Annotated in this window: 56 protein-coding genes (2 of these 56 cut by a window edge); 34 read left to right on the top strand and 22 right to left on the bottom strand. The window is 71.6% G+C overall.

Translation table 11 applies throughout. The annotated features are described in order from the left end of the window. The 5 genes from ACFYP0_RS26610 to ACFYP0_RS26590 form a co-directional block, all read left to right on the top strand. Nucleotides 1-279: the 3' portion of a rhodanese-like domain-containing protein gene (locus tag ACFYP0_RS26610; RefSeq protein ID WP_030487745.1), read on the top strand. Its footprint begins 57 nt before the window's first position; only the last 279 of its 336 coding nucleotides appear in the window; the start codon falls outside the window, past its left edge; its stop codon occupies nucleotides 277-279. Nucleotides 280-289: 10 nt separating this feature from the next. Then, on the top strand, nucleotides 290-1,078 hold the full coding sequence (locus tag ACFYP0_RS26605; protein ID WP_355495575.1) for a glycerophosphodiester phosphodiesterase: 789 nt from the start codon (nucleotides 290-292) through the stop codon (nucleotides 1,076-1,078). A 54-nt stretch (nucleotides 1,079-1,132) separates the two neighbouring features. After that, complete coding sequence (locus tag ACFYP0_RS26600; protein ID WP_355495572.1) at nucleotides 1,133-2,587, top strand: PAS domain-containing sensor histidine kinase; 1,455 nt, start codon at nucleotides 1,133-1,135, stop codon at nucleotides 2,585-2,587. 73 nt (nucleotides 2,588-2,660) lie between these two features. Further along, a complete protein-coding gene (locus ACFYP0_RS26595) occupies nucleotides 2,661-3,080 on the top strand; it encodes an ATP-binding protein (protein WP_355495570.1) in 420 nt (139 codons plus the stop codon). A gap of 59 nt (nucleotides 3,081-3,139) precedes the next feature. Continuing rightward, a complete protein-coding gene (locus tag ACFYP0_RS26590) occupies nucleotides 3,140-4,027 on the top strand; it encodes a DUF5926 family protein (protein ID WP_355495567.1) in 888 nt (295 codons plus the stop codon). A gap of 73 nt (nucleotides 4,028-4,100) precedes the next feature. On the opposite strand, the gene ACFYP0_RS26585 is transcribed toward ACFYP0_RS26590, so the two are convergent. Further along, on the bottom strand, nucleotides 4,101-5,318 hold the full coding sequence (locus tag ACFYP0_RS26585; RefSeq protein WP_356975475.1) for an arginine deiminase: 1,218 nt from the start codon (nucleotides 5,316-5,318) through the stop codon (nucleotides 4,101-4,103). Nucleotides 5,319-5,481: 163 nt separating this feature from the next. On the opposite strand from ACFYP0_RS26585, the gene ACFYP0_RS26580 reads away from it, so the two are divergent. The 5 genes from ACFYP0_RS26580 (at nucleotide 5,482) to pheA (ending at nucleotide 8,978) form a co-directional block, all read left to right on the top strand. Beyond that, nucleotides 5,482-6,219 carry a hypothetical protein gene (locus ACFYP0_RS26580; protein WP_124858486.1) on the top strand — a complete coding sequence of 246 codons (738 nt, stop codon included), beginning with the start codon at nucleotides 5,482-5,484 and terminating at the stop codon, nucleotides 6,217-6,219. A 169-nt stretch (nucleotides 6,220-6,388) separates the two neighbouring features. Continuing rightward, nucleotides 6,389-6,847, top strand: coding sequence for a hypothetical protein (locus ACFYP0_RS26575; protein WP_356975477.1), 459 nt, complete (start codon nucleotides 6,389-6,391; stop codon nucleotides 6,845-6,847). Nucleotides 6,848-6,922: 75 nt separating this feature from the next. Further along, entirely contained in the window at nucleotides 6,923-7,312 is a 390-nt protein-coding gene (locus tag ACFYP0_RS26570) for an ACT domain-containing protein (protein ID WP_124858482.1), read from the top strand. 207 nt (nucleotides 7,313-7,519) lie between these two features. Beyond that, nucleotides 7,520-8,014, top strand: coding sequence for a hypothetical protein (locus ACFYP0_RS26565; RefSeq protein ID WP_356975479.1), 495 nt, complete (start codon nucleotides 7,520-7,522; stop codon nucleotides 8,012-8,014). Nucleotides 8,015-8,024: 10 nt separating this feature from the next. Beyond that, nucleotides 8,025-8,978: a prephenate dehydratase gene (gene pheA / locus ACFYP0_RS26560; RefSeq protein WP_356975481.1), complete on the top strand. Its 954-nt coding sequence runs from the start codon at nucleotides 8,025-8,027 to the stop codon at nucleotides 8,976-8,978. Nucleotides 8,979-9,066: 88 nt separating this feature from the next. Here the strand turns inward: pheA and ACFYP0_RS26555 are convergent, their stop codons facing one another. The 3 genes from ACFYP0_RS26555 to ACFYP0_RS26545 form a co-directional block, all read right to left on the bottom strand. Beyond that, nucleotides 9,067-9,789, bottom strand: a complete 723-nt coding sequence (locus tag ACFYP0_RS26555) for an AIM24 family protein (protein ID WP_112583872.1) — start codon at nucleotides 9,787-9,789, stop codon at nucleotides 9,067-9,069. Nucleotides 9,790-9,897: 108 nt separating this feature from the next. Next, nucleotides 9,898-10,245, bottom strand: coding sequence for a metallopeptidase family protein (locus ACFYP0_RS26550; RefSeq protein ID WP_181518411.1), 348 nt, complete (start codon nucleotides 10,243-10,245; stop codon nucleotides 9,898-9,900). A 149-nt stretch (nucleotides 10,246-10,394) separates the two neighbouring features. Further along, entirely contained in the window at nucleotides 10,395-10,826 is a 432-nt protein-coding gene (locus ACFYP0_RS26545) for an OsmC family protein (protein WP_124853332.1), read from the bottom strand. 133 nt (nucleotides 10,827-10,959) lie between these two features. Here ACFYP0_RS26545 and ACFYP0_RS26540 point away from each other — a divergent pair, with 133 nt between their 5' ends. The 3 genes from ACFYP0_RS26540 to ACFYP0_RS26530 all read left to right on the top strand — a co-directional run bounded on the left by ACFYP0_RS26540 (nucleotide 10,960) and on the right by ACFYP0_RS26530 (nucleotide 13,628). Then, a complete protein-coding gene (locus ACFYP0_RS26540; protein ID WP_356975484.1) occupies nucleotides 10,960-11,694 on the top strand; it encodes a hypothetical protein in 735 nt (244 codons plus the stop codon). A gap of 300 nt (nucleotides 11,695-11,994) precedes the next feature. Continuing rightward, on the top strand, nucleotides 11,995-12,816 hold the full coding sequence (locus tag ACFYP0_RS26535; RefSeq protein ID WP_356975486.1) for an HAD family hydrolase: 822 nt from the start codon (nucleotides 11,995-11,997) through the stop codon (nucleotides 12,814-12,816). Next, entirely contained in the window at nucleotides 12,816-13,628 is an 813-nt protein-coding gene (locus ACFYP0_RS26530; protein ID WP_124859362.1) for an HAD family hydrolase, read from the top strand. The genes ACFYP0_RS26535 and ACFYP0_RS26530 overlap by 1 nt, the downstream gene beginning before the upstream one ends. A 2-nt stretch (nucleotides 13,629-13,630) precedes the next feature. On the opposite strand, the gene ACFYP0_RS26525 is transcribed toward ACFYP0_RS26530, so the two are convergent. Continuing rightward, nucleotides 13,631-14,233 (bottom strand): bacterial proteasome activator family protein, encoded by a 603-nt coding sequence (locus ACFYP0_RS26525; RefSeq protein ID WP_196920299.1) that lies wholly within the window; start codon nucleotides 14,231-14,233, stop codon nucleotides 13,631-13,633. An 84-nt stretch (nucleotides 14,234-14,317) separates the two neighbouring features. Between ACFYP0_RS26525 and ACFYP0_RS26520 the strand changes: the two genes are divergently transcribed. Together ACFYP0_RS26520 and ACFYP0_RS26515 are read left to right on the top strand one after the other, a co-directional pair. Beyond that, nucleotides 14,318-15,115: an alpha/beta hydrolase family protein gene (locus ACFYP0_RS26520; RefSeq protein WP_356975489.1), complete on the top strand. Its 798-nt coding sequence runs from the start codon at nucleotides 14,318-14,320 to the stop codon at nucleotides 15,113-15,115. Between the two features lie 81 nt (nucleotides 15,116-15,196). Further along, on the top strand, nucleotides 15,197-16,384 hold the full coding sequence (locus tag ACFYP0_RS26515; RefSeq protein WP_355583761.1) for an ABC transporter substrate-binding protein: 1,188 nt from the start codon (nucleotides 15,197-15,199) through the stop codon (nucleotides 16,382-16,384). 67 nt (nucleotides 16,385-16,451) lie between these two features. Here ACFYP0_RS26515 and ddaH read toward each other — a convergent pair whose 3' ends face one another. After that, complete coding sequence (gene ddaH / locus ACFYP0_RS26510; protein ID WP_341869923.1) at nucleotides 16,452-17,285, bottom strand: dimethylargininase; 834 nt, start codon at nucleotides 17,283-17,285, stop codon at nucleotides 16,452-16,454. Between the two features lie 59 nt (nucleotides 17,286-17,344). Between ddaH and ACFYP0_RS26505 the strand changes: the two genes are divergently transcribed. Both ACFYP0_RS26505 and ACFYP0_RS26500 read left to right on the top strand, forming a co-directional pair. Beyond that, nucleotides 17,345-17,809 (top strand): Lrp/AsnC family transcriptional regulator, encoded by a 465-nt coding sequence (locus ACFYP0_RS26505; protein WP_030331732.1) that lies wholly within the window; start codon nucleotides 17,345-17,347, stop codon nucleotides 17,807-17,809. A 72-nt stretch (nucleotides 17,810-17,881) separates the two neighbouring features. Further along, entirely contained in the window at nucleotides 17,882-18,838 is a 957-nt protein-coding gene (locus ACFYP0_RS26500) for a zinc-binding dehydrogenase (RefSeq protein ID WP_356975492.1), read from the top strand. A gap of 6 nt (nucleotides 18,839-18,844) precedes the next feature. Here the strand turns inward: ACFYP0_RS26500 and ACFYP0_RS26495 are convergent, their stop codons facing one another. The 3 genes from ACFYP0_RS26495 to mobA form a co-directional block, all read right to left on the bottom strand. Then, entirely contained in the window at nucleotides 18,845-19,951 is a 1,107-nt protein-coding gene (locus tag ACFYP0_RS26495; RefSeq protein ID WP_124859352.1) for a T3SS (YopN, CesT) and YbjN peptide-binding chaperone 1, read from the bottom strand. Nucleotides 19,952-20,032: 81 nt separating this feature from the next. Next, nucleotides 20,033-20,299 (bottom strand): DUF6457 domain-containing protein, encoded by a 267-nt coding sequence (locus ACFYP0_RS26490; RefSeq protein WP_124859350.1) that lies wholly within the window; start codon nucleotides 20,297-20,299, stop codon nucleotides 20,033-20,035. Further along, entirely contained in the window at nucleotides 20,296-21,063 is a 768-nt protein-coding gene (gene mobA / locus ACFYP0_RS26485) for a molybdenum cofactor guanylyltransferase (RefSeq protein ID WP_356975495.1), read from the bottom strand. The genes ACFYP0_RS26490 and mobA overlap by 4 nt, the downstream gene beginning before the upstream one ends. 212 nt (nucleotides 21,064-21,275) lie before the next feature. Here mobA and fdhD point away from each other — a divergent pair, with 212 nt between their 5' ends. Next, nucleotides 21,276-22,142, top strand: a complete 867-nt coding sequence (gene fdhD, locus ACFYP0_RS26480) for a formate dehydrogenase accessory sulfurtransferase FdhD (protein ID WP_112583884.1) — start codon at nucleotides 21,276-21,278, stop codon at nucleotides 22,140-22,142. A gap of 13 nt (nucleotides 22,143-22,155) precedes the next feature. Here the strand turns inward: fdhD and ACFYP0_RS26475 are convergent, their stop codons facing one another. The 4 genes from ACFYP0_RS26475 to ACFYP0_RS26460 all read right to left on the bottom strand — a co-directional run bounded on the left by ACFYP0_RS26475 (nucleotide 22,156) and on the right by ACFYP0_RS26460 (nucleotide 24,794). Further along, nucleotides 22,156-22,872 carry a GAP family protein gene (locus ACFYP0_RS26475; RefSeq protein WP_356975497.1) on the bottom strand — a complete coding sequence of 239 codons (717 nt, stop codon included), beginning with the start codon at nucleotides 22,870-22,872 and terminating at the stop codon, nucleotides 22,156-22,158. A gap of 170 nt (nucleotides 22,873-23,042) precedes the next feature. Then, nucleotides 23,043-23,441, bottom strand: coding sequence for a hypothetical protein (locus tag ACFYP0_RS26470; RefSeq protein ID WP_355583773.1), 399 nt, complete (start codon nucleotides 23,439-23,441; stop codon nucleotides 23,043-23,045). Next, on the bottom strand, nucleotides 23,438-23,689 hold the full coding sequence (locus ACFYP0_RS26465; RefSeq protein ID WP_356975499.1) for a hypothetical protein: 252 nt from the start codon (nucleotides 23,687-23,689) through the stop codon (nucleotides 23,438-23,440). The genes ACFYP0_RS26470 and ACFYP0_RS26465 overlap by 4 nt, the downstream gene beginning before the upstream one ends. A gap of 61 nt (nucleotides 23,690-23,750) precedes the next feature. Then, on the bottom strand, nucleotides 23,751-24,794 hold the full coding sequence (locus ACFYP0_RS26460; protein WP_356975501.1) for a DUF4192 domain-containing protein: 1,044 nt from the start codon (nucleotides 24,792-24,794) through the stop codon (nucleotides 23,751-23,753). Nucleotides 24,795-24,967: 173 nt separating this feature from the next. On the opposite strand from ACFYP0_RS26460, the gene ACFYP0_RS26455 reads away from it, so the two are divergent. The 5 genes from ACFYP0_RS26455 to ACFYP0_RS26435 all read left to right on the top strand — a co-directional run bounded on the left by ACFYP0_RS26455 (nucleotide 24,968) and on the right by ACFYP0_RS26435 (nucleotide 31,651). After that, nucleotides 24,968-25,882: a fructosamine kinase family protein gene (locus tag ACFYP0_RS26455; RefSeq protein ID WP_356975503.1), complete on the top strand. Its 915-nt coding sequence runs from the start codon at nucleotides 24,968-24,970 to the stop codon at nucleotides 25,880-25,882. Further along, nucleotides 25,879-26,892 (top strand): GTP 3',8-cyclase MoaA, encoded by a 1,014-nt coding sequence (gene moaA / locus ACFYP0_RS26450; RefSeq protein WP_356975505.1) that lies wholly within the window; start codon nucleotides 25,879-25,881, stop codon nucleotides 26,890-26,892. Before ACFYP0_RS26455 ends, moaA begins: the two co-directional genes overlap by 4 nt. A 2-nt stretch (nucleotides 26,893-26,894) precedes the next feature. Then, nucleotides 26,895-27,149 (top strand): MoaD/ThiS family protein, encoded by a 255-nt coding sequence (locus ACFYP0_RS26445; RefSeq protein WP_356975507.1) that lies wholly within the window; start codon nucleotides 26,895-26,897, stop codon nucleotides 27,147-27,149. A 13-nt stretch (nucleotides 27,150-27,162) separates the two neighbouring features. Continuing rightward, nucleotides 27,163-28,410, top strand: a complete 1,248-nt coding sequence (locus ACFYP0_RS26440; protein WP_355495512.1) for a metallophosphoesterase — start codon at nucleotides 27,163-27,165, stop codon at nucleotides 28,408-28,410. Nucleotides 28,411-28,471: 61 nt separating this feature from the next. Further along, complete coding sequence (locus ACFYP0_RS26435) at nucleotides 28,472-31,651, top strand: UvrD-helicase domain-containing protein (protein WP_386997949.1); 3,180 nt, start codon at nucleotides 28,472-28,474, stop codon at nucleotides 31,649-31,651. A gap of 38 nt (nucleotides 31,652-31,689) precedes the next feature. Here ACFYP0_RS26435 and ACFYP0_RS26430 read toward each other — a convergent pair whose 3' ends face one another. After that, nucleotides 31,690-32,343 (bottom strand): prepilin peptidase, encoded by a 654-nt coding sequence (locus ACFYP0_RS26430; protein WP_124859326.1) that lies wholly within the window; start codon nucleotides 32,341-32,343, stop codon nucleotides 31,690-31,692. A 10-nt stretch (nucleotides 32,344-32,353) separates the two neighbouring features. Beyond that, nucleotides 32,354-33,358: an EamA family transporter gene (locus ACFYP0_RS26425; RefSeq protein ID WP_208741288.1), complete on the bottom strand. Its 1,005-nt coding sequence runs from the start codon at nucleotides 33,356-33,358 to the stop codon at nucleotides 32,354-32,356. A 350-nt stretch (nucleotides 33,359-33,708) separates the two neighbouring features. Between ACFYP0_RS26425 and ACFYP0_RS26420 the strand changes: the two genes are divergently transcribed. The 3 genes from ACFYP0_RS26420 (at nucleotide 33,709) to ACFYP0_RS26410 (ending at nucleotide 36,523) form a co-directional block, all read left to right on the top strand. After that, nucleotides 33,709-34,218 carry an LppU/SCO3897 family protein gene (locus tag ACFYP0_RS26420; protein ID WP_124860782.1) on the top strand — a complete coding sequence of 170 codons (510 nt, stop codon included), beginning with the start codon at nucleotides 33,709-33,711 and terminating at the stop codon, nucleotides 34,216-34,218. A 467-nt stretch (nucleotides 34,219-34,685) separates the two neighbouring features. Further along, nucleotides 34,686-35,135, top strand: a complete 450-nt coding sequence (locus ACFYP0_RS26415; RefSeq protein ID WP_124860780.1) for an LppU/SCO3897 family protein — start codon at nucleotides 34,686-34,688, stop codon at nucleotides 35,133-35,135. A gap of 146 nt (nucleotides 35,136-35,281) precedes the next feature. Next, the gene (locus ACFYP0_RS26410) at nucleotides 35,282-36,523 is read left to right on the top strand and encodes an ATP-binding protein (protein WP_124860778.1); all 1,242 of its coding nucleotides are present in this window, start codon (nucleotides 35,282-35,284) and stop codon (nucleotides 36,521-36,523) included. A 24-nt stretch (nucleotides 36,524-36,547) separates the two neighbouring features. On the opposite strand, the gene ACFYP0_RS26405 is transcribed toward ACFYP0_RS26410, so the two are convergent. Next, nucleotides 36,548-37,096 (bottom strand): GNAT family N-acetyltransferase, encoded by a 549-nt coding sequence (locus ACFYP0_RS26405; RefSeq protein ID WP_124860776.1) that lies wholly within the window; start codon nucleotides 37,094-37,096, stop codon nucleotides 36,548-36,550. Between the two features lie 133 nt (nucleotides 37,097-37,229). On the opposite strand from ACFYP0_RS26405, the gene ACFYP0_RS26400 reads away from it, so the two are divergent. Then, a complete protein-coding gene (locus ACFYP0_RS26400; protein WP_112583895.1) occupies nucleotides 37,230-37,775 on the top strand; it encodes a DoxX family protein in 546 nt (181 codons plus the stop codon). Between the two features lie 215 nt (nucleotides 37,776-37,990). After that, nucleotides 37,991-39,457, top strand: coding sequence for a glycosyltransferase 87 family protein (locus ACFYP0_RS26395; protein ID WP_091396668.1), 1,467 nt, complete (start codon nucleotides 37,991-37,993; stop codon nucleotides 39,455-39,457). A 4-nt stretch (nucleotides 39,458-39,461) separates the two neighbouring features. Here the strand turns inward: ACFYP0_RS26395 and ACFYP0_RS26390 are convergent, their stop codons facing one another. The 5 genes from ACFYP0_RS26390 to ACFYP0_RS26370 all read right to left on the bottom strand — a co-directional run bounded on the left by ACFYP0_RS26390 (nucleotide 39,462) and on the right by ACFYP0_RS26370 (nucleotide 45,463). Beyond that, entirely contained in the window at nucleotides 39,462-39,890 is a 429-nt protein-coding gene (locus ACFYP0_RS26390) for a molybdenum cofactor biosynthesis protein MoaE (RefSeq protein WP_091396665.1), read from the bottom strand. Then, nucleotides 39,887-41,146 carry a molybdopterin molybdotransferase MoeA gene (locus ACFYP0_RS26385; protein WP_356975517.1) on the bottom strand — a complete coding sequence of 420 codons (1,260 nt, stop codon included), beginning with the start codon at nucleotides 41,144-41,146 and terminating at the stop codon, nucleotides 39,887-39,889. The genes ACFYP0_RS26390 and ACFYP0_RS26385 overlap by 4 nt, the downstream gene beginning before the upstream one ends. Nucleotides 41,147-41,247: 101 nt before the next feature. After that, nucleotides 41,248-41,718 carry a MogA/MoaB family molybdenum cofactor biosynthesis protein gene (locus ACFYP0_RS26380; RefSeq protein ID WP_091397543.1) on the bottom strand — a complete coding sequence of 157 codons (471 nt, stop codon included), beginning with the start codon at nucleotides 41,716-41,718 and terminating at the stop codon, nucleotides 41,248-41,250. Continuing rightward, the gene (moaC, locus tag ACFYP0_RS26375; RefSeq protein ID WP_355495499.1) at nucleotides 41,715-42,206 is read right to left on the bottom strand and encodes a cyclic pyranopterin monophosphate synthase MoaC; all 492 of its coding nucleotides are present in this window, start codon (nucleotides 42,204-42,206) and stop codon (nucleotides 41,715-41,717) included. Before moaC ends, ACFYP0_RS26380 begins: the two co-directional genes overlap by 4 nt. A 260-nt stretch (nucleotides 42,207-42,466) precedes the next feature. Beyond that, on the bottom strand, nucleotides 42,467-45,463 hold the full coding sequence (locus tag ACFYP0_RS26370; protein ID WP_356975519.1) for an AfsR/SARP family transcriptional regulator: 2,997 nt from the start codon (nucleotides 45,461-45,463) through the stop codon (nucleotides 42,467-42,469). Nucleotides 45,464-46,258: 795 nt separating this feature from the next. Between ACFYP0_RS26370 and ACFYP0_RS26365 the strand changes: the two genes are divergently transcribed. From ACFYP0_RS26365 to ACFYP0_RS26345, 5 genes are all read left to right on the top strand, one after another. Further along, nucleotides 46,259-48,790: a putative bifunctional diguanylate cyclase/phosphodiesterase gene (locus tag ACFYP0_RS26365; protein WP_356975521.1), complete on the top strand. Its 2,532-nt coding sequence runs from the start codon at nucleotides 46,259-46,261 to the stop codon at nucleotides 48,788-48,790. A 50-nt stretch (nucleotides 48,791-48,840) separates the two neighbouring features. Then, complete coding sequence (locus tag ACFYP0_RS26360) at nucleotides 48,841-50,220, top strand: glycosyltransferase family 87 protein (protein ID WP_356975523.1); 1,380 nt, start codon at nucleotides 48,841-48,843, stop codon at nucleotides 50,218-50,220. Nucleotides 50,221-50,261: 41 nt separating this feature from the next. Continuing rightward, entirely contained in the window at nucleotides 50,262-50,894 is a 633-nt protein-coding gene (locus ACFYP0_RS26355; RefSeq protein WP_356975525.1) for a phosphoribosyltransferase, read from the top strand. A 22-nt stretch (nucleotides 50,895-50,916) separates the two neighbouring features. Continuing rightward, nucleotides 50,917-51,300 (top strand): TFIIB-type zinc ribbon-containing protein, encoded by a 384-nt coding sequence (locus ACFYP0_RS26350; protein WP_091396643.1) that lies wholly within the window; start codon nucleotides 50,917-50,919, stop codon nucleotides 51,298-51,300. A 104-nt stretch (nucleotides 51,301-51,404) separates the two neighbouring features. Further along, the gene (locus tag ACFYP0_RS26345) at nucleotides 51,405-52,082 is read left to right on the top strand and encodes a maleylpyruvate isomerase N-terminal domain-containing protein (protein WP_355495489.1); all 678 of its coding nucleotides are present in this window, start codon (nucleotides 51,405-51,407) and stop codon (nucleotides 52,080-52,082) included. Nucleotides 52,083-52,105: 23 nt separating this feature from the next. On the opposite strand, the gene dnaB is transcribed toward ACFYP0_RS26345, so the two are convergent. After that, nucleotides 52,106-54,943, bottom strand: a complete 2,838-nt coding sequence (dnaB, locus tag ACFYP0_RS26340) for a replicative DNA helicase (RefSeq protein WP_356975528.1) — start codon at nucleotides 54,941-54,943, stop codon at nucleotides 52,106-52,108. A 381-nt stretch (nucleotides 54,944-55,324) separates the two neighbouring features. Between dnaB and ACFYP0_RS26335 the strand changes: the two genes are divergently transcribed. Continuing rightward, nucleotides 55,325-55,910, top strand: partial view of a hypothetical protein gene (locus ACFYP0_RS26335; protein WP_356975530.1) — the beginning only. It continues 968 nt past the right edge of the window; only the first 586 of its 1,554 coding nucleotides appear in the window; the start codon lies at nucleotides 55,325-55,327; its stop codon lies off the right edge, out of view.

The raw sequence follows: 55,910 nt of genomic DNA, 5'->3' as shown, positions 1-55,910 counted from the left end.
CTGCTGGATGTGCGGGAGGACGACGAGTGGGCGGCCGGCCACGCGCCCACCGCCCACCACCTGCCGATGATGGAGCTGCCGGCCCGGCTGGCCGAGGTGCCCACCGACCGGGAGGTGGCGGTCGTCTGCCGTTCCGGCGGGCGTTCCGCCCAGGTCGTCGCCTACCTGATCAACAACGGTTGGGAGCAGGTACGCAACGCCGACGGCGGGATGCGCCAGTGGGCTGCGGTCGGCCGACCGGTGGTCGACGCGAACGGGCAGCCCGGCCAGGTCATCTGAGGCCGGCGGAATGGGCGGGCCACTGGTCTTCGCGCACCGCGGCGCCTCGTTCGACCTACCCGAACACACCCTCGCCGCCTACCTGCGCGCCCTCGACGAGGGCGCCGACGGCCTGGAGTGCGACGTCCGGCTGACCCGGGACGGGCACCTGGTCTGCGTGCACGACCGACGACTCGACCGCACCAGCAACGGTCGCGGTCTGGTCAGCGCGCGTACGCTCGCCGAGCTCGACGCCCTGGACTTCGGCTCGTGGCACCCGGGCAGCGCGCCGGACGGCGACCTGCCACCGGACGAGTCGCACACCCGGCTGCTGACCCTGGCCCGGCTCCTGGACGCGGTGCTCGCCGCCGGGCGGCCGGTCCGACTGCTGGTGGAGACGAAGCACCCGTCCCGCTACGGCTCGAACGTGGAACGGCGACTGGTCAGCCTGTTGCGCCGGTACGGGCTCGCCGACCCCGCGCCGGACGACCCGGTGCAGGTCACCGTCATGTCGTTCTCCCCGCTGGCGGTCCGTCGGGTGCACGAGCTGGCCCCGACGCTGCCCACCGTGCTGTTGCTGGAGGTGCTGCCGCGCTGGCTGCGGTTGGGTCGGCTGCCGTTCGGCACCCGGATCGCCGGGCCGGGCATCGGCCTGGTCCGGGCCCGCCCGCAGTTGCTGCCCGCACTGCGCGCGGCCGGAAACCAGGTGTACGTCTGGACGGTCAACGAGCCGACCGACCTGGAGCTGGTGCTGGACGCCGGGGTGGACGGGATCATCACCGACCGGCCCGCGTACGCCCTCGCCCGGCTGGACCGCTGACCCATCGACCGGGCGGGGGTGCCCAAAACCGGGTCGGCGGGGCAGACTCGGCACATGCCGGAGCGTATCGACTTCCCCGCTCTCCTCGCCGGCCACACCGTCGTGATCGAAATGATCAACTCTGGGGACGCGGGCCTGCCGGTCCTCACCCAGCTGCTCCGGGTGGTCCAGCCGGCGCTCGGCGCGACCGGGATGGCGTTCGTGGAGTTCGGTCCGACCGGCGGTCGTGTGATCGCCGCGACCGGCGCGGCGGAGTGGGCCCTCGGCCGACCACTGGCCGTCGACGACCCGGACACCGTCTGCCTGCTCTCCGGGCCACGGGTGACCCAGGTTCGGGTGAGCGACCTCAACGGCAAGCTGGCCGGCGAACTGGCCGGCAGCGGCCTGCGCCGGATGGTCGTCTCCCGGGCCGAGATCGGCGGTCACACCGTCGGCAGCCTGCACGCGCTCTATCCGGGCGACGACGAGCCGGGCGCCGAGCAGCAGGGGGTCATCGCCTATCTCGCCTCCTGTGTCGGGCACATGTACGGCGACCAGAGTGGCCTGCCGGTGCACGGCGACGGCCCGGTGGTGGCGGCCCTCGCCGACGGGCTGGCCGTCGTCGACCGGGACGGGCACGTCCGGCTCTGGAACCCGGCCGCCGCCCAGGTCACCGGCCGGACGGTCGAGCAGGCGCTGAGCCGCCCGCTGCCGTTCCCGCTGCCGCCCTCCGGACAGGTTCGGGACCACCGGATGCCGGACGGCCGCTGGCTGCGGATCACCTCCGGCGACCTGCCCGGCCCGGGAACGTTACGGGTGGTCACCTTCCGCGACATCACCGACCAGCAGCGCCGCGACCACGACCGCGAGCTGTTCGTCGCGGTGACCAGCCACGAGCTGCGCACCCCGGTCACCGTCATCAAGGGGTACGCGGACACCCTCACCGACCACTGGGACTCACTGACCGACGTCGACCGACGGCAGGCGGCCCGGGTGATCGGGCAACGCGCCAACGAGCTGGCCCGGCTGGTCGACCGTCTGCTCAGCTCGGCGGCCGAGGTGGGGCCGGGCGACGACCCTCCCACCCCGTTCGACCTCGGCGAGGCGCTGCGCTCCGCCATCGTCGACCTGCCGGCGGAGCTGCGCCGCCGGCTGGTGCTCCGCCTCCCGAGCGATCTGCCCAAGGCGCTCGGTCACCGGCCCAGCCTGTCCACCGTGCTGACCGAGTTGACGACCAACGCCGGTAAGTACTCGGCACCTGGTTCTCCCATCGAGATCACCGCCTCGGGCGACGGTCATCTGGTGGCGTTCCGGGTCAGCGACCAGGGCATCGGCATCCGACCCGAGCACGTGGAACGGGCGTTCGACCGGTTCTGGCAGGGCGAGTCCGGCGACCGTCGCGGCTACCCGGGGGCCGGGCTCGGCCTCTATCTCGTCCGCCGGATCGTTGAACAGCAGAATGGATGGGTATCCCTACGTCCGAGGACCGGCGGCGGTACGGTCGCAGAGGTGCGGCTACCACGCGGTTGACCAGGGGTGGCGCGACGTGGAGGCGACGGTGGCAGCGGCAGCGGCAGCGGCAGCGAGGGATCGAGCCTGGTGCGTGGTGGTTCCCCACCACCCGGGCGGGGCACGGCTGGCCCGACACCGGCTCGCCGCCGAGCTGACGGACGTCGTACCCTCGACGCTCCTCGCGGACCTGATCGCGGTGCTCGCGGAGCTGGTGGGCAACGCGGTGCGCCACGCCAGGCCGCTGCCCGGCGGCGTGATCCGGGTTGCCTGGCAGCTGCGGCCCTCGGCCGAGGGCGCACTGATCCAGCTGCGGGTCACCGACGGCGGCAGCGCGAGCACCGGGCCACGGCTCCGGACGGCCAGCCCGGACGCGGCGGACGGGCGCGGGCTGCACATCGTGGCCGGCCTGGCCACCCGTTGGGGCGTCGAGCAGGACGGCATGGGCCAGCGCGTCTGGGCGGAGTTCGACCCGGTGCCGACACCCCGACCCGACCTGGTGCCGGCGGGCTGAGGACGGCTCGGGCGGGTCCCGGTCACGGCGAGCGGCTCGGGGCTCTAGGCTGTGACGCCGTGAGTAAGCGTCGAAAGAGCCAGCGCGCCGCCGCCGACACCACCCCCCGTCGCGACAAGGTGCGGGACGTCTTCGTGCCGCGTCCGTTCGACGGGCTGGTCGACGAGTCCGAGTGGATCGCGCTTCGCGAACTGGTGCCCGCCGCCTCCGCCCCGCTGCGGCTGGCGCCCGCCCTGGTCGAGGAATTCGGCGATCGGACGGCGACGCTCGCCACGGTGCTGCCCATGGCCGCCCCGGCGATCACCAAGCCGGACGGCCGGGTGCTGATCGGTCTCCAGCGCCACCAGCAGTCCGGTGACGTGTCGCGGGATCTGGCCGACGCGTTGCTCAGCGCGCTGCGTACCGAGCCGGGTGGCCAGGTGGCCGTGCCGCCACTGCCCGGCCCCGGGCCCCGGCTGCAGGACATCCTCGTGGACGGTCCGCTGGACATCACCATGCACGAGGGTTTCGACTTCTGGCTCGACCCCGGGGCCGCCGACGACCCGACCGTCCAGGCGTCGCTGGAGCGGGCGAACGCGGCCATCTACCCGACGGTCCGGCTGACCGCGGCGAAGGCCGCGTACTGGTGTCAGGTTCCGGAGAAGGCCCACGTGCGCTGGGTGCTGCCGGACGACGAGGACGCCGCCCTGGACGCGCTGGCCCGACTCGGCGCGGCCGGCACGCTGACGCTCGGCGAGCAGACCAAGTTCGCCGGCATGTTCCGCGCGCACGGTCGACTCGTGCCGGTCTGGGACCTGCCGGAGGAGACCCCGGCCGCCGAGTGGGAGGAGCCGGTGGCGCAGTTCGCCAAGCGGTACGCCGAGGCGCTCACCGTCACCGACCCACTCGACGCCGCCGGCCGTCGGGCCCGTCAGGGGCTGCTCGGCCGCCAGCTCACCCTGCGCTGAGCCGGGGCCGTCGTCCCGCTGTGCCGGGGCCGTCGTCGCGCTCAGCCGGGCGGCGGGTGTGGTCGTCGCGTGCTCAGCCGGCGACGGGTAGCGGGTCGCGGGTGATCGGGCAGGACATGCAGCGCGGTCCGCCCCGACCGGAGCCCAGCTCGGAGCCGGCGATCGGGATCACCTCGATGCCGGCCCGCTCCAGTTGCGCGTTGGTCTCCGTGTTGCGTTCGTAGCCGACGCAGAGCCGGGGTGCCAGCGCGAGGGTGTTGTTGCCGTCGTCCCACTGCTCGCGTTCCGCGGTGACCGGATCCAACCCGGTGTCGATGACCCGGAGCAGGTCGAGGTCCATCGCGTCGGCGGCGGCCCGCAGGAACGGCGCCGGACCGTCCACCCGCGGGTCCTCGCCGTCCCCGCCGGCGATCACCGTGTACGCGGACAGCGTGCTCGCGATGTTGGGGTACATCAGGACGGCGTCCACGTCGACCATCGTGCAGACGGTGTCCAGGTGCATGGTGGCGCGCTTCTGGGCGATCGGCACCACCAGGATGGTGTGGGCCAGGCCGGCGGCGAAGACCTGCCGCCCGAGGCGTTCGGCACCCGCTGGCGTGGTCCGCTCGCCCACCCCGACCGCCAGCACCCCGGGTGCGAGCAACAGCACGTCCCCACCCTCCAGATGCTCAAGGTGTGGTCGGTAGACGAATTCGGTGCCGGCGAACCGGGGGTGGTGGCGGTAGATGGCGTCGGTCAGGGTGGTCTCGCGGCGGCGGGCCGGCATGGCCAGGCTTGTGACACCGACCCGGTCGCCGATCCACAGCGACGAGTCGCGGGTGAAGAGCAGGTTGGGCAACGGGTCGATGACGAAGTCGTGTCGGTCCATCAGCGTGTAGACCAGTCCACCCGGTCGCTCGGAGCTGATCCGCAACTCGTCGTGGGCCAGCCCGGCGGTGAGCACGTCGGCCAGCGCCGCCGGGTCCAGGTAGGAGAGGTGGTCGGCGACGCGGGCGCGCAGCGTGTCGCCGAGCCGCCGGGAGCGCAGCACCTGCTCGGTGAGTTCGGCCCGGGCGTCCGCGACGGCCAGCGTCTCGGCCAGCAGGGTGGCCAGGTAGAGCACCTCGACGTCGCGCTCGCGCAGGGCGGCGGCGAACGCGTCGTGCTCCTCCTGGGCGCGCCCCACCCAGGGGATCGCGTCGAACAGGAGCGAGTCGTTGTTGCGCGGGGTGAGCCGGGCCAGTTCGGGGCCGGGCCGGTGCAGCAGTACGGTGCCGAGCCGCCCGACTTCACTGTCGACGTAGTGGGTCACTCCCGCAGCGTAGGGCAGGGTTTAGCGGCATCCGAGAAAAGAACTGTGGATGAATATGGCATTCATCCACAGTCACTCCGGCGCTCCGGCTTGCCGAACACCGGTAGTGGCAACGTAGGGTAGTGAGGACATAACTTCGAGGGACCTTTTGCCGGAGGTCGCGATGACTGTCTTTCCCGCACGACGAGCCGTACCGTCCGCTCGGGCACTGCCGCCCGTCGCGGTGCCACACCCCCGCGTCGAGGCGCCGGGGGTTCTCGAACCGGTCCGTCCGACACCCCTCGAATGGGCCCGCCGCCGTCGGGCCGAGCGGGGTGCACGCCGCCTGGAGGCGGCCGGGGCACGGGCGCTGGGCCAACTCGACCACCTCGGGCCTTCCTGGCACGTGATCGAGTGGCCGCGCACCGACGTGACAGACGTCCTCGACCGCGGTCAGGACGAGCGAGCCGGGTTCCTCGCCATCGGGCCGAGTGGCCTCTTCGCCGTGACCATCGCCGACCACGGCCGAGCCAGGGTGCTCGTCGCCGGAGACGTGGTGCAGATCAACGGCAAGCGGCCCCCGTACGTGGCCGAGTCCCGCCGGGACGCGAAGCGGGCCAGCAAGGCGCTCTCCGAGGCGGTGGGGCTGCCCGTTCCGGTGACGCCGGTGCTGACCTTCGTCGGCTCTGGCGTGATCAGCGTCTACGGTCTTCCGAAGGACTGTCTGATGGCCACCCACCGGGAACTGGACCGGTTGCTCGTGGCCGGCGGCAGCCGGATCAGCCCCGCGACCGCCGAGAAGCTTTCCCGGGTCGCGCAGCACCCGGGCACCTGGCTGAACGGCACGTACCGTCCAACCGCCGACTACCGGTGGTACGACGAGGGCCGAACGGCCGCTGACAAGCCGGCCCACCGCCGGTAACGTCACCGGCGACGCCACGCGGCTCCGGTCCCCCCGTTCCCCTCACCGGTCTCCGCGCCGTCACCGGTCGCCTCGGTTCACGCTGCGCGCCCCGGTGACCCGGTGCGCTCGGTGATTCCGTCGGCGACCCGCTAGCGTGGACAGTCGATCGGTGCACATAGGAGGCGCGGTGGCCCACGTCGAACTTTCGCTCTCGGAAGCGTTCGTGCCGGCGGCGCGGGCCTCGACAGAGCCGGAGTCCGACAACGTCGGCCAATGGTCGTCGACAGTCTCCCGCGCCGACGAGCCGTGCCTGCTGATCGACGCCGACACCCGGGTGGTGGCGATCTCCACGGCCGGTTGCGAGCTGCTCTGCCTCGGTGAGCCGGCCGGGCTGATCGGGCGACCGTTGCTCGATGGCGGGCTGCGCCTGCTCGACTTCACCGCCAACCGGTGCGAGCTGACCGAAGCCGAGATCGACAAGATTCCGCCACTGCTGGCGATCTCCTCCGGCCGACTCGCCCGTGGGCTACTCAGGGTGCAGGCCGCCTCGGCGAACAGCTCCGACGCGACAGTTGACGCGATCTCCACCCCGGTGCTCACCGACGGCACCGTCGCCGGCTCACTCACCTTCTTCTCCGAGGTCTGACCTGCGGCGCGGTGTGTCCTTCGCCGCACGCGGCGTTGCCGGGGTGGGTCCGCACGAAGGCCGTAGGGTGCCCTCATGCTCGATATCGCTCTACTGCCGGGGGAATACGCCGTGTGCCGGCTGGCCGCCGGCACCACCCTGCCGTACGCGCTGTCGAGTGGGCTGCGCGGCGCCGACGTGGTGACGGTGAGCTGGACCTCCGACGGGATCTCGGTGATCTGCCCGACCGACCGGGCGCCGGCACAGGCCGTGGTGGAGACGACCTGGCGCTGCCTACGGGTCACCGCCCCGGTGGCGCTGGCCGGCACCGACAGCCTGGCCGCGCTGGTCGACCCGCTCGCTGAGGCACGGGTCAGTGTCGTCACGTTCTCGACGTTCGACACCGACTATCTGCTGGTGCCGACCGTCCGGCTGACCGAGGGCACGGCCGCGCTCCAGCGCGCCGGGCACCGCGTCACCGGCTGACCTTCACCCGAACGGCCGCTCACCCTACGATGGGCTCGGCCACCCCGGCCGCGACGAATTCTCCGATGTCCCGAGGATCGGCCCGTGCCGTTCACCCCACCCCCGCCCGCGTCCCCCTCAGCGCGGTCGACGATCCACCCCCCACCGGCGACCCCTGGCCGGGCAGCCGATCGCGTTCCGGCGCGGAGCCTCGCCCGAGTCCTGCCGATGGCGCTCGCCGTCGCGGCGCTGGCCGGTTGTGGCGCCCCACCCGGGCTGGGGGAGCCGACCGGCGTGCCCACCCACACCGCGGCCCCGACACCGGCCAGCCCGAGCACCACACCGGCCACCCCGCCGACCACAGCGCCGTCTCTCGGTACGGTCACGCCCACCCCCGACGCCGGGCTGGTCGCGACGGCCTGCCGCAACGGACCGACCGGCCAGCGGGTGCTGCAACTGTTGCGCGGCAGGGCCGGAGTGCTGCCGGCGAACGTCCGGGTCCAGGTCCGCACCGGGCCGCTCTGCGCTGCCGACTGGCAGTTCACCGTGCTGGCGGTGACCGGGCACGAGGAACTCCAGGTGGTCACCCGGGGCGAGCCCGGTTCTCCGGTGCTGGTCACCGCCGGCACGGACGTCTGCACCATCGAGGTACGCGCCACCAGCCCGGCCGGGATTCGCGCCCTCGCGTGCGACGCCGGCCCGGCCAACGGACCGGGTGCGTAGGCTGATCGGCATGCCGGGAACACCGCCGACACGCTTCGTCTTCCTCGGGCCGGAGGGCACCTTCGCCGAGCAGGCACTGCGCTCCATACCCGCCGCCGAGCGCGGCACCCGTACGCCCGCCCGCAGCGTCGGAGAGGCGCTGGACAGCGTCCGCGCCGGCGACGCCGACGCCGCGCTGGTGCCACTGGAGAACTCGATCGGCGGCGCGGTGGGCGTCACGCTGGACGAGATGGCCGAGGGCGAACCGCTGGTGATCACCCGGGAGGTGATCCTGTCGGTGCAGTTCGTGCTCGCCGCGCGGCCCGACACCCCGCTGCCCTCGATCCGCACCGTGGCGGCCCATCCACAGGCGTCCACCCAGTGCCGGGGCTGGTTGCGCAACCACCTGCCCGACGCCGTGGTGGTCGACGTGCTCTCCAACGGCGCGGCGGCCGCCGGTGTCGGCAGGGGCGAGTACGACGCGGCGATCTGCGCACCGATCGGAGCCTCCGGGCACCGACTCACCACACTCGCCGACAAGATCGCCGACCACCCCGACGCGGTGACCCGGTTCGCGCTGGTGTCCCGCCCCGGGCCGCCACCGCCGCCGACCGGTGACGACCTCACCTCGCTCGCGGTCTACATCGCCCACGACCGGGTCGGCGCGCTGCTGTCCGTGCTGATGGAGTTGGCCGTCCGTGGGGTCAACCTGACCCGGATCGAATCCCGGCCGACCGGCGAGGCGTTGGGCCGCTACGTCTTCTTCCTGGACTGCACCGGCCACGTGGCCGACGTCCGCCTGGGCGAGGCGTTGCAGGGGCTCCGCAGGGTCTGTGCCGACGTCCGCTTCCTGGGCTCCTACCCCCGGCACCGGTGGGCCGAGGCGGGCGAGCGCCCGGTGCCCGCGCCAGCGGGCCTCTCCGACGTCGACTACGCCGACGCGGCGGCCTGGCTGACCCGCCTACGTACCGGTGAGTTGACCTGACCGGCGCGGAGCGCCCCCACGTGAGGGGGAGGGCTCCGCGCCGCCGCGGTCAGCTCGACAGATCAGGTGCGCCCGGCGTCAATCCCGGTCAGCTCAGCAGACCGCCGAGCAGACCGCCCTCCTGCTGCTGCTGGCCACTGCCCAGGACCGGCGGCTCCTCGGACGGCTGCACCACCACGAAGCCCTGACCGGCGAAGCTCATGGTGAACGACTCACCGGTGCGGCGCCCGAGCAGAGTGCCGAGGCCGAGCTGCTCGGCCCGGTGGTAGCCGGTCTGGAGGTTCGCCGACCAGCAGACCGCTGCCTGGGGGTCGACGTACGTCGGGGCGTCCACGTTCAGCACGACCGGGGTGCCCTTGGTGGTGATGGCGATCCGCCCGTAGCCGCTGAACACACAGTTGAAGAGGCCGGACGAGGACGCCATCCCGGCGCCGCCGACCATCCTGATGTCGTACTGGAGGGTGGAGTCGAAGGCGAGCACGCTGCTGCCGTTGATGGAGAGGGCGTCGCCCGGCTCCAGGTCGATGATGTGCACGTCCTTGGCCAGCTCGGCGAGGAAGACGTCACCCTGGCCGGTGACCTTCATCAGCGGGACGCCCTCGCCGGTGAGCTTCTGCTTGAGGAACTTGCCGAGCCCGCCTGAACCCAACGCCTGGAACTGCACGTTCCCCTGGTAGGCGACCATCGACCCGACCCGGGCCATCGCCTCGCCGTTGAGCTCGATCTTCAACATCTTGGAGTTCTGCAACCGCATGCCGGGCTGCGCGGACTCCTTCTCCAGATTCTCCGCGGAGAACAGCTCGCTGCGCATGAAAGGGCCTCCTGAATAGGGTCGCGTTCGCTGCACCGACGGTAGGCGACCTCGGCAAGCACCGGCCATCGGACGGACGGCGCGGCGCGGGCGGGTCGATCGCGGGGCTCAGCCCCAGCCGAGCGCGTGCAGGCGCGCGTCGTCGATGCCGAAGTGGTGGGCGATCTCGTGCACCACGGTCACCGCCACCTCGTCGATGACGTCCTCGTCGTTGTCGCAGATCCGCAGGATCGGACGGCGATAGATGAAGATCCGGTCGGGCAGCACGCCGGCATAGTCCCAACCCCGCTCGGTGAGCGCATACCCCTCGTAGAGGCCGAGCAGGTCGACCTCTCCCGGTGGCGGGTCGTCCTCGACCAGGATCACCACGTTGTTCATCAGGCCGAGTAGTTCTTCGGGCACCTCGTCGAGGGCTTCGCCGACCAACTCCTCGAAGCGCTCACGGCTCATCTCCACCGGCACCTCGCCCATTGTGCCCGACGCGGAGGCACGCGGCCCGGTCCTGCTGGACGACCGTGGCCGTCATCCGCACATGCACGGAAGAAGCGACCACCCGGGACCGGGCGGAGGCTCCTTCCGTGGACGTACGGTGTGGGCCGGCCAGCTCAGGCAGTCAGGCGGGCGTTCAGGGTGATCTCGGCACCCGGCGAGAGCAGGCGGGAGATCGGGCAGTTGGCCTTGGCAGCCTCGGCGAGCTTCTGGAACTCCGCGTCGTCGATCCCCGGGACCTGGCCGACCGTCTCCAGGTCGATCCGGGTCACCGTCATGCCGGCGTCGGTCTTGTCCAGGTGCACCTTGGCGGTGGTCTCGACCGAGGTGGCCGTCGAGCCCGCGTCGGCAAGCGCCTTGGAGAACGCCATCGAGAAGCAGCCGGCGTGCGCGGCGGCAATCAGCTCCTCGGGGTTGGTGCCCTCACCCTCCTCGAAGCGTGACTTGAAGGAGTAGTTGCCGGACAGGCCGCCCTTACCGGTGCGGATGGTGCCCGCGCCCTCGGTGAGATTGCCCTGCCATTGTGCTGAAGCGGTACGGATTGGCATGGGGCAAACGCTAGCGGAAAGGCGACCGCTGAGCGACAGACCGGCGCGCTCGCCAGCCCTGCGATCCCTGTCACCACCAGCTTGCTGTGCCATGATGCGACCCAGGTCCGTGACCGGCGGGGAAGGGTGGCCGATGTCCGAGGAGCTTCCGATCCCGCGGCAGGACGACCGATCCGAGGCCCCGGCGGTGATCGAGTGGGGTGCCGACGAGCGGGCCCCGCGACGCCGCTTCGCCTTTTCCCTGGCCGATTTCGCGCAGGATCCTCGGCTGCCCCTGCTGCTCGCCGGTCTGGGCGCGGTGGCCGCGATCGCCTCGCTCGTCGGTGAGTGGCTGGTGATGCGCCTGCCGAACGGCGGGCCCGACGGGAACGCTACGTTCGAGGTGCCCGCCGGGGTGTCCGAGGTCGGTGGCTTCGGGGTCGGCTACCTGGTCGGGCTTCTCGCTCTCGTCTGCTCCGTGGCGCTGACGTTGCGCGGCACGGCGGCCGTGCGGCCGAACGCCCGGCTGGCCGGCCTCACCCTGGCCGGTGCCCTGCTGGTGCTGCTGGTGGCTGCCACGGCCGGCCTCGACAACCCCGGTCAGCGAAACTTCTTCTACTCGCTCGAGGACGGCTTCCAAATCGAGTACGGCCGTGGGCTGGTGATGGCGTTCGTGGCCTGTGTGCTGTTCGCGGCCGCCCTGCGGCTGACCCCCGCCGCGCCTCCCGGCGTGTCCGCGGGGGCACCGGACGAGGACCGGCCCGGCGACGCGCCAGCACCACGGCCCCGGCGCCGCCGCCGCGACCCGATCGAGGACGGCCTCCCCGCCCCAGCCGACCTGACAGTCACCCCCGCTGCCCCCTTCGCCCGCCCCGACTCCAAGCCCTGACTCCCACCCCACCCACCCCACCCCACCCCACCCTCGCCGCCCCTCGCGTCGCCGATCTTGCAATTACTGTCCCGACAAAGGGTGCATAACGCGCGAATCAGCAACCGAAAGTGCAAGATCGCGCGGGGTGTGGGTGTAGCGCGGGGCGGTCCTCTGGCGGGCGCCCCGGGTTGGCGCCCGATTCGCCTGGAAGCCATGGATGCGACCCGTTCCGCGAGGTACGGTTGCTGCCCGCCGTCACGCCGGGCCTCGGTTTCCCTGGCCACGGCAGGCGCGACGGCGGCGGGCGAAGGAGGAACGATGACCCGCCCGGGACTGCCCAAGTTGATCGCGACCGACCTCGACGGGACGCTGGTCCGCAGCGATGACACCGTCTCCGCGTACACCCATGGGGTGCTCGACCGGGTGCGTGCCGCCGGAATTCCGGTGGTCGGCGCGACCGGACGTGGCCCTCGGTTGACCGAGTTGACCCGCAACGACATCCGCGCCGCCGACTTCCTGGTGATGGCCGGCGGCGGACGGGTGGTCGACCAGAGCGACCCGAGCGGCCCGGTGGTGCTCCGCGACGAGCGGCTGCCCGCCGAGGTGCTGGCCCGGCTCCTCGCCGACCTGGAGGCGGAGGTCGGCCCGCTGACCGTGATGGTCGAGGCGTCCGACGAGCACGACGCCCCGCTGTGGGGCGACTACCACGAGAGCTGGCCCTACCAGGACCGCTTCGAGGCGCGCACCCGCGACGAGTGCCTCGCCTGCGACGTGATCAAGGCCTTCGCCCGGACCGCCGACCACCACGTGGACGAGCTGCTGGCGGTGGCCCGTCGGATCGTCTCGCCGCAGGTCGCCACACTCACCCAGGCTGGGCTCGGCTTCATCGAGATCTCCCCGCCCGACGTTGACAAGGCGACCGGGCTGACCGTGGTGGCGGAGACCCTCGGGGTCGACCCGGCCGATGTGCTGGTCTTCGGTGACATGCCCAACGACCTGCCGATGTTCGAGTGGGCCGGTTGGTCGCGGGTGGCCGTGGCCAACGCGCACACCGAGCTGCGCGCCGCCGCCGACGAGGTGACCTTGCGCAACGACGACGACGGGGTGGCGGTGTATCTGGACCGGCTACTGTCCCGGTAATGGAAGACAGGCCCCGCCTCATCGCCACCGACATCGACGGCACGCTGATCCGCGACGACCACACCGTCAGCCCACGTACCGCCGACCTGCTCGCGCGGATCTCCGCAAAAGGCACGCCGGTCGTCCTGGTCACCGGCCGTCCGGTCCGCTGGCTCAAGATGGTGTACGACCAGCTCGCCAAGCCGCTGCCGGCGGTCTGCGCCAACGGCGCCGTGGTCTACGACCCGTTCTCCGACGAGGTGGTTCGGGCTGACCCGCTCGCGCCGCACCACCTGGCCGAGGTGGCCCGGAGGCTACGGGCCGAGGTGCCGGGGATCAGCTTCGCCGTGGAGATCCTGGACAGCCGGGAGATGCGCCACGAGGCGCACTATCCGCTGCGCTGGGACGCCGACGCCGACGGCATCCGGCCGATCGAGACGCCGGAGGAGCTGCTGTCGGTCCCGGCGGTGAAGCTTCTCGCCCGAGCCGGCGAGCAGGACCCGGACGCCTTCGCCGAGCTGATCGCCGCGGCGGTGGCGGGCCTGGCCGAGGCCACCCACTCGTCGTCCTCCGGGCTGGTGGAGATTTCCGCGACCGGGGTGACCAAGGCGGCCGGTCTGGCCTGGTACTGCGACCAGATCGGGGTGGCGGCGGCGGACGTGCTGGCGTTCGGCGACATGCCGAACGACGTACCGATGCTGACCTGGGCCGGGCGTGGCGTGGCGGTGGCCAACGCGCACCGCGCCGTCCTGGCGGTCGCCGACGACGTGACGACGGCGAACACCGAGGACGGCGTGGCGGCGTACCTGGAGAAGATCTTCGGGGTGGACTGAGGTCAGAGGTACTGACCGGTGTTGTGACCCTCGCCGCCGCCCGGCTGGCCGATGCCCGGCATCCCGGGGACGACCCCACCGGGGCCGCTGGGCAGCGCCTGCCGGCCGCCGCGCATCTGCTCCAGCTGCACCCGGGCGGCCATCTGCTGGGCCACCAGGGCCGCCTGGATGCCGTGGAACAGGCCTTCCAGCCAGCCGACGAGCTGGGCGTGCGCGATCCGCAGCTCGCCCTCGCTGGGGGCCTTGTCCTCGGCGAAGGGCAGCGAGATGCGCTCCAGCTCGTCGCGCAGCTCGGGGGCGAGGCCCTCCTTGAGCTCGACGATCGACCGCTCGTGGATCTCCCGCATCCGGCTGCGGCTGGCGTCGTCGAGAGGTGCGGCCTTCACCTCCTCCAGCAACTGCTTGATCATGCTGCCGATCCGCATCACCTTGGCCGGCTGTTCGACCAGGCGGGTCGGGTCCTCGCCCTGGCCCTCGTCGGTCTGCATCGTGCCGATCGGCCGGCCGTCCGGGCCAACCACCACCACGGTGCCGGAGTGGCCGGAGTCGTCGGGGCCGGGCTCGTCGTTCTGTCCAGCGGAGCGCGCTTCGGTCATGGGGTCCATCTTTACCCAGCGGGCGTGAACCATGCCGGCCGGGACCGACTACCGGGGCCGAACCACCCGGGCGGGGCGCGCTACCGTCGCGCCATGCCTGTCGACCCGCGCGCCGTGCTGACCCGGCCCGCACCGGAGCCCGACCGGACCGTGGCGTACGGGGACCACCCCGATCAGGTGGCCGATCTGCGGCTTCCGGCGGGTACCGGGCCGGCCCGGCCGCTGGTCGTCGTCGTGCACGGCGGCTTCTGGCGGGCCGAGTACGACCGGCGGCACACCGGGCCGCTGGCCGCGGCGCTCGCCGCCGACGGCTATCCGGTGGCGCAGCTGGAATACCGCCGCACCGGGCAGCCCGGAGGCGGCTGGCCGGGCACGCTGACCGACGTACTGACCGGGGTGGCCGAGCTCCCGGTGCTGGCCGCCGAGGCGCTGCCCGGCCGGGTGAGCCCGGCCGCGCCGATCCTGGTGGGGCACTCCGCCGGCGGCCACCTGGCGCTGTACGTGGCGGCCACCGCGCCGGCGACGGTGGGCGGGGTGCTGGCCCTGGCCCCGGTGGCCGATCTGGGTGAGGCGTACCGGCGGGATCTGGACTCGGGCGCGGTCGCCGCGCTGCTGGGCGGCGGACCGGCGGAGGTCCCGGACCGGTACGCGACTACGGATCCACGGATGTTGGTACCGATACGAACACGGACAGTAGTTGTTCATGGTTCTGAGGATCACCAGGTTCCGGTGGAGATGAGCCGGGATTTCGTCGCGGAGGCCCGTGCCGCAGGTTCCGATATCTCCCTTGTTGAACTGCCCGGATGCGAGCATTTCGGGCTGATCGACCCGGAGGCTGCCGCCTGGCCTCAGGTCCTCGCCGTGTTGCGGTCCCTGCACGATGATCACTAGCCATTGACGCAGCGTCGCGGACCAGGTAGAACGCCGGTGGGGCTGTGTTCGGCCCTGCAACGCTTCCTTGGAAGGAACTCGGTGTCGCAGATGAATCGCAGGCGGGCGCTCCAACTGTTGGCCGCGCTCGGGACCACCGGGTTCGTCGCCGCGTGTGGCTCAGACGGTGACGCCGAGTCGACCGCCGACCGGGGCCCGATCAAGATCGGTTTGATCACGCCGCAGGCCGGTGGTTTCAAGAGCATCGGCGACGACATCACCAACGGCTTCCAGCTCTTCCTCGACCTGCACGACCAGCGGCTCGGCGGCCACCCCGTGGAGCTGCTGACCGCCGACGAGGGCGACACCGCGAAGACCGGCAAGGCCGCCGTCGAGGGCCTGCTCAAGCAGGGCGTGCTGGCACTCACCGGCGTGGTCAACTCGGCGGTGATGGTCGGCATCCGGGACACCGTGGAGCAGGCCCGGGTCCCGCTGATCGGCTCCAACGCCTCACCGAGCAGCCTGCAGAGCGTCTTCTACATCTGGCGGACCTCGTACGTGCTCGACGAGGCCGGCCGGGCGCTGGGCCGCTACCTGCGCGACCAACTGCCGGAGAACGGCCGCATCGCGATCATCATGCCGGAGAACGTCGGCAGCCCGGACGTGGTCCGCGGCTTCCGGCAGGAGTTCGGCGCGACCGACCCGCGGATCGGCGACCCGGTGACCTACACCAACGCCACCGCCAACCCCGGCAAGACGACGTACGCCTCGGACATCACCAAGGCACTGGCCAAGAAGCCCACAGCGGTCTTCTGCTTCTTCGCCGGGGCGGCCGCGGTGGAGTTCATCAAGCAGCTGCGCGAGAAGTTCGCCGGGCCGATCTACGCACCCGGCTTCCTCACCGAGGGCACCGTGCTGGAGAACCTGAAGGACAACGCGCTGGGCATCCAGACCGCGCTGAACTACTCGGCCGACCTGAACAACACGTCGAACCGGGTCTTCGCCTCGGCGTACCGCAAGAAGTACCAGGTCACCCCCACCACGTACGCGATGGCGTCGTACGACGCGGCGCAGGTGCTCGACCAGGCCATCCAGCTGACCGGTGGGAAGCCCACGCCGCAGCAGGTCAACCTGGCCCTGGGCAAGATCGGCCAGATCGACAGCCCGCGCGGCATCTGGCAGTTCAACCAGCCGCGTACCCCGCAGCAGAAGTGGTACCTGCGCGAGGTGCAGCGTGACGGTCAGGTCATGTCGAACGTGCTGATCAACGAGCTGGCCACGCTGGGCTGACCGCCCACCCGGAGCACGATTCGGGGCCGGTCTCCCAGTGGGAGGCCGGCCCCGAGACGTTCGCGGATCAGTGCCGCAGCTCGGCGATGCAGCACTTCACGCTGCCGCCGCCCTTCTTCAGCTCGGCCAGCTCGACCGGGACCGGGGTGTACCCGGCCGCCTTGAGCTTGCCGGCCAGGCGGGTGGCCTCGCTGTTGAGCACCACGTTCGCGCCGTCGCTGACCAGGTTGAGCCCGAAGGCCATCGCGTCCTCGTCGTCGGCGATCACCGCGTCCGGGAAGAGTTGGGTGAGCACCCGCTGACTGGCCGCCGAGAACGCGCCCGGGAAGTAGACGACGTTCGCGTCGTCGATGGCCGCGAGCGCCACGTCCAGGTGGTAGAAGCGGGGATCGATCAGGCGCAGCGACACCACCGGACGGCCCAGCGCCTCCTGCGCCTCCGCGTGCGCGGGGATCTCGGTACGGAAGCCGTGCCCGGCCAGGATGAGCCCGCCGTGTGCCTCCGGCACGTACGCGAAGTCGCCCTCACCCTCGTTGGTCTCGCCGGGCGCGATGAACCGCCAGCCCTGCGCCTCGTAGAAGGCGTGGTGGGCGGCGGCCTCGGCGGCCCGCTGTTCGTGCTTGAACCGGGCGCCGTAGACGCTGCCGTCCACGACGAAGCCGCCGTTGGCGGCGTAGACCATGTCGGGCAGGCCCTGCTCGGGGGTGAGCAGGTGCACCTCGTGGCCGAGGCCGACGAGCGTCTCGCGCAGCCGGTCCCACTGCTTGACGGCCAGGTCCCGGTCGACCGGGGTGGTCACGTCCATCCACGGGTTGATCGCGTACTCGACCGCGAAGTACTCCGGCGAGCACATGAGATATGTCCGCTTTCGCGGGAAACGCTGCTGGTTCACGGTCACCAAGAGTAGGTACCGTAGAACTTTGAAAACAGCCACAAGCGTTGCTTCCCAGAGGCGGAACGTTGCAGATAGACGCGGTAGACCAGCGGATCATTGCGTTACTCGTCGCGGACGCCCGTGCGTCCTACGCCGACATCGGTGCCCGGGTGTCACTCTCCGCCCCAGCGGTCAAGCGTCGCGTCGACCGACTGCGCGCCACCGGCGTGATCAGGGGATTCACGGCCGTCGTTGATCCGGCCGCCGTCGGCTGGACCACTGAGGCCTTCGTCGAGCTGTTCTGCGCCGGCCGGACCACCCCGGCGCAGATCGGCGTGGCCGCCCGCCGACACCCCGAGGTGGTCGGCGCGTACACCGTCTCCGGGGAGGCGGACGCGCTCGTGCACCTGCGCGCCGCCGACATCGCCCACCTGGAGGCAGCACTGGAGCGGCTGCGGGCCGAGTCCTTCGTGACCTCCACCCGCAGCACCATCGTGCTCTCCCGGCTGGTCGAATCGCCCGGCGTCGGCCCGTCCGCCGGCACCTCTTGACCTCAACCCAGGTAGAGGAGATGGACTGACCCCGAGTGGGCGAGGCAGCCCATCGGTGCCGAGAGGACTGTCATGCGGGCGATCTGGTTACGTGAGTTCGGCGGGCCCGAGGTGCTGGTGCCCGGCCCCGCGCCCGACCCGGTCCCCGGCCCCGGCCAGGCGCTGATCGACGTCGCGCACGCGAACATCACCTTCATCGAGACGCAACTGCGCGCCGGTCACCCCGGCCCGTTCCGCCTCACCCCACCGCTGATCCCTGGCAATGGCGTCGGCGGGATGATCATGGCGGTCGGGTCGGACGTCGACCCGGCGCTGACCGGGCAGCGGGTGGTCAGCGCCACCGGAGGTTCCGGCGGTTACGCCGAACGCGCGGCCGTGGACGCGTCGGCGACGATCGCGGTGCCGGCCGGGTTGGCCTTGGACGAGGCGGTGGCGCTGCTGGCCGACGGCCGGACCGCCACCATGCTGATCGAGGCGGTCGGCGTCCGTCCAGGTGACCGGGTGCTGGTGGAGGCCGCGGCCGGCGGCGTCGGCAGCCTGTTGGTGCAGCTGGCGGCCCGGGCCGGGGCCCGGGTGATCGGAGCGGCCGGTGGGCGACGCAAGGTGGACCTGCTACCCGGCCTGGGTGCCGAGCTGGCCGTCGACTACCTGCTGCCCCAGTGGGCCGAGCAGGTCCGCGCTGCGGTGGGCGGGGTCGACGTGGTGCTCGACGGGGTAGGTGGTTCGGTGGCCCGCGCCGCCTTCGAACTGCTCCCTCCGGGCGGCCGGATGGTCAGCTTCGGGCTGGCGAGCGGGCAGTGGTCCCCGGTGTCGGCGGAGGCCGCCACGGCACGGCAGGTCACAGTGGTCCGCCCGGACGTGCCACCGGCCCGGCTGCGGGCGTACACCGAACAGGCCCTGGCGGACGCGGCGGCCGGCCAGCTGCGACCGCTCATTGGCCAACGTTTCCCACTGGAACGCGCCGCCGACGCGCACGCCGCCATCGAGGCGCGCGCGACGGTCGGCAAGACGCTGCTGGACGTGGCCTGATCGGGCTCAGAGATACATGCCGGTGCGGTGCTCCGACTCGTCGCGCCGGACCGGCTTGTCACCCTCACCGAAGAACCGCTTGCCACCGAACTCGCCGTGCAGGCGGTCGTCCAACTCGTCGGCGAGACCGGTCATCACCTGGACCGCCAGCATCAGATGGGTCGCCTGGAAGTTGCGGCCGAACACCGGAATGGAAGCCCACACCGTGTCGTCGGCGCAGTAGAGACGGCCGATCGGCATCCGGTTCGTCAGTTCGGAGAGCTTGACGTAGAGCCGCTCGGTCGGCTCCACCTCGGTGAGCACCGGGGAGAAGACGTCCACCAGGGGCGGATTGTCCCGCACCCGCACGAAGACCATCGCCGAGCCGGCGCGGATGGTGATGTCGCCGTCCGAGTCGATCTGCAACCGGTCGGTGTCCGACTTCAACATCGTCGAGACCACGGTGCGGACCCGATCGGCCAGGTCGAGCACGTCGTCCCGCTCGACCTGCGAGGCGGCCGCCTCGGCCAACGCCTCCTCCAGGTCCGCCTCGACGTCGGCGTCCGGACCGAACTCACTGCGGGCGGTGCCCAGCGGCTCCACAGCCAACGGCTCGCCCTCGGCGTCGTGCACCAGAAAGACGAGGAAGGCCGGGTGGGGAGCCCCGTAGACGTCCCGCAGCGTGCGGGAGAGCAGCGTGGCGACCTGGGTCGACTCGGCCGTCGTGGCGTTCAGCCCGAAGGAACCGCCGGAGCCGGCGACCACCCCGGGCGGGGACCAACCGAGCGCGACCATGTCCGCCACCGCGCCCCGGTCCAGTCGGTAGCCCGCCGGTAGAGCGGCGTTGCCAACCGCGCGGGCGGACAACACCCGGTCGGCGTCCACGTCGACGCTTATCGAATAGACGGCGTCCCCGGTGCCGGAGGCGGTGGGGTCGAGGGTCACGTCGAGGTTCGCGCCGACGGGAAGTTCCCGCAGCCGTACGGCGAGCGCGCGGGCGAACTCCCGCCACGCCTCGGTCACCTTCGCCCGCAGGTCGGTGGTGCTGGGCTCGTCGAGCAGGATCGATTCCGCCGGCTCAGTCGAAGCGCCGGGCAGCTCACCGTGCGGCGCCGAGGGGTGGTCAGCCGTCATGATCGCCTCCGTCCGTCACGATCACCCTACCCACGCCGCCCGTGGGTCGGATCAGCCCGGACCGGGATCGGACAGCGGCGGTCAGGGCGCCGTCGGGTCCGTGGGTTCGGCACCCAGTTCGACCGGCCAGGCGCCCGCCAGCGCGCTGAGCCGGGCCGCGGCGTCCGCCGGGTCCGCGCCCCGGCCAACCGCCAACCCGAAGAGGTACGCGGTGACCGGCGCACCCGGACGCAGCACCTGGTGGGCGACGTCCCGGGCCAGATCCAGCACCGCCGGCACCGGCACCGCGGCCGGGTCCAGATCCAACTCGGCGCACACCGCCGTGACCCAGTCGTCCATCACCGTCATCGCGCCCACTCCTCCGCCCGGCGTACGTCCTCGTCAGTGTCGCAGTCGAACCACGGCGGCGGGCCGTCGCCGGACCAGGCCACCTCCCGCACGACGAGACCGGCCAGCAACGCCCGGACCGGGGCTCCGGACAGACTTCCGCCCCGCTCGACCGTCAGCCGGTGCACCGCTGCCCGCAGCGCGGCGACGCGCCAGACACCGCAGAGCGACTGCCGCCGCCCGTCCCCGTCCACGAAGCACGCCCCGTCCGGTCCCCGCTCGCCGTCGAGGCCGCTGTGCTCCGTCGGAGCAGAGCCGCTGTGGGCCGAGGGCGCCGTAGGAGCAGGGCCGCTGTGGGCCGACGGCGCCGTCGGAGCAGAGCCGCTGTGGGCCGACGGCGCCATCGGAGCAGAGCCGCCGCCCGCCGGTTCGGTGTCGGGGGTCTCCCGGTCGAGGTGCTTCAGCAGTTCACCGATCGCGGCCCGGGTGAGCAGCGGCAGGTCGGCGGCGAGCAGCGCGACCACGCTGACGTCGGGATCCAGCAGCGCCAGACCGGCCGCCGCCGCGGCGACCGGACCCCCGCCGGGCGGGTCCTCCCGGACGACCCGTACACCCGCCGGCACGGCACCGGCCGCACCGACCAGCACCCGCGGCGTCGCGTCGCTGACGGCAGCCAGCACCCGGTCACGCATCGGCCGGCCGCCGACCGGAAGCGCGGGCTTGTCGAGCCCGCCCATCCGTCGGGCGGCCCCACCCGCGAGCACCACTGCGGCGTACGTCCCCACCCGGCCACCGTAGCCGTGCCCGCCCCTCGCTTCGCCTCGGTTCGCCTCGCTTCGGTGATCATGGAGTTATCGCTCGACACACCGACGACACGCGCGGACAACCTCATGATCAACGCGCGTGGGCGGGGTGGGGTGGGGGTGGGCCGGCGCTCACGGGTGCCCGATGGCTGGTGGTCGTGCGGGTGTGCCGGCGGGGGGTGGAGGATGGCGGGATGGGACGGGCAACTGATCGACGGGGCGTACTCCGGATCGACCTGGACGCGGCGACCGCCGGACGCGGATCGGTCCGCCGACCGGACACGCTCGCCGTGGAGGAGCCGCTGGAGATCCGGGTCGGCGCGGCCGGCCCCGGCCGACGCCGGCCGCTCGCCGTCACCATGCGCACCCCCGGCGACGATCTGGACCTGGCCATCGGGTTTCTGCTGACGGAAGGGCTGATCCGGTCGACCGACGACGTGTTGACCGCGCAGCTCTGCGCCGGCGCGGAGACGCCGAACACGTACAACGTGGTGGACGTGGTGCTCGCCCCCGGCGTACCGGAACCGACCACCGACCCGTCCCGCAACTTCTACACGACCAGCTCCTGTGGGGTCTGCGGCAAGGCCAGCATCGACGCGGTACGCACCCGGTCGCTCTTCCCGGTCGCGGCGGATCCGCTCAGCGTCCCGGCCACGCTGCTCGCCGAGCTACCCGACCGGTTGCGCGCCGCCCAGCGCGGCTTCGATCGGACCGGCGGGCTGCACGCGGCGGGGTTGTTCACCCCCGACGGCGAGTTGGTGGTGCTCCGGGAGGACGTGGGCCGGCACAACGCCGTGGACAAGGTGATTGGTTGGGCCGTGCGGGAACGCCGGCTGCCGCTCGCCGGGCACCTGCTGCTGGTCTCCGGGCGGGCCAGCTTCGAACTGACCCAGAAGGCGTGGATGGCGGGGTTGCCGCTGCTGGCCGCGGTGTCCGCCCCGAGCACCCTCGCCGCGGAACTGGCCGACGAGGCGGGGATGACACTTGTCGGCTTCCTGCGCGGGCGGACCATGAACGTCTACACCGGGCCGCACCGGATCACGGTGGAGCAGCCAGCCTGACCCGAGTTGCCCGTCAGCGACCGATCCGGTCGATCAGGTCGAACAGGGCCAGCCGTGCGGCGGCATCACGGGCGATCAGGAAACCGGCGATGCCGAGGATCCAGCCCAACGCGCTGCCCGCCTTCGCGACGATCCAGGTGTTCAGGCGGGCCAGCACCGGCTCGACCAGTCGCGGGCGGGCCACCCTGGCACCCAGCAACAACACCGCCGGCAGCACCATGACCAGGCAGTACCCGGCAAGCAGCGCCGCCACGCTCGCCGCTCCCACCCCCGAGGTGGCCAGCAGACCCACCGCACCGAGGTACGGAAGCATGGTCGCCACCTCGGCAAGCGCCGCGAGCAGCGCGAGCCCGACCAACCAGCGGGCCGAGGAATCTCCGGCGGTGGCCCGGTCCCGCCACCGCAACACACCACCGGTACGGGGACGCCGCTTGCCGTCGTAGCGGAAGCTGAGCACCAGCATTCCCACCCCGAGGACGAGCTGCGCCCAGAGGACGCCCCGGTTGTCCAGGGCACCGCCCAGCACGTCGCCCAGCGCGCTGCCGCCCCAGACCAGCAGCAGCCCAACCGCGAGGTAGAACACCGCGATGGTGGCGAGGTAGCCCAGGATCCGGCGGACGTTGACCGGCCCGGGGGCGAGCAACAACCAGACCGGGATGAAGAGGGTGCCGATGCTGGTGCTGTCGATCAAGGCCAGCCCGGCCAGCGACAGCAGCAGTTCGGGGGTCATGTCGTACCAATGCGGAGAACGGCCACGAGATCATTCTCTGGCGGCGGTGGCCCTGCCGCGTCGGCCGTGGACAGGAGCAACGCATACATCCTTCGACGGAGGGCGTCGCCGAAGTAACCCGCTCAGGCGGTTCGACCTCGTGGGGCGAGATGTGAGCCGCCACGCATCCCTCACGCCAGGTCGAGGATGCTCCAGTTGGTGGGGAGCACCTTCGCCGCCGCCTTGGGTTGCGCGGTCACGTAGTGCGCCTCGTGGGTGAGTGCCGCACGGGCGGCGTGGCCGAGCGAGATGTCTCCGTCCACGGCGCGGGCCAGCCTGCCGGTGTCTTGCACGTCCCCGGCATCCAGCGGCAGCAGGCGGATCATCGGGGCGCTCATCATCAGAGCCAGTAGCGCGGCATCGATCTCGTCGGCCACGCTCGCGAAGGCGACCGCCAGGCAGGTCGCCGGGACGGCAACTTGCCGGCCCTCGTCGGCGATCTCCAGCATCAACTCCCCCACCGAGACGTTGCCCTCGATGTAGGCAGTCAGCGCCGACGCGTCGAATACGACAGCGATCTGATCGCTCATTCGGCATGCCCCAGCATCCGGCGCCCCTCAGCCAGAGCGTCCGCTGGAATGGGTGTTGCCAGCCGCTCCCGCCACCGCGTCCTGCCCGCCTCGGTCGCCTGGATGCCGACTCGCCGCAGCACCTCGTCGAGGTGCCTGCGGGCCATCTGGACCCGGACCGCCGCCGTGATCGCGGCCGAGACGTTGGGCTGCTGGTCAAGCCACTCGGCGACATCGTCGGGGAGGCTAACGGAGCGCTTCACGGTCATGTCCTCCAGCGTATCAATTCCGGTAGCACCGTCGGTATTACCGCGTGCACGGCGGGGCCGGTCAGCGGCGGCCACGTCGACTCCGTTTGCGGGGCCGGATGACGCCGGGCATCCCGACCGACGGCCAGCCGTCCAGCTCGGCCGGGGGCACGCCCCGCCGGAGCAGGTCGTCCAGAAGCAGGGCGAGCGAGTTGTCGGGGTGCAGGCTCAGCGTGCGTTCGAGCGCGACCGCCGCCAACGCGCCCTGTCCGGCGCGCCAGGCGGCGAACGCCAGCAGCGCACCCGGCGCGGCGGCCACCTCCGGCTCGGCGCGGCGCAACACGTCGGTCCAGAGGGCGATGTCCCGGTCCCGGCCGTCGGTGCGTTCCCACGCGTGATCGCGGACCGGCAGGTGGGTCATCAGCAGGCTCAACCAGGCCACCTCGTCATCGTCGAGCCGCTCGCCACGCCGCTGCCGGCGCTGGGCGTCGCGGACCGCCGCCACCCCGGCGGCGCGCAGCGCCCGCGCCCCGAGCAGGTCACTCTCGGGTGCCTGCTCGATCAGCTCGGCCAGCCTCTGCTCGGCGCGGGCGGTGGCCGCGCGGGCCGCCTCCCGGGCCGGGCCGTCCATCGGTGCCACCTGCGCCACCAGGGCGGCCCGGTCGGGGAGCGCGACCTGACCGGCGAAGACCGCCGAGGCGGTCAACCGGTTGACGGTCGGGTCGTAGCGGCGACCCTCGGGCGGGCAGCAGTCGGGCTCGGTGCAGAGATAGGACCACCAGCGGCCGTCGGTCACCCGCAGCGCGTCGAGCACGTGCAGCCCGAAGTCGTTCAGCGCGTCGCGCACCGCGTCCACGGCCGGGGTGACCCGCTCCGGTTGCCCGTAACCCACCACGGTGGCGGCCTCCGCGCCCTGCCGGCGGATCACACCGGCCAGGTGCCCGGCCAATCCGCCCAGCTCGGTCGGGTCGGGCAGGTCCGCGCGGGCGGCGAAGACGATCTGTCGGCCGACCAGCGCCACGGCGACCACGCTGTCGGTGGGATGAAAGCCGAGCAGGTACGGCACCGCGGCGATCAGGTCGGCGGGTGAGCGGACGGCGAGCTGAGGGCGTTCGGTCGAGGTCATGCCGGAAGCCTGCGGCGGGCGTACCGGGCCCTGCCACCCCTGTGGACGACACGCGGCTTATCCACAGTTACTGAACGTGTTTTCCCTGCTCACACCACACCTACGGGTGCCGAAAGAGCGCCGATGTGATCAGGCGACACCTGGCTGTCGTAAGGAGCGGTTACCGTGCGCTGATGGACCTGGCGTACCTGCGCGCGCATCCGGCACACCTCCCGACCTTCCGGACCCATCAGCGGCTCCGGGAGACGCCGGTCGCCGGTGGGAACATCTGCGCTGCCGCCCGGCTCACCCTCGACGACGGCCACTCCGTCTTCGCCAAGTCCTGGCCCGAAGGCGCCGACCGACCGCCGCCGGAGGGCTTCTTCGCCGCCGAGGCCGCCGGCCTGCGCTGGCTGCGGGAGGCGGGCGCGGTCGGCGTACCCGAGGTGATCGTGGTGCTGCCGGAGCTGCTGGCGCTCGACTGGGTGGAGCCCGGCGAACCGACGCCGGAGGCCGCGGAGCGCTTCGGCCGGGAGTTGGCCGGGCTGCACCGGGCGGGCGCGACCGCCTTCGGTGCCACCTGGCCCGGGTTCATCGGCTCGCTCCCGCAGGACAACACCCCCACCGGCGGGCGCTGGTCGACCTGGTTCGCCGAGCGGCGCCTCGTCCCCTACCTACGCCGCTCGGTCGACGGCGGCGCACTGACCAGCGCCGATGCCGCTCTGGTCGAGCAGGTGATCGGTCGCCTCGACGGGCTCGGCGGCGACGAGCCGCCCGCGCGCATCCACGGCGACCTGTGGCCGGGCAACGTGCTGTGGGGGGCCGACGACCGGGTCTGGCTCGTCGACCCGGCAGCGCACGGTGGGCACCGGGAAACGGATCTCGCCCAGCTCGCCCTCTTCGGCGGCATTCCCCACCTGGATCGGGTGCTGGCCGCCTACCGGGAAAGTTGGCCACTACTGGACGGCTGGCGTGACCGGGTGCCCCTGCATCAGCTGCATCTGCTGCTCGTGCACACCGCACTCTTCGGCGTCAGCTTCCGAGATGTGGTCGTCCAGACCGCCCGTGGCGTCCTGAGCCGGGCCGAGCGCGCTACGGTCGACAGGTGAGCGTCGCCTCGGGGACCGACGGCGTCCTCGTCGACCGGTACGGCCGTGTCGCCCGGGACCTGCGCGTGTCCCTCACCGACAAGTGCAACCTGCGCTGCACCTACTGCATGCCGGCCGAAGGGCTGCCCTGGCTGGCCGGCCCCGAGCTGCTTTCCGACGAGGAGATCGTCCGACTGGTCCGGGTGGCTGTCGAGTTGCTCGGCGTGACCGAGGTGCGGTTCACCGGCGGTGAACCGCTGATCCGACCCGGGCTGGTCGACATCGTGACGGCGGTCGCCGCCCTCGAACCCCGCCCCCGGGTCTCGCTGACCACCAACGGCATCGGCCTGGACCGACTGGCCCCGACGTTGCGGACGGTCGGCCTGGACCGGGTGAACGTCTCACTGGACACCTTGGACCCGGACCGGTTCACCAAGCTGACCCGCCGCCCTCGCCTCGACGCGGTGCTGGCCGGGCTCGCCGGGGCGGCGGCAGCCGGTCTCAATCCTGTGAAGATCAATTCAGTGTTGATGCGTGGTGTCAACGAGGACGAGGCGCCGGCGCTGCTCCGCTTCGCCCTCGATCACGACTACCAGCTGCGGATCATCGAGCAGATGCCGTTGGACGCCCAGCACGGTTGGGCACGCGACACCATGGTCACCGCCGAGGAGATCCTGGCGTCCCTGCGTACCGTGTTCGATCTGAGCCCCGACCCGGCCGAGCGCGGCGCGGCACCGGCGGAGACCTGGCTGGTCGACGGAGGCCCCGCCCGGGTCGGTGTGATCGCCAGCGTCACCCGCCCCTTCTGCGGGGACTGCGACCGCACCCGACTGACCGCCGACGGTCAGGTCCGCGCCTGCCTCTTCGCCACGGAAGAATCGGATCTGCGCGGCGCGCTGCGCACCGGCGCGGACGACGACGAGTTGGCCCGGCGTTGGCGTACCGCGATGTGGGGCAAGCGCGCCGGGCACGGCATCGACGACCCCACCTTCCTCCAGCCGACCCGCCCGATGTCCGCGATCGGAGGCTGAGCGTGGAGGGGACACCGCTGACCGTCCGCTACTTCGCGGGCGCCCGCGCCGCCGTCGGCCACGCCGAGGAGGCCATCCCCGCCGGGCGGACACTCGACGACCTCACGGCCGAGCTGACCCAGCGCCACGGCGACCGACTGGCCGCCGTGCTGCGGGTGGCGAGTTTCCTCGTGAACGGCGTCACCTGTCATGATCGTCAGGCACCCCTGCCGGCCGGGGCCACGATCGACGTCCTGCCCCCGTTCGCGGGCGGCTGAGGGAGGCGCACACATGATGGCGGTTCTGGGGTTCGTGGCTGTCCTCGCGCTGGTCACCGGTCTCATCCACCTCTATCTGTGGAAGCGGCTCGTTCGGGACACCACCACGCCGGGCCGCTGGCGACGGATCGGCGGGATCGCCGCCCTGGTGCTGGCCCTGCTCGTGCCGGTCACCATGGCCGGGACGCAGGCCGGGCTCTACTGGATCGCCTGGCCGGGCTACCTGTGGCTCGCGCTGATGTTCTACCTCCTGGTCGTACTGGTCGTGCTGGAAGTCCCGATGCTTGTCGCCCGGCTGGTGCTGCGCCGCCGGGTGGTCGCCGCGGAGCCGACCACCGCCGCGCCCGAGCCGGTGCTGGTCGGTGCCGCCGGGCCGACCGAGCCGCCGGCCGCCGGCGCCGTCGCGGCACCGGACCACGACCCGTCCCGTCGGTTGCTGCTGGCCCGTGGGGCGGCCATCTTCGCCGGCCTCACCGCCACCGGCACCGTGGGGTACGGCGTTCGCACCGCGCTCGGCCCGCCCCACCTCGACCGGGTGCGGATCCCGCTCGCCAAACTCCCCCGCAGCATGGACGGCCTGCGCATCGCCACCGTCTCCGACATCCACCTCGGCCCGCTGCGCGGCCGGGCGCACACCGAGCGGATCGTCGCCGCGATCAACCGGCTCGACGCGGACATCGTGGCTGTCGTCGGTGACCTGGTCGACGGGTCCGTCGCCGAGCTCGGCTCGGCCGCCGCGCCCCTGCGCGACCTGCGCTCCCGCTACGGCAGCTTCTTCGTCACCGGCAACCACGAGTACTACTCCGGCGTGGAGGAGTGGGTCCAGGAGGTCGACCGGCTCGGTCTGCGGGTGCTGCAGAACAGGCGGCAGGAGATCCAGGCCCGGGGCGGTGTGCTCGACCTGGCCGGCGTGAACGACCTGGACGCGACCGGCGGCACCGGCCTCGCCGCCGGGCCGGACTTCGCCGCCGCCCTCGGTGACCGCGACCCGAGCCGACCCGTGGTCCTGCTCGCCCACCAGCCGCTGGCGGCCAAGGAGGCGGCCCGGTACGGCGTCGACCTGCAACTGTCCGGGCACACCCACGGTGGGCAGATGGTGCCGTTCAACCTGGCCGTCGGGCTGGAGCAGCCGGTGGTCAGCGGGCTCGGCGAGGTCGACGGCACCAAGGTCTACGTGACCAACGGCGCCGGCTTCTGGGGGCCTCCGGTCCGGGTCGGGGCGGAGCCGCAGATCAGTCTGGTCGAGCTGCGCTCGGCATAGCGGAGGTCACGTCCGCGCGTGGCGGCGGGTGGCCGGCGCGGCGGGCGTGACAGGATGCGGCGTGCCCCCGTTCAGCGCCGTACCCCCCGGTGGCCTACCGCCATTCGTCGCGGACCTGCACATCCACTCGAAGTACTCGCGCGCGTGCAGCCGTGACCTCACCCTGCCGAACCTCGCGTGGTGGGCCCGGCGTAAGGGCATCGGCCTGCTCGGCACCGGCGACTTCACCCACCCCGCCTGGTACGACCACCTACGGGAGACGCTGCGCCCGGCCGAACCGGGGCTCTACCGGCTCGACCCGGAGGCGGAACGGAACGTCGCCCGTCGGCTGCCACCCCGACTCGCGCAGACCGCGGAGGCGGACCCGGTCCGTTTCATGCTGAGCGTGGAGATCTCCACCATCTACAAGCGGGACGACCGGACCCGCAAGGTGCACCACCTGATCTATCTGCCGGATCTGGACGCGGTGGCCCGGTTCAACACCGCGCTGGGCCGGATCGGCAACCTCGGCTCCGACGGCCGGCCGATCCTCGGGCTCGACTCCCGCGACCTGCTGGAGATCACCCTGGAGGCCAGCCCGGACGGATACCTGGTGCCGGCTCACATCTGGACCCCCTGGTTCTCCGCGCTGGGCTCGAAGTCCGGCTTCGACGCGATCGCGGACTGCTACGCCGACCTGGCCGAGCACATCTTCGCGGTGGAGACCGGGCTCTCCTCCGACCCCGCCATGAACTGGCGGGTCGGCAGCCTGGACGGCTACCAACTGGTGTCGAACTCGGACGCCCACTCGCCACCGGCCCTCGGCCGGGAGGCGACCGTGCTGACCGTGGAACGCGACTACTTCGCCGTTCGGGAGGCGCTGCGTACCGGTGACGGCCTGGCCGGCACGATCGAGTTCTTCCCGGAGGAGGGCAAGTACCACGCGGACGGGCACCGGCTGTGTGGGGTCAACTGGTCTCCGGAGCGCACCCGAGCCGCCGGCGGGCGCTGCCCCGAGTGCGGTAAACCCCTCACCGTGGGCGTCCTCAGCCGGATCGAGGAGTTGGCGGACCGCCCGGACGGGCACCGGCCGGCGCACGCACGGGACGTCACCCACCTGGTGCCGCTGGCCGAGATCCTCGGCGAGATCAACAAGGTGGGCGCCCGGTCGAAGAAGGTCGAGGGGCGGCTCAACGAGCTGCTGGCCACGCTCGGCCCCGAGCTGGAGATCCTGACCACGACGCCGCTGACCGAGGTCGCGCAGGCCGGCGGTGAGCTGCTCGCGGAGGGCATCGGGCGGCTGCGGCGCGGCGACGTCCGCCGGGTGCCCGGTTACGACGGCGAGTACGGCGTGATCACGCTCTTCGACCCGGCCGAGTTGGGCGCGCAGGAGACGCTGTTCGACGTACCGGTGCCGGCGCAGCGACGACCCGCGGAGTCGGCTCCCCGGGTCCCGGCCAAGCGCCCGGCGGCGACGAAGGCGGAGCCGAAGCGGAAGCCGGTCCCGGCACCCGCGCCGCCGATCGCGTCGCCGCCGTCTCCGCACGAGCCGTTCGAGCCGATGCTCTCCGGCATGGAGGAGGTCGGCACCGGCCTGCTGGACCGACTGGACGCCATGCAGCGGGTGGCCGCCTCCGCGCCCGGCGGTCCGCTGCTCATCGTGGCCGGTCCGGGCACCGGCAAGACCAGGACGCTCACCCACCGGATCGCGTACCTCTGCGCGGAGCTGAACGTCTTCCCCGAGCACTGCCTCGCGATCACGTTCACCCGGCGGGCCGCCGAGGAGCTGCGGCACCGACTCGACGGCCTGCTCGGCCCGGTCGCCGAGGACGTCACAGTGGGTACGTTCCACGCGTTGGGGTTGACCATCCTGCGGGAGAACGCCGGCGCGGCGGGTCTCCCGGCGGACTTCCGGATCGCCGACGACGCCGAGCGAGCGGCAGCACGCACCGAGGCCGGCGACGACAGCGCCGCGTACGTGTCGCTGCTGCGCAAGCAGGACCTGGTCGACCTGGACGAACTGGTGACCCTGCCGGTGGAGCTGCTGCGGGCCGACCGGAAGTTGGTCGAACGGTACCGGGACCGCTGGCGGTGGATCTTCGTCGACGAGTACCAGGACGTCGACGAGGTGCAGTACGAGCTGCTGCGGCTGCTCAGCCCAGCCGACGGCAACCTCTGCGCGATCGGCGACCCGGACCAGGCCATCTACTCGTTCCGGGGCGCCGACGTCGGCTACTTCCTGCGCTTCTCCGAGGACTTCACCGACGCCCGACTGGTCCGGCTCAACCGCAACTACCGCTCGTCGGCCCCGATCCTGGCCGCCGCCGTGCAGGCCATCGCGCCGTCCTCGCTGGTCCGGGGTCGACGACTGGACCCGGCCCGGCTCGACCCGGAGGCACCGCTGGTCGGGCGCTACCCGGCGGCGTCGGTGACCGAGGAGGCCGACTTCGTGGTGCGTACCGTCGACGATCTGGTCGGCGGATTGTCGCACCGTTCGCTGGACTCGGGCCGCATCGACGGCCGGTCCACCTCGCTGTCGTTCTCCGACATCGCCGTGCTGTACCGCACCGACGCGCAGGCCGCCCCGATCGTGGACGCCCTGACCCGGGCGAACATCCCCGTGCAGAAGCGTTCCCACGACCGGCTTCGGGACCGGCCCGGGGTGGCTGCCATCGCCCGCGAGCTACGGCACGCCGACGGTCTGGCCGGCCCACTGGCCGCCCGGGTGCGGCTGGCCGGTCAGGTGGTCGCCGAGCGGTTCGCCATGCCCACCCTGGACGGTGCCGGCAGCACCGTCCGTCCCGAGGATGTCCGCTCGGCCGTGGACCTGCTGACCCCGCTGGCCCGACGCTGCGGTGACGACCTGGAGGCCTTCCTGTCGCAGTTGGCCACCGGCGCGGAGGTGGACGCGCTCGACCCGCGTGCCGAGGCGGTCACGCTGCTCACCCTGCACGCCGCGAAGGGCCTGGAGTTCCCGGTGGTCTTCCTGGTCGGTGTCGAGGACGGGCTGTTGCCGCTGCGCTGGCCGGGCTCGACGCCCGACGAGGACGCCGTCGCCGAGGAGCGCAGGCTCTTCTTCGTCGGCCTGACCCGGGCCCAGGACCGGCTGTACGTCAGTCACGCCGCCCGCCGCACCCGGCACGGCACCGAGCGCGACTGCGCACCGTCGCCTTTCCTCAACACCATCGACCCGGGCCTCTTCGAACGCTTCGGCGAAGCCGAACCCCGCCGCCCCAAGGACCGCCAACTCCGCCTGATCTGACCCCCGGTCCCCCACGCCCCACGCCAGGGCGGGGGCGGTCAGTCAAGGAGGATGGCAAGCCAGGCGCCCAGCAGCAGGGCCGGGCCAAGGGGCAGCAGGGTGTTCCGGTGCACCTTTCGGGCGGCGAGCAGGCCGAGCACCAGACCGCCGTGCAGCACGTGCGGCAGGAGCAGCCCGGCCAGCAGGGCGTCCCACCCCAGCCAGCCGAGCGGCAGGCCGAGGACGGCGGCGAGTTTTACGTCCCCGAAGCCCAGCCGTGAGGCGGGCAGCAGAGCCAGCAGCACGTGCGCCGCGCCCGCGACCGCCGCACCTCCCAACGCGCCGAGCAGCCGGCCGGGAGTGCCGGACAGCAGCGCCGCGGTGGTCAGACCCCCGAGGGCCAGCAACCCGGCGACGAGCACCAGCGGGTCGGGCAGCCGCAGGCAGGCCAGGTCGACCCGCGCCAGCACCAGGCCGACCGCCGCGACCGCGAGGAAGACCGGCAGCGCCGGGTCGTCACCCACGGCGATGGCAAGGCCGGCAAAGGCGCTGCCCGCCACCATCGGGTCGACCCAGGGACGTCGGACCGGCTGCGGCCCTGGAAACGCCCATGGCCGGGCGTCCGCCGTGGCGAAGCGCCGCGACACCAGGGGTACGACGAGGCCGACCAGCGCGCCGAGCAGCGCGATCGACACCAGTGCGGCGGCCGACATGGGCCGGACGTTACTGGCGGTCGCGCTCCGGCGTGTCCCCCGATCGTGATCCCGTGCCCGCCCGACGCGGCCGTTCGGTGGTCACCACCAGGGCGACACCGGCGACGATGACAGCACCGCCGAGCAGCACCTGCGGGGTGATCGGCTCGGCCACCAGCAGCGCGCCGAGCGCCACCGCGACCGCCGGGTTCACGTAGGCGTACGTCGACACCAGCGAGATCGGCGCGTTGTGCAGCAGCCAGACGTACGCGGTGAAGGCCACCAGCGAGCCGGCCACCATGAGGTAGCCCAGCGCCAACCAGGACCGGGTGCTCACCGCCGCCGGATGGAAGTCGGCCAGTTCGCCCCGACCGGCGGCCAGGGCCACCAGCACCAGCGCGCCGGCCATCATCTCGTACACCGTGGCCACGAACGGGTCGGCGGGCATCCGGATCCGTCCGGACAGGAAGGACCCGACCGACCAGGAGGTGGCCGCCGCCACCACGGTCAACGCCCCGAGCAGCGGCACCGCTGCCGAACTACCGCCCGGCAGCATCAGCAGGATGAGGCCGACGAAGCCCAGGGTGACCCCGGCGAACGTCCAGATCGGCGGCCGGTCCCCGGTGGCCGAGCGCAACAGCACCACCAGCAGCGGCACCGTGGCCAACAGCAGCGCGGCGATCCCGGACGGCACCGCCACTCCCGGCGGCCCCGATTCGGCGAGCACCACCAGGCCGTTGCCAGCGGTGAGCAGGAGCACCCCGACCAACGCGGCCGAGCCGAGTTGCCGTCGGTCCACCCGCAGCGCGCCGGGGCCTCGACGCAGTCGCAGCACCACCGCAAGGACCAGGCCGGCCACGGCGAACCGGAGGGCGGCCGACAGCAGCGGAGGCATCGTCTCCACGGTGATCCGGATGGCCAGATAGGTCGACCCCCACAGTACGTAGACCACGATCAACGCGGTCCAGATCAGGGTCGGCGTGCTGCTGGCACGACGGCCGGCGAAGGCCGTGGTGCTCGGTGGAGGTGAGCTCATCAGTGGACCACGCTACGGTGGCCCGGAGTCCGCGTCGCGGTTTGGTGGCCGGCTTCTCACCACTTGTGCAGGAGGGCGGCATGACGAACTACGGACAACCGGGGAGCGGCCACCCAGGGCCGTGGCGTGGGCAAAGGCCCGACGAGACGCCCGGTCGACCGGCGCAGCAGCCCTACCCGCCCGCGTCGGAGCCCTACCCGCCGGCGATCCCGTCGTACCCGCCCGCACCGCAGGGGCGACCCGGACCGTACGGCGGCCCGCCCAACCCGCCCTATGGTGGCGGGACGGACACGCCCTACGGCCACGAGCCCCGCACGCCCTACGGCGGCTCGTACCAGCCGACCCCACCGATCCCGCCGTACGGCGGGCAGCCGTACCGACCCGACGACCCGTACGGCGAGGATCCGGCACCGAGCCGGCGCGGTCGGGGGCCGTTGATCGCGGTACTGGCCGTCGTGTTGCTGGTGGTGGCCGTCGCCGGCACGTTCTGGTTCCGCCGTGGGCAGAGCGACCCGGCGCCGGCAGCCGCGCCGAGCAGCTCGGCGGTTGCCGGTGAGCCCAGCGCGGGCGCGGTCGAGCCCGCGCCGAGCGCGGCCGCGCCGGAGTCGTCGGCCGATCCCCGGTTCGCGAAGGTCGGCCAGTGCGTCCGCAACGACGGCACCGCCGGCGGCAAGCCGAAGCTGCTGATCAGCGGCTGCACCGCGAAGTCGTACGAGGTGCTGAGCCGGATCGACGGTCCGACCAGCGGCGAGCGGGACGCCGAGGCCAAGTGCGGCAAGGTCGAGGGCTACACCAACTGGTATTTCTTCGACAGTGAGCTGGACACTCTCGACTTCGTCCTCTGCCTCAAGCAACGCTGAGACCATTCACCCCCGGGGATGACATGACGACCTACGGACCTGCGGGTTCCGATCAGCCGGACGATCCGTACCAGCGCCCACCCAATGGGCCTGACAGCTCACCACCGGTCGACCCGACAGTGCCCCAGTGGAGCACCCCGCCGCCTGCCGACGACCCGACCCGGCAGCAGTGGGGTCCGCCACCGACCGGCGCGGAGCCACCGACGGCACCCATGTGGGCGCCGCCGCCCACCAACCCGGAGCCGCCGACCACGCCGATGTGGGCGCCGCCGCCCACCAACCCGGAGCCGCCGACCACGCCGATGTGGGCGCCGCCGCCCACCTCGGGCTCGGGCTACCCACCGCCCGGGCCGTTCCCACCGGCCGGGCCGTACCCACCGGCGGGCCCGATGCCCGGTCAGCCGGCCGGACCGATACCGGGTCAGCCACCCGCGCCGTGGGGTCAGCAGCCCGCCGGCAGCTACGGGATGCCGCCCGTCGAGCCGGCGAAGAAGACTGGCCGCAACGTCGCTCTCATCATCACGGTGGTGGTGCTGCTCGTGCTCTGTCCGTGCCTCGGCCTGGCCGGATGGGCGGTCTGGAAGGTGGCCGACGCTGGCAGTGACGCGGCGCGTACCCCGTCGACGAGCGCCCCGGGCGTTCCACCCGCGCTGCCCAGCGACGCCCCGACGTCGGCCGCCCCGACTCCGGACGAGGAGTTCGCCAGAGGTGACTGCGTGGTGAACGACGGCAGTGAGACCGATGCGGAACTCCGCAAGGTGCCCTGCGGCCCGAACACCTATCAGGTGCTGCTGCGAATTCCGGCGACCACCGACGGCGACCGGTGCGAGACGCTCGCGCCACAGGCGACCGCGAACTACGTGCACGACAACTCGGTCGACCTCTTCGACTACGTGCTCTGTCTGAAGGAGCGCTAGCTGATCAGTGGCCCGATTGCCAAAACTAGGGCTGTCTAGCGTCCACGCTAGACAGCCCTAGTTTGTGCTCGACGGTCTCGACACGCCGGTAGCCCCATCTATCCATGTCTAGCCTCGCAGCTAGATGGCCCGATAATCTGCGATGCGTGGATCCGGTCCGCAACCCGTACGCGCCGGGCGCCGGTCAGCGTCCGCCCGAACTCGCCGGGCGGGGGCGAGAGCTGGACGTCTTCGACATCGTGCTCGAGCGCATCGCCCGGGGCCGACCCGAGCGCAGTCTGATGCTCACCGGGCTGCGTGGCGTCGGCAAGACGGTTCTGCTCAACACGCTCCGGTCGCAGGCGATCAACCGGCTCTGGGGCAGCGGCAAGATCGAGGCTCGACCGGACCAGTCGTTGCGCAGACCGGTCGCTGCCGCGCTGCACATGGCGGTCCGGGAGCTCGCCCCCCGCCACCGCGCACCGGACCGGATCGACGCGTTCCTCGGCGTCCTCAAGGCGTTCGCCCAGCGTTCCAACCCGACCGGCCGGGCCGGTGCCGCCACCAAGCTGCGCGACCGGTGGCAGCCCGGCATCGACGTGCCGGCCGCCAGCGGTCGGGCCGACTCCGGCGACATCGAGATCGACCTGGTCGAACTGTTCAGTGACGCCGCCGCCGTGGCCAGCGACGTCGGCACCGGCATCGCCATCTTCATCGACGAGATGCAGGATCTCGGCCCGGAGGACGTGTCGGCGCTCTGCGCCGCCTGCCACGAGCTGTCCCAGCTCGGCGCGCCGCTGATCGTCGTCGGCGCCGGCCTACCGCACCTGCCGGCCGTGCTCAGCGCCGCCAAGTCGTACTCCGAACGGTTGTTCCGCTATCAGCGCATCGACCGGCTCGACCGGATCGCCGCCGACCGGGCGCTCTGCGCGCCCGCCGAGCGCGAGGAGGTCGAGTACGAGCAGAAGGCACTCGACCTGCTCTACGAGAAGTCCGGCGGCTATCCCTACTTCGTCCAGGCGTACGGCAAGGCCACCTGGGACCACGCGCCACACTCGCCGATCACCGCCGCCGATGTGCGGGTCGCCGCGCCCGAGGCGGAGGCCGAGTTGGCGGTCGGGTTCTTCGGTTCCCGGTTCGAACGGGCCACTCCCGCCGAGCGCGAGTACATGCGGGCGATGGCCATGATGTCCGCGGTCGAGGGCGAGCCCGGCTCGGTGGTCCGCGACGACATGGACGCCGCGGTGCCCACCGCGGAGATCGCCCGTGCCCTCGGCCGCAAGCCGGCCAGTCTGTCCCCGGCCCGGGACGCGCTGATCAAGAAGGGGCTGATCTACTCCGGCGAGCGGGGCACTGTCGCCTTCACCGTCCCCCACTTCGGCCGGTACCTGCGGACGCAGCCGGCCTGACCTGCAACGATCACGTCGACCCGGTCAGACCTTCGACCAGGGCGCCGGAAAGAGCACCTCACCGCGAGGCGGGGGGCCCTCCTCGCTGGTGGACGGCGGCAGCACCAGCGACTGCCAGGGTTCACCGAGGCCGGCCCACGGCCCGGTCAGGCCCAGCTCACTCGCCGGGCCGAACCCGAACCGGCGGTAGAAGACCGGGGCACCGAGGACGACCACGAGCCGCTCGCCCAACTCGGTGGAGGCGTCCAGGGCGGCCTGCACGACCGCCGTGCCGTGCCCGACACGCTGTCGGTGCGGGGCGACCGCCACCGGGCCGAGGGCCAGAACGGGCACGTCCGAGCCTCGCTCCGGCCGCAGCCGCACCCTGGTGAGCAGCGCGTAGCCGACCACCTCACCGCCGTACTCGGCGACCATGGCCAACTCCGGCAACCAGGCGGTGGTGTCGCGCAGCTCGTCGACCAGGCTGACCTCCGGCGGCGTCGCCACGTCCGGGCGGGCGAAGGCGGCGGCCAGTACGCGGCGGACCGGGCCGGCGTCGGCCGGGTCCTCGGGGCGTAGCCGCAGCGTGGTCACCCGCGCGACGTTACCCGCCAGCGCCCGTCCATCCGTGACGGTCGCTCGATTCGGCGTGGCGTACGTGTACGAACACCAATCCGATCCTGCGGTTGACGGGGTAGCAAACGTCGCGACGGGGTATGACTGATCCATGACGCCCGTACGCTCCCTCGCCCGCGCCATGCTGAGCGGCATCTTCGTGGTCAGCGGGTATCGCAACTTGCGCGACCCCGGCCGGCTCGCGGTGGCCGCCAAACCGGTGACCGACAAGGTCGCGCCAGTGCTCAAGAAGGCACACCCGAGCTTCCCCACCGAGACCGAGACGTTGATCCGGCTCAACGCGGCCGTGCAGGTCAGCGCCGGTCTGATGCTGGCCACCGGCCGGTTCAGCCGACCGGCGGCGCTGGTTCTGGCCGGCACGCTGGTCCCGGTGACCATCGCCGGACATCCCTTCTGGAACAACGACGACCCGATCGCCAAGAACAACAACCAGATTCATGTCCTGAAGAACCTCGGGCTCCTCGGCGGTCTGCTGCTCGCCGCTGCGGACACCGGTGGCAAGCCGGGCCTGCGGTGGCGGACGGGCCATCGCATCGGCCACTCTCGACGTTCCATGCAACGCGCGGTCCGGACCGCCCGCCGCGAGGCCCGAATCGCCGTCCGCTCCGCGTCCACCGCACGTCGACTCCCCGGCTGACCTGCGTCGATCCGTCTCCGTCTCACCCCCACCCTTCGCTAAGGCCACGAATTACCTGAACCACCCGGTAGGCGTTAACGCGGTGGAAATGTCAAAAACATGTGTGGGATCGGACACGGTCGCATAACGCGGGAGGCACTGACGTGAGGCGCCGTTCTAGGCTCCGTGCAGGACCTGGACGGGTAGGACGACCTTGGTACGGGGGTGGCCACGCCATGCCGACGGATGTCGGTAGACGGGCGGACCGCCTCGCCCCAATCCAACGTGTGACACGCGGGATCGACCGCGTGACGCGCGGGATCGATCGCAGGAACGTCGTACGGGGCGCCATCGTGGCCGCCGTCGCCTATGCCGCATGGCTTGCCATCGGCACCTTCGGGCGGCCGTACAACTTCTTCGACATGAAGATCTACCACGGTGCCGTGGTGTGGTGGGCGAGCGGTCACGAGCTCTACGAGTTCATCGCGCCCGAAACCACACTCGGGTTCACCTATCCGCCCTTCGCCGGGCTGGTCATGCTGCCGATGGCGCAGCTGCCGATCGGTGCGGCCGGCCTGGTCAACGCCGCCGCCAGCATCGCCGCCCTGGCGCTGGTGCTGGCCGGGCTGCTCCGACCCATCGTGGACCGACTGGGGTGGCCACTGTGGTTCACGGTGGCACTCGCGGTGCCGCTCGCGGTCGCCATCGAGCCCGGTCGGGAGACGCTCGGCTACGGCCAGGTCAACATCCTGCTGTTCGCCCTGATCATGGCTGACCTGATCGGCCTTCGCTGGCGGTCCCGCCGGGGCACCCACTACGCCGCCACCGACGGCCCGCTGCTGCGCTTCATCTACGGCGGAGCCTGGGCGGGAGCCGGTATCGGCCTCGCCACCGCGGTCAAGCTCACCCCGGCGCTGTTCATCGCCTACCTGCTGATCACCCGTCAGTGGCGGGTGGCAGCCACCGCCATCGGCACCACGATCGGCGTGACGTTGGGGACCTTCGCGATCGTCGGTGACGAGTCGCGGACCTACTTCGGCAGCGTGCTGTGGCAGACCGAACGGGTCGGCGCGGCAGACATGACGCCCAACCAGTCCCTCGCCGGCCTGCTCGCCCGGCTTTACGACTCGATCGAGACTCCAGGGCTGCTCTGGCTCGCCTTCTCGGTGCTGGTCCTGGCGCTGGGCCTGTCCCGGGCGGCCAGTTCCCGCGCCGACGGTGACGAGCTGACCGCCTTCACGTTGGTCGGTCTCACCGCGAACGTGATCAGCCCGATCTCCTGGACACACCACCTGGTCTGGGTGATCCCGGCGATCATCGTGCTGGCCGACGCCGCCGTGCGTCGCCGCGAGGCGAGCCGGGGGATGCCGCAGCGCTCCGGCCAGGGGCCGGTCTTCGGCGGTCTGCCCGGGGTCAACGGGCTCCGCCCGCCGATCTGGTACCCGACGCTGACCGGGCTCCGCCACGGCTTCGCCGCGATCGGGCTCTACCTGCTCTTCCTGATCTCGCCGATCTGGCCGTACGAACACCAACTGCCGGAGATGTCGCACTACCAGGACGGCCTGTTCGGGGCACTGATGGAGAACTCGCTCGCGCTCGCGCTGATCGTCCTGGTCGCCGCGCTGCCCTGGCGGCCAGGCGCGGAGCCGGCGTTCTACGGCGACCGGCTCGCCCGGGCCGTTGTGGTCAACGGCCGCCGCTGAGTGGTCAGGGGCAGTTGACCCATTCCTCGGTGCCGTCGGTGAAGACCTGCCGCTTCCAGATCGGCAGTCGCGCCTTGACCTCGTCGACCAGTCGGGCGCAGGCCGCGAAGGCCGCCGCCCGGTGCGCGGTGCTCACCGCCGCGACCAGCGCCACGTCACCGATCACCAGGGGGCCGACCCGGTGCGAGACCGCCACCGCGTAGACGTCGGGCTCCGCGGCGATCTCGGCGGCCACCTCGCGCAGCACCTGTGCGGCGCTCGGATGCCCCTCGTACTCCAGGCTGGTGACCTGGCGGCCGTGGTCGTGGTCGCGGACCACGCCCTGGAACGACACCACGGCGCCGGCCCGGCGGTCGGCGACCGCCGCCTCGTGCGTGGCGAGATCGAGCGGCTGGTCGGTGACCTCGCCGAAGGTGATCGCTGGTGCGGTCACGATGCACGCTCCCCCGGAAACAACGGCAGTGGCACGATCGGCACCCGGTCGCCCGGCTCACCGCTGGTGCCTGGTCGGATGACAGCGAACCCGTCCGCGCCGGCCAGACCCCGCAGCATCGCCGAGCCGACGTGACGGACCGGGAACGCGACGCCGGCGGACCGGTCCAGTCGGACCAAGGCCAGGTGGGTGTGGTCGCCGCGACCGGGCACCGCCTCGGCCAACGTGACCTGCGGCAGCACCGGCATCGACCGGCCCTGGAGGCCGGCGAGCAGCGGGACGACGAGCGACACCAGCGCCACGATGGCCGACTGCGGGTTGCCCGGCAGCCCGGCCACGAACCGGGCTCGCCCGTCGGGGCCGGTCAGCCGGGCCAGCAGCATCGGGAAGCCCGGGCGGACCGCCACCGTGTTGACCACGTAGTCGGCGCCGAGCGCCTCCAGGGTCGGGTGCAGGTGGTCGACCGGGCCGTTCATCGTGCCACCGGTGGTGCAGACCAGATCTGCGTGGCCGAGCGCCGAACGTAGGGCCGCCACGTGCGCGGGCAGCGTGTCGGCCACCGGGCCGACCACGTCGGATGGGCGGACCTGGCAGCCGTACCGCCGCAGCCAGGACGGCACCGCGGGGCCCAGCGCGTCGCGGATGCGACCGGCCGCGGGCGGGCCCGCCGTCAGCAGTTCGTCGCCGAAGACCAGCAGCGCGGCGCGCGGCGCCCGCCGGACCCGCAGCGTGTCGTGCCCGCAGGCGGCGGCCAGACCGATCACCGCCGGGTCGACCGGCGTGCCGGCCGGCAGCAACTCCTCATCGGCGTACGCCTCCTCGCCGGGGTTGCGCCACTCGGGCGTCTCCCGGGGAGTGCCGCTGATCAGGCCGGTGGTGGATGCGGCTGACTCCTCGACGCGGAGCACGGCGGTGGCGCCCTCGGGCACCATCGCGCCGGTCGCGATCTCGACTGTGGTGTCGTCCTCGGTGAGCGGCGCGGGGGTGCTGCCGGCCAGGACCCGGCCGACGACGCGCCACGGCCCACCGCCACGCACCGCCCAGCCATCCACGCTGGAGGTCGGGAACGCCGGCAGGTCGGTGCGGGTGGTCAACGGCTCGGCCAGGGTCGACCCGTCGGTGTCGACAAGTGGTCGGGCGGCGGCGGGCAGCGCGGCGGCCAGACCGACCGCGTAGACCCGCGAACGGGCTTCTTCCCACCCGGCTGGCGGTGGTGCGGTGACCCGATCCGCGGTGGGTGCGGTTTCCGTGCTCACCGACCGAGCCTATCGGCACGGACCGACAGCCGTCGGGGCCTGGCGCGCGCCGGTCACCGGTCGCCACCGCGAAGCGGTCAGTGGCAGCCGTGGCGAAGCGGTCAGTGGTCCCCGCCGCGGAGCTGGTCGACGGTGTGGCCGAGGATCGGCCCGAGAACGGCCAGGCCATCGCGGGCACCGCCGGTCGACCCGGGCAGGTTGACGACCAGCATCCGACCGGCGACCCCGGCCAGGCCCCGGGACAGCACCGACGTCGGCACGCGGTCACGACTGTGCGCACGGATCGCCTCGGCGATGCCGGGGATCTCGTAATCCAGCAGGCCCCGGGTCACGTCCGGGGTCCGATCCGTCGGGGTCACCCCGGTGCCACCGCTGGTCAGCACCACCTCGACACCGTCGGCGCGGGCGGCCCGCAGAGCGTCGCCGACCGGCTCACCGTCGGGCACCACCACAGGGTCGTCGACCTGGCAGCCCAGCTCACGCAGGCCGGCGACGAGCAGCGGCCCGCTGGTGTCGGCGTAGACACCGGCCGCGGCCCGATTGGAAGCGACGATCACCCGGGCCCGGATCACGGCCGGTCCTCCGGCCGAACCCACTCGCCGGTCTTGCCGCCCTCCTTGCGCAGCACCCGGACCGCCTCGACCGAGGCCGCCGGGTCGACCGCCTTGACCATGTCGATCAGGGCGAGACCGGCGACAGCAACAGCCGTCAGTGCCTCCATCTCCACCCCCGTCCGGTCCGCCGTGCGGGCAGTGGCCGTGATCTCCACGGTTTCGGCGGTCAGCCGCAGGTCGACGGTGACACCGTGCAGGGCGATCGGGTGGCAGAGCGGGATCAGATCAGGAGTGCGCTTGGCCCCCATGATCCCGGCGAGCCGCCCGACGGCCAACGCGTCACCCTTGGGCAGCCCGTCGCGGTGCAACAGGTCGATGACCTCGGGCGTGGTCCGCAAGCGGCCGGCCGCGACGGCCAACCGACCCGTCACCGCCTTGGCGGAGACGTCGACCATGCGGGCCGCGCCGGCGCGATCGACGTGGCTGAGCTGCGCGGGTTCGGTCACGGTCGTGAGCCTATCGGTGCGGTACGACGGCGGTCGGAAGGAGCGACGTCAGGCTGACGACGCACCGGGTGCTGACGGCGCAACGGCCCGACGCCGCTCCTCCCTCACCAGCCCGCCGAAGAGGTCTCTGGGGGGACCCAGCAGCGGGCGCGTGTCGACGACCCGGTTCTGCCCAGGGGCAGAACCTCCCCCGTTCGCCGATACGGCCGGTAAGTTACCGGGCCGGGCGATAAGAAATCGATAAGGGCCGTTCAACCTGGTCAGGGACCCGAAACCACAGTTCTGGAAGCCAGCTCGGCGAGGCGGCGTTCGGCCTCGCAACGCTCTGGCACCCCCATCCGCCGGAAGATCGCCAACGCCCGCTCCCAGTGCCGTCGCGACTCGACCGGATCGACGCGGACGAAGTGTTCGGCAAGCCCGGCCAGCGCCCGACCCTGCTCGTGCGGGTGCGCAATCCGAGTAGCCAGCCGCAACGCCTCCTGGTGCACCTCGTACGCCTCCCCGCCTCGCCCCTGCGCCAGCAGGGTGCGGCCGAGTTCGTTCAACGCAGCCGCCTCGACGTGTCGCTCTCCCGAACCGATCGCCAGCCTCCGGGCCAACTCGTGTTCCTGCTGCGCCTCCACCAGCCGCCCCAGCCCGCGATAGGCAATCCCGAGGTCGTTGCGCACCTCGGCCTCGGCGTACCGATGGCCGGTGCGATCGCGCAGGGCCAACGAGGCCATGAGGATCCGGATCGCCTGCGGAACGTCGCCCATTCGGAGGCGTACGGCGCCGATGTGGCTGAGAGCGTTGAGCGTGTGGAACTCGTCCGAGTTCGTCCGGGCCCACGCCAGGTGCAGGCGGTGTATCCGCAACGCCTCCTCGTAACGCCCCAGGGCCGAGAGCGCCAAGCCGAGATTCGGCAGCAGGATGGACCCTCCGACTTTCCCATACGCCTTGTAATCTCGCAGACACTCGAGGCCGAGCGTCACCGACTCGGACAGGTGACCGCTCCACCAGTAGACGGCGGCGAGGTTCGCGCGGTACCGGGCCGGGTTCAACACGTCTCGTGAGTCGCGGGAGAGCTCGACCGAGCGGGTCAGGTGCTCGAGCGCCCCCTGCTTGTTCCCGGTTCGGACGTAGGCGGATGCCAGATAGTTGTTCATCAGCGCGAGCGCATCGACGTCACCGGCAGCCTCCGCCGCTTCCAACCCATGACGGTGGGTCAGGATGATGTCTTCGAAGTACCCGCGGATGTAGCAGAAACGCCAGAGAGCGCGGGCCAATTGCCAGCAGTGCTGGTAGAACCCCGATTCGCGTGCCGACAACACCATCGTCACCAGGTCCGTCCGCTCGGCCTCCAGCCAGTCAACCGTCGGCTCCCCGATGGCCTCGACGAGTTCGAGCTGTCCGGACGGAGTGTGCGTCACCTGGGATCTGATGACGCCCGGCTCCAGCAGATCGGCGACCTTCAGGACGATCTCCAGCGTGAAGTCGAACAGCCGAGCCAGTCCGAGTCGGCGGTCCTTCGAGGAGTCGGTACCAGAGCACAGGTCGATGGAGTACTGCCGCATGAGGTCGTGCAGTCGATATCGCGTCGAATCCAGGTCCTCCACGAGGTTCCGATCGACGAGGTCGTCGAGCGCCGCGCGAGCCTCCGCGATCGTCAGCCCGGTCAGCGCGGCGACTGCCGGCGCGCTGAAACGGCTACCGGGATACAGGCCCAGGAACCGGAAGACACGCTTGGTCGAACTCGTAAGCGGCTCATAGGAAGCGGCGAAGGCCCCGGTGACAGTGCTCTCCTCCTGAGCCAGATGGTGCAGCACTGGAGCATTGCCAGCCATCTGCCCGGCCAGGTCCGCCAACCGCCAGCCACGCCGATGCGCCAGCCTGGCACCGGCCAGCCGAATCGCCAGAGGGAGGTACCCGCACCGACGTACCACCTCGGCGGCCGCCAGCGGTTCCGCCTCGACCCTGTCCCGACCGACGCTCACGCGGAGCAGATCCACGCTCTCCTGAGGGCTCATCACCGGCAGCGTCCGCGACGGTCCGGCATCCGGATGGGAGAGCCGTCGCCGCGAGGTCACCACCACGACGCTGGTCGGCTCCGCCGGCAGCAGGGGCATGATCTGCTCGCTACTCGCGGCGTTGTCGAGAACCACCACTGCCCTGCGGCGGGCCAACTCCTGTCGCCACAACTCCACTCTGTCGTCGAACTCCACCGGAACCCGGTCGGCCGGCACCCCAAGCTGTCGAAGCAGAGTGAACAGAGCAGCGGCCGGCTCGATCCGGTTCTTGTCACCGTGCCCGCACAGGTCGATGAACAACGCGGCGTCCGGGTATCGATCGAACAGCCGACGGGCGAGGTGCACGGCGAGGGCCGTCTTCCCGCTGCCCGCCATGCCGTCGATGATGTGTACGGCCGGCACCCGCTCCTCGACCCGCCGGGTTTCCGCCAGCAGCCGCAACACCACGTCCCCTCTGCCGACGAAGTCGGTGACCGCCCGGGGGAGGTGATCGACCGGGCTGATTCGAGCCGCCTGCGCCGATGCCGCCCCGCCCGCTACCGAACGCGCCCGGCCGGTTCCCCCGACCCGTACGACGGCACCCCCCGAAGCTGGGCGCGACATCGCGGTGACGATGGAGCGGCGCAACTCCTCGAGGTTGCCCCCGGGGCCCACCCCCAGCTCCGTGGTCAGCGTTGCTCGAATCTCGTCGTACGCCGCCAGCGCCTCCGCGTTGTCTCCCCGCTCGTACAGGGCCCGCATGAGGAGGACGTAGGCCGGCTCGCGGAGAGGATGGCGGACCACCACTTCACGCAACAGTGAAATCGCCAGGTCGTCCCGGCCCGATCGCAGGTGGACGTCGGCGAGAAGTTCCACGGTCAACAGCCGCTCCTCCTCGACTGCGACAGTTCGGGAGGTGAGGACGGGCCCAAGCGGAACGCCGGCCAGCATCGGTCCCCTCCACCGAGCCAGGGCGCGCTCCAGTAGCCCACGGGCACGGTCCAGGTGGCCACCCGTCACCGCTTCTCGACCCGCGTTCCGTTCCAGCTCGAAACGAAAGAGATCTACCCGTTCGGGGTCAACGGCGAGTCGATACCCGTTGTGTTGGCGCACGATGGCGCCCTGGCCGGCTGGGTGAGCCTCGAAAGTCCGGCGCAGATTGGCGGCATAGGTCCGCACATTGGCTACGGCCGATCGCGGTGGGCGACCGTCCCATAACTCATCGACGAGGTCGCCCACTGTCACCAGCAGTCCGGGCTGAACGGTGAGCATTGCGAAGATTGCCTGCTGTTTGGGTGTACCAAGGCGCAGCGTGCGGGTAGACAGTTGCACCGAAAGGCCGCCCAGAACCTGAATCTCCACCCGCCCCCGCCAGCCGTATCAGGTATTCAGCCGATCACCCAACGGAGTGTACGACCCCGTGACGTGGCCTACCGCTCACAGGGTGATATGAGCGATCGCTGGGTGTCCGGAAGTGACGCGAGGAGCTGCTCGAATGCCAGTCCGACACCGCACGGTGCCGGCCGCAACTTGCACGGCCGCCTGCCCAAACGCGGTTCTCCACCCGCCCGTAGCCACGCCCCTGACCGAAGATTGGCACCATTGCCCGCCCACTTGGGCACCCTGGGCCGGACCAACTCTGCCCATGCCGCCCTTACGCCTGACCAAACTCCGGATGAGGCATCTCCTGAAGAACCCTCAGACTCATGGAATAAGGCGTCCCATAACCTGGTCAGATACCGTCCGCAGTTGCAAGGTGCACTTGAATCCAGCGCCGCAAGCTCGACCGCACTCCGTTCAGTAACGATGGACAGAACGTAATAAACAGGCTTCAACTTGGCTAATGTTGCGCATACCGACATTTATTTCTTCTAACCTGCCCTTCCTGCTCTTAAGCTGCCTTTCAGATGACGACCTCCCCTCGGGGGCAGGTAGTCGAATTGGCGCAGCGGGAGAAGGGGGCAACGCGATGCGTGGCACCGACTGGAACTGACAAGTTCGACACAGGACTTCTGAGGGCCCGAGCAGTAGGCTGCGAGAACGCGCAGGCAGTCCTCCGGGAGCGGCATGACCCTTCCTCAGCGACGAGAGAATGAGACCGATCGGCGGCTGTTGCTGCTCGTCGGTCTCGTCGTCGTTGTTGCCGCGGTCATCGTCGTCACGTCCCTCCCGGCCGCAGTGCGTTCGGCGAAGCCGGAGACGGTGAACGACGTTGCGGTCCTGGTCATGCTCACCCTCATGATCGCGTTGGGCACGCTGGTCAAGGCCCGGGTACGGATCCGGTCGACGACCCAGTCGATCAGTTGGAACGAGACAGCGATCATCGTCGGTGCGGCCATCGCTCCGACCTCGGTGGTCGTGCTCTGCACCGCGGTCGGGATCGCCCTCGCCTCGCTTCGCCTCACACCGATGAAGCTGGCCTTCGGTATCGGCAAGAACGTCATCGTGGCCTGGGGCGCCGGCACGGCACTCGCGACGACGACCTGGACCTGGCCGCCCACCGGTACGACCCCCCTGACGCTGCTGGGGCCGTTGGCGCTCGCCTATCTGGTCGCGGCACTCCTGGACGATCTGCTCGCCATCCCGGTCATCGCACTCGCCTCCCAGACCAGGGTCGCGAAGCACTTCCGCAGCGATCTCGACCTTCGGCTCGCCGGCTTCGCCGTGCGGTTCGCCGTCGCGGCCTGCACGCTACTGATCATCCGGATCGACCCCCGGCTACTACTCGCCGTCCCACCCCTGGTCCTGAGCCTGCACCTGGCCTACTCCGCGCGCATCCGAGGCCGCACCGAGCAGCAGGCGTGGCAGCGGCTCGCCCGCACCACCGACGCGCTCAACGTGGTAGACCTGGACAACGTCCTCACCACCGCCGTCACCCAGGCCGCCGAGTTGTTCTCCGCCGACGAGGTCGAGATCGAGCTGCGCGACGGCGGCCGCACCGTACGCGGCGGCACCGGCGGCATCACCTTCGACGGCTCGACCGGCACGCCCACCGACGTGGACGGCACCGTCGTCCCCGCACCGCTGGAAGGCCACGACCGGACGGTCGACGTCGGCATGCTTCGGCTGCGCTTCCGCGGCCCGGTGCAGCTCTCCGAGCGGGAGCAGTACACCCTGCGCACCTTCGCCTCCGCGCTCTGCACGGCCGTCCGCAACGCCCAGGCGTACGCCGAACTGGCCCGGGTCGCCGACGAGCACGCGTACGCGGCCTCGCACGACGCGCTGACCGGCCTGGCCAACCGCCGGCACCTCCTCGACGAGGGCACCGAACAGTTGAGCACCCGCCACGCCGACGGGGTGACCGCGCTGGTGCTGATCGACCTCAACCATTTCAAGGAGGTCAACGACACGCTCGGGCATGCCGCCGGCGATCAGGTGCTGGTGCAGGTGGCCGACCGGTTGCGGGGTGCGGCCCAGCCGAGCGACCTGGTGGCCCGCCTCGGCGGCGACGAGTTCGCCGTACTCATGCGCGGTCTGCCGGCCCCGGCGGTCGCCGCGCACCGGGCCGAGACTCTGCTCGCCGCCCTGCACGAGCCGTTCGATCTGGACGGCATGCGAATCAGCGTCGAAGCCAGCGGCGGGATCTCCGGCGCACCGTCCAACGGCGGCATGGCCGAGTTGCTGCGCCGCGCCGACGTGGCCATGTACCAGGCGAAGCGGGCCGGACAGCGGATCTCCACGTACGCCCCGACCCGCGACACCGCCGACCTCGGTCGCCTCACCCTCGGCGGTGACCTGCCACGCGCGGTCGCCGACCACGAGTTCGTCGTCAACTTCCAACCGATCGTCGACCTGGGCACCGGTGAGGTGACCAGCGCTGAGGCGCTGGCCCGCTGGCACCACCCCACCCACGGCCTGATCGACCCGCTGCGGTTCCTGGAGGCGGTGGAACGGTCCGGGCTGCTGCCGGCCTTCGCCGAAGCGATCCTCGACCAGGCGCTGATCGCGGCGGTGAGTTGGCGCGACGCCGGCTTCGACGTACCGGTCGCGGTCAACGTGTCCCCGCGCAGCCTGCTCGACGCGCGGTTCCCGGGCTCGGTGCTGGCCCGCCTCCGCGCCCACGACCTACCACCGGACCGGCTGGTCCTGGAGCTGACCGAGACGCTGACCCTCAGCCAACTCGACGTGGTCGACCGGGTGCTCAGCCGACTACGCGACGAGGGAGTCCGGTTGGCGTTGGACGACTTCGGCACCGGCTACTCCTCCCTCTCATTGCTTTCCCGAATCCCGGTTCACGAGCTGAAGATCGACCGGAGCTTCGTGACGACGATGGAGAGCTCGGCGGAGGCCGCCGCCGTCATCCGCTCCACCCTCGACCTGGGTCGCAGCCTCGACCTGGACGTGGTGGCCGAGGGGGTGGAGAGCGAGCCGCAGCGGCGGGCCCTCTGGGAGTTGGGCTGCGTCGCCGGCCAGGGGCATCTGTTCGCCCGGCCGATGCCGTCCGGCACCCTCCTCGCGGCGATGCAGCGCGGCTCGGGCGGCCGACCGGGCACCCTCGCCGCGCCGCTGCACGACACCGGGGCGGTGATCCGGTTGAGCCAGAACCGCCGCCAGGCCGGCCGCTCCAAGCCCGACCGCCTGCCACACCTGCCCGCCTGAGCAGGCATCGCCCCGCTGCGCGGGCAGCCCGGTCTGCCAGACTGTCGCGCGTGATCGTCGACGACCCGACCGCCCACCGCAGTCGCTGGCACTGGCGCACGCTCGACAACGCCGCCGGCGGGCTCGCCCTCGACCTGGGCCTCTACGCCGTGTCGGCCGCCTTCGCCGCGATCACCGCGGTCACGTCCACCCTGCTGCCGCACCGCGCCTGGGGCGCGGTCGCCGCCGTCGGCTACCTGCTCGCGACGCTGACGGTGATCGCCCAACTTCTGCTGCGTCGACGCTCTCCAACCTCCCGGCTGACCGGTCTGCCAGCCCGCTGGGCGGTCACCGGTCTCGCCTGGGCCACCACCACACTGCTGCCCCTGGCCTGGCAGAGCATCGACCGGGCCGGTGGGCGCACCGACCGGGCCCAGGAGGAGGTACTGGTCGTGGAGCAGGCCGGCAGCCGCCTCCTGGAACACGGCACGCCATACCTCGGACCCGACGCCATCGCCGCCCTGCCGCCGGGCGAGCAACTGATGGGCTACACCCCGTACCAGCCCGGCATGGCGATGTTCGGCCTGCCCAGAGCACTGCTCGACACCTGGTGGACCGACTCCCGCGTCTGGTTCGCGGTGGGCACCGCGCTGGCGCTCGCCCTGGCCGTGGCCGCCCTGCGCAGAACACCAGCCACCGCCGGCCAGGCCACCACGGGCGAGGCCACCGCCGGCCAGGCCACCGCCGCCGCGACCCACCGGCGGGACGCCGCCCTGCTGCGCGGCGTGCAGGCCGCCACCGTACTGCCGATCTGCGCCCTCACCCTCGCCACCGGCGGCGACGACCTACCCGTACTCGCGCTCTGCCTGCTGGCCCTCGCGTTCGCCGCCGCCGACCGACCCGGCCGGGCCGGCCTCGCGGTCGGGCTCGCCGGCGCGCTGAAGCTGTTCGCCTGGCCGGTGGCGCTGGTCCTGATCGTCTGGGGCCTGACCCGACGCGCCGGCACCCGAGTCGCCGTCGGCGCCATCGGACTGCCCATCGCCGCACTACTGCCAGCGCTGCTGGTGGACCGCGACGCCCTCACCGAGAACGTGCTGCGCTTCCCCCTCGGCCACGGGCTGGTCACCAGCCCCGCACAGTCCCCGTTCCCCGGCTACCTGATCGCCACCGCGCTACCCGCCGGCCGGCTGATCGCCGCCGGGCTGCTGGTCGCCGCCGGTGTGGCCATCGCCGTCCGGCTCGCCCGCCGCCCGCCCCGCACTGCCGTCGCCACCGCGCTCATCTGCGGGTACGGGCTACTCACCGCCATCGCCCTGATGCCCTCGACCCGCTTCGGCTACCTGCTGTACCCGCTGGCCCTGCTGACCTGGGCTCCCGCCCTGCACCGCCCGGGCGACACACCGGCCGCCGCGGTTGCCGATGAGGGGTCCGGTCGGACCACTTCGGGGTAACTTCCGCGCGAGACCGCGCGTCAGGGCGTAAACCTGAGGGCATGACCACGTACCGCGACCGGGCCGACGCCGGCCGGGTGCTCTCCGAACGGCTCACCGCACTCATCGGCGAACCGGACGTCGTCGTCCTGGGCCTCGTCCGTGGCGGCGTGCCGGTCGCCAGGGTCGTCGCCGAACGCCTCGGCGCACCACTGGACGTGCTGGTCGTCCGCAAGCTCGGCATGCCGTGGGCCCGGGAGGTCGCCTTCGGCGCACTCGGGCCGGGCGGTGTCCAGGTGCTCAACGACGCGGTGGCCAGCCGACTCAGCAGCGACGACATCGCCGAGGTCCGCCACCGGGAGCAGGCCGAACTGGAGCGCCGGGAACGGCTCTACCGGGGCGACCGCCCACAGCTTGACCTCACCGGGCGGACCGCCGTGATCGTCGACGACGGCCTCGCCACCGGCGCAACCGCCCGCGTCGCCGTCGAGGTCGTCCGCCAACTCGGGGCACACCGCGTCGTGGTCGCGATCCCGGTCGGTGCGCAGGAGGCGTACGAGCTGCTCGCCGCCGAAGCCGACCAGGTCATCTGCGCGCAACGCCCGGCCGACTTCGGCGCGGTCAGCGTCTACTACGACGATTTCCACGAGGTGTCCGACGAAGAAGTCACCGAGGCGCTCACAGCAACTGCATAGGTCCACCAGGTACCGTCGGGCGATGAGTAGCCTCACCTGTCCCAAGTGTCACGGAGAAATGCGCCAGTACGAGCGCAGCGGCGTCGTCATCGACCAGTGCGGGGAGTGCCGAGGCATCTTCCTGGACCGCGGCGAGCTGGAGAAGCTGTTCGAGGCGGAGGCCAACTGGAGCCGCCAACAGACCGGCGGCGCGCCAGGGCAGCCCGCGCAGCAGCCGGCCGGCTACCCGCCCCCGCCGCCCCCGCCGCACCAGCCCGGTTACGGCGCCGTCCCGCCGCCGCCCCCGCCCGCCCACGGCTACCCGCCGCAGCCGGCCTACGGCCACCAGCAGCAGCAGCACCACGGCTACCACGGCCACTACCGGCAGAAGAAGCGCAAGGGCTTCCTCGACGAGATGTTCGGCTGATCCCAGGCCGACCTCCCGCCCGGGTCGATCACGCGTCGGCCCGGGCAAACCACCCGGGCCATTGATCGTTGGCGGGCGCGATGCTTCGTGCGAGGCTGAGTCGCATGACCGCGATCCGACCGGACGAGGCGCTGGCCCAGGCGTACGACGGCATCACCGCGGTGGTCGGGGGCCTGGACGATGCCGGCCTGCAACGAGCCACCCGCTGCCGGGGCTGGCTCATCGCCGACCTGCTCCTGCACGTGCTCGGCGACGCCCAGAGGGCACTCGTCACCCTGGCCAGCCCCGTCGACGGCCCCGCCGACGTCGACGACGTGAGCTACTGGCGTGACTTCCCCGGAAACGACGACGAGGCCGTCGGGCACGCCTGGTGGGTCCGCCGCTCGGCTGCGGCCTTCGACCGTCCGAGCGGAATCGTCGGGCTCTGGCGGGACACCGCCCCGGCCGCGGTCCGCGCCGCCACGTCAGCCGACCCCGAGGGGTACGTCACCACCCAGGGACACGTGCTGCGCGTACCGGATTTCCTCGCCACCCTGACCACCGAGGCCGCCGTCCACCACCTGGACCTGACGCTGGAACTGCCCGAAGCGCCGCCGCCCGGCCCACTGGCCGTACAGGTCGCGGTAGCGACAATGGACGGCCTGCTCAGCGACGACACCGTTCGACCCGCCGCGTGGGACGACAACGACTTTCTGCTGAAGGCCACCGGGCGCGTACCGCTGACCGACCGGGACCGGCTGGAGTTGGGTGAGTCGGCGGGCTGGTTCCCACTGCTCGGCTGACCGACGACAGGTTGCCGCGTCGGTCAGCCGATGGCCATGTCGACGAAGCGGGACAGGTGCAGCTGAGCCGCGACGGTCACCGTGTCCGTGGGGCCATTCCGATGCTTGGCAACAATAAAATCCGCTTCCCCGGCCCGCGGCGACTCCTTGTCGTAGTAGTCGTCGCGGTGCAGCAGGATCACAACGTCGGCATCCTGCTCAATTGAGCCAGATTCACGCAAGTCGGAGAGCTGGGGTCGCTTGTCGGTGCGTTGCTCCGGGCCACGGTTCAGCTGACTGACCGCGATCACCGGGCACTCGACCTCCTTGGCCAACAGCTTCAAGCCACGGGACAGGTCCGCGACCTCCTGCTGGCGGCTCTCGGTGCGCTTCGGTGAGGTCATCAGCTGGAGGTAGTCGACCACGATCATCTTGAGGTCGTGCCGCTGCTTGAGCCGCCGAGCCTTGGCCCGGATCTCCATCAGGTTCATGCTCGGCGTGTCGTCGACGAAGAGCGGGGCCTCGCTGATCTCGCCCATGCACCGGGCCAGCTTGGTCCAGTCGTCGTCGGAGAGCTGGCCGCTGCGCAACACGTGCAGTGGCACCCGCGCCTCCGCGGAGAGCAGTCGCATGACGATCTCGACCTTGCTCATTTCCAGCGAGAAGATGGCCGCGGCCTGGTTGGCACGAATAGCGGCATTTCGGGCAAAGTCCATGCTGGCCGTGCTGTTGTGGGTAGGGATCATCGCCCGGCTGGCCAAGTACAGGTGTTCGTCGTTGTCGACGGTCACGCACCGTACCGGAACGCTGGGTACCGGCCGGACGTCGACGATGAACCGCGAGGCCGTTCGAACGTCCGAGGCGGTGCGGCGGCGTTCGGCGTGTGCATCCTGCTTCCGCCTGAGCCGGAAGATGACATCCGGGGTGGAGAAGTTCAGCGTGTACGCGATCGACGACTCGGGGGTGCGACCGCGCACCGGCTTCGCGTTGACAGTGCAGCGGTAGCCGAGGCTGACGATGAGTTCGCGTACGTCATCAGCCAGCCGCTTCGAGGTCGACGTGTACTGGAGGTTGCCGGAGGGGGCAACGGTCCCGTCGGTGTCCATCAGCCCAGCGAGCAATGCCCTGCGCTGAGCCTCCGAGGCGCGCAGATAGACGCCCGGGATGTGCTTGTTCCCCGCTACCCCGACCTGACGCAACAGCCCCAGCAAGGAACCGTTCCGGTGACGGCAGTCGGCACACTTCCTCGTCGCCGGATTCTCACGCAACGCCCTGGTGGAAACGCCACAGTCCACGCAGACACCGTTCCCCGGAACAGCGGACGTGGGCGGCAGCAGGATGGTGTAGACCATCGGCCCGCTGGGCCGCACGACGAAGCCGTCCGCCTCGACGTGCGTGACCATCTCCGGATCTGCCGTGGTGAAGCGGCTGGCGTCGCTGTGCCCGTCACCGAGCCACGTTCCCAAGGTGTAGGGCGGCACCAGCAGCTCACGGTCCGGGAGTTGGATGGGAGCGCAATTCCGTACGGCGTGGTTGAGCCGTCGCTGGGCGGTCTCGGTACGCAGCGTGGCCGCGATCTCGGCAGTGGTGACGACTCCGTCGTGGTCGGCCCGGCTACCGGTATTGACCTCCCGCTCGGCTCGTTGAAGAAGCGTGCTCAGAAGCGGACCGGCCGGATAGCCCGGTGCAGTCCAGTTCCGTGGCTTGCCGCTGCGGACGATGGGACGGCTGATCCGACCGACCGACCCGACCTCACGGGCGACGGTGTGCAGGACATGCCGAAACTCCGGCCCAACCTGCTCAATCGTGTCGAAGAGCGTGATCGGCTGGTTTCCCAGGGGGCTCAGCCGCTCGTGTGCCGCACGCACATTGGCCAGCGACGATTCGGGCCAGTGCCGCCTCTGCCGCGCCGGTTCCTGCCGCCGGATCGCCCGCGTGGTCGTCTTCCACAGGTGCTCAGCGTCCGCCACGATGACCGTGCCGTCGGAGAACTCGACCTCGTAGCAGGGACGGTCGCGCATCACGTCGAAGGCGTGTGTGACAGTGGTCGGTGAGCCGTCCGCCGCCAGTAGCTGATCCCCCGCCTTGACCTCGCCCATCGTGGTCCAGCCGTCCGGGGTCGGCAGTGGGGTGTCGAGCGCGAGCGCCTTGCCAAGACCCGGCCTACCCGCCACGATGATCAACTGCCCGGCGTGCAGGCCGTTGAGCAGTCGGTCCAGGTCGCTGAAGCCGGTCGGCACGCCGGTCATCATGCCGCCGGTCGCCCCGACCGCCTCGATCTCGTCCAGCGTCGGCTGCAACATGTCGGCGAGGATCGCGAAGTCCTCGCTGACCCGCCGTTCGGTGACGTCGTACACGGCCTGCTGGGCGAGGTCGACGACGTCGTCCACGTCACGGCTGCCGCCGCTGGCGGTGCCGTAGCCCAGCTGCACGATCTTCGTGCCGGCCTCGACCAGTCGGCGTAGCACCGCCCGCTCGCTGACGATCCTGGCGTAGTAGGCGGCGTTGGCGGCGGTGGGCACGCTGGCGATGAGTGTGTGCAGGTACGGCGCGCCACCGATGCGCACCAGATCTCCGGAGTCGGCGAGCGCCGCCGCGACCGTGATCGAGTCGGCCGGCTCACCCCGGCCGTAGATGTCGAGGATGATGTCGAAGATGGTGGCGTGCACCGGTCGGTAGAAGTCGTTGGTCTTGAGGATCTCGACGACGTCGGCGATGGCGTCCTTGGAGAGCAGCATGCCGCCGAGGACGCACTGCTCGGCCGCGACGTCCTGGGGCGGGGTCTTGTCGAACTGGCCATCCCGCTGGGCGGGTGGCTGGCCCCCGCCGGAGCGTGGCTCTGCCCGCATGTCGTCGGTGACCGACACGGGTCCCCCCTCCACTGCGCCGGATCCAACCCCAGCTCTACCGCTGGGGTACGACACTTCTCCTCCGACCGGGCCGGTCGATCGGGGGCCATCGCCGGCGGTCGAGGGCCAACCATACGGACCCCGAGGTCAGAGACTCAACAACACCGGTGGACGAGCCTCGGGACAACCTGTGGATCCCGGTGGACAGCATGTGCGCAGCGTGTGCACAGCCTGTGGATAACCATTGGGGAATTCTCGGCCAGAAGCCCTTGACCTGCGAAAACATGCTCCCCAGCCTGTGGAGGAGAATATTTCGGTCGGGCCTGTGACACGATCGTCCCGTACTATCTCCAGCGAACGGCTACACCTGGACAGCGGATTCCGCTTTCGGTTCAGAAGGGTCACACTCCGGCCGTGAATTACCGGGACTGGGGACGCGGCGATGGCAGCCCGCGCGAGCGCCAGCCAACCGCCTCGTGGGGTGAGCGCGCGGCGTCCGTTCCGGTTGATCCGTACGACGAGGACGGGAGCTACCGCACCTCCAGCCGACGGCGTGCGTTGGACCGCGGCCAGGACGAGCCTGTCGACGCCTACCTGCCCCGTTGGGCGCTGGAGTCCGGGGTCCGGCACGCGGACGGCGGTGGTCGCCACGCGGCACCGGACGACGACGAGGACGAGCCCGAGCAGCCGATCTCCGGCGCAGGCCGATGGTCCGCCGAGTCGTCGAGTGGTCGGCGGCGGGGCAGCGAGCCCCGTCGACGGGAGCAGGCAGCGATCGGCCCGGCACCGGACTCGGACCACACCCGAGAGTGGACGCTCGACCGGCCGCAGGAGCAGGGGTACGCCGGCCGCCGGCGGGCTGACGCCGGGGAGGGCGAGCCGGTCTCCGGCGCTGTCTCGGACCGGCGTCCCCGGCGAGCGCCCGTTGGCCGTCCGCAGGTGATCTGGTCGGGCGGCGAGCCGGAGTCCGCCCCGAGCGAGCAGGTCCCGGACCAGGAGC

The sequence above is a fragment of the Micromonospora arida genome, from assembly GCF_042873195.1.
GTDB lineage: Bacteria > Actinomycetota > Actinomycetes > Mycobacteriales > Micromonosporaceae > Micromonospora > Micromonospora arida.
The sequence above is the reverse complement of the archived record's forward strand: the minus strand, read 5'-3'. Positions and strand labels throughout refer to the sequence as shown.

Coding starts and splice junctions, on each gene's coding strand:
- ACFYP0_RS26605 (WP_355495575.1), top strand. CDS start 290: ATGGGCGGGCCACTGGTCTTCGCGCACCGCGGCGCCTCGTTCGACCTA.
- ACFYP0_RS26600 (WP_355495572.1), top strand. CDS start 1,133: ATGCCGGAGCGTATCGACTTCCCCGCTCTCCTCGCCGGCCACACCGTC.
- ACFYP0_RS26580 (WP_124858486.1), top strand. CDS start 5,482: ATGACTGTCTTTCCCGCACGACGAGCCGTACCGTCCGCTCGGGCACTG.
- ACFYP0_RS26570 (WP_124858482.1), top strand. CDS start 6,923: ATGCTCGATATCGCTCTACTGCCGGGGGAATACGCCGTGTGCCGGCTG.
- ACFYP0_RS26565 (WP_356975479.1), top strand. CDS start 7,520: ATGGCGCTCGCCGTCGCGGCGCTGGCCGGTTGTGGCGCCCCACCCGGG.
- pheA (WP_356975481.1), top strand. CDS start 8,025: ATGCCGGGAACACCGCCGACACGCTTCGTCTTCCTCGGGCCGGAGGGC.
- ACFYP0_RS26555 (WP_112583872.1), bottom strand. CDS start 9,789: ATGCGCAGCGAGCTGTTCTCCGCGGAGAATCTGGAGAAGGAGTCCGCG.
- ACFYP0_RS26545 (WP_124853332.1), bottom strand. CDS start 10,826: ATGCCAATCCGTACCGCTTCAGCACAATGGCAGGGCAATCTCACCGAG.
- ACFYP0_RS26540 (WP_356975484.1), top strand. CDS start 10,960: ATGTCCGAGGAGCTTCCGATCCCGCGGCAGGACGACCGATCCGAGGCC.
- ACFYP0_RS26535 (WP_356975486.1), top strand. CDS start 11,995: ATGACCCGCCCGGGACTGCCCAAGTTGATCGCGACCGACCTCGACGGG.
- ACFYP0_RS26530 (WP_124859362.1), top strand. CDS start 12,816: ATGGAAGACAGGCCCCGCCTCATCGCCACCGACATCGACGGCACGCTG.
- ACFYP0_RS26525 (WP_196920299.1), bottom strand. CDS start 14,233: ATGGACCCCATGACCGAAGCGCGCTCCGCTGGACAGAACGACGAGCCC.
- ACFYP0_RS26520 (WP_356975489.1), top strand. CDS start 14,318: ATGCCTGTCGACCCGCGCGCCGTGCTGACCCGGCCCGCACCGGAGCCC.
- ACFYP0_RS26500 (WP_356975492.1), top strand. CDS start 17,882: ATGCGGGCGATCTGGTTACGTGAGTTCGGCGGGCCCGAGGTGCTGGTG.
- ACFYP0_RS26495 (WP_124859352.1), bottom strand. CDS start 19,951: ATGACGGCTGACCACCCCTCGGCGCCGCACGGTGAGCTGCCCGGCGCT.
- ACFYP0_RS26490 (WP_124859350.1), bottom strand. CDS start 20,299: ATGACGGTGATGGACGACTGGGTCACGGCGGTGTGCGCCGAGTTGGAT.
- fdhD (WP_112583884.1), top strand. CDS start 21,276: ATGGGACGGGCAACTGATCGACGGGGCGTACTCCGGATCGACCTGGAC.
- ACFYP0_RS26475 (WP_356975497.1), bottom strand. CDS start 22,872: ATGACCCCCGAACTGCTGCTGTCGCTGGCCGGGCTGGCCTTGATCGAC.
- ACFYP0_RS26470 (WP_355583773.1), bottom strand. CDS start 23,441: ATGAGCGATCAGATCGCTGTCGTATTCGACGCGTCGGCGCTGACTGCC.
- ACFYP0_RS26465 (WP_356975499.1), bottom strand. CDS start 23,689: ATGACCGTGAAGCGCTCCGTTAGCCTCCCCGACGATGTCGCCGAGTGG.
- ACFYP0_RS26460 (WP_356975501.1), bottom strand. CDS start 24,794: ATGACCTCGACCGAACGCCCTCAGCTCGCCGTCCGCTCACCCGCCGAC.
- ACFYP0_RS26455 (WP_356975503.1), top strand. CDS start 24,968: ATGGACCTGGCGTACCTGCGCGCGCATCCGGCACACCTCCCGACCTTC.
- ACFYP0_RS26440 (WP_355495512.1), top strand. CDS start 27,163: ATGATGGCGGTTCTGGGGTTCGTGGCTGTCCTCGCGCTGGTCACCGGT.
- ACFYP0_RS26430 (WP_124859326.1), bottom strand. CDS start 32,343: ATGTCGGCCGCCGCACTGGTGTCGATCGCGCTGCTCGGCGCGCTGGTC.
- ACFYP0_RS26425 (WP_208741288.1), bottom strand. CDS start 33,358: ATGAGCTCACCTCCACCGAGCACCACGGCCTTCGCCGGCCGTCGTGCC.
- ACFYP0_RS26415 (WP_124860780.1), top strand. CDS start 34,686: ATGCCGCCCGTCGAGCCGGCGAAGAAGACTGGCCGCAACGTCGCTCTC.
- ACFYP0_RS26400 (WP_112583895.1), top strand. CDS start 37,230: ATGACGCCCGTACGCTCCCTCGCCCGCGCCATGCTGAGCGGCATCTTC.
- ACFYP0_RS26395 (WP_091396668.1), top strand. CDS start 37,991: ATGCCGACGGATGTCGGTAGACGGGCGGACCGCCTCGCCCCAATCCAA.
- ACFYP0_RS26370 (WP_356975519.1), bottom strand. CDS start 45,463: ATGCTCACCGTTCAGCCCGGACTGCTGGTGACAGTGGGCGACCTCGTC.
- ACFYP0_RS26365 (WP_356975521.1), top strand. CDS start 46,259: ATGACCCTTCCTCAGCGACGAGAGAATGAGACCGATCGGCGGCTGTTG.
- ACFYP0_RS26355 (WP_356975525.1), top strand. CDS start 50,262: ATGACCACGTACCGCGACCGGGCCGACGCCGGCCGGGTGCTCTCCGAA.
- ACFYP0_RS26350 (WP_091396643.1), top strand. CDS start 50,917: ATGAGTAGCCTCACCTGTCCCAAGTGTCACGGAGAAATGCGCCAGTAC.
- ACFYP0_RS26345 (WP_355495489.1), top strand. CDS start 51,405: ATGACCGCGATCCGACCGGACGAGGCGCTGGCCCAGGCGTACGACGGC.